The organism is Bacillus sp. VA15, from assembly GCF_055721145.1.
Genome location: NZ_JBVQPQ010000006.1, coordinates 1 through 57671, shown reverse-complemented (window position 1 = coordinate 57671; position 57671 = coordinate 1). Strand labels below are relative to the sequence as shown.

The window sequence follows — 57671 nt, the reverse complement described above, 5'->3', positions numbered from 1 at the left end:
TGTCGGGATGAATCCGGTTACAAGCCCCATTACCATACGCAGAAAAAACAATTGGTACACCGATGTAACAAAGCCCATTAATAAAATGCTGAGGGCTATGCCCGTTCCGGTTGCCATAAGAATTTTCTTGTATCCGCGTTTGTCTCCGAACCGCCCCCAAAACGGGGATACCAAAAACGCCATGAGAAATGTAATGCCGAACACATAGCCGCTCCACCTTTGCACAAAGCCGTTTGAAAAAGTGCTGAGCGTCTCAATATATAAGGAGAGAAAAGGAACGATCATCGTTGTGCTGGCAGAGACAAAAAAGTTGGCCAGCCACACAATGACAAAGTTTTTCTTACGGATAGAAATAACATCACCTTCTTATTATTTCGGGTTCCTTACTAATTATAAAGAAACGATTCACAATTTAAAAGAAACAAAGCGGCTGGGAAAATTCATTATTTTTAGAAAATGAAGAAAGGTCGAGAAGGGAAATAGATATACTATAAAGATAGCATTTTCTGATCGGAGGAAAGGCAGGTGTAAAAAGGTGACGACAAACAGCTTACTCATTATTGATTTCGAATTTACGATGCCCGAAGGAAAGTACAGCCCGCAAAACTTTTTCCCGGAAATCATTGAAGCAGGAATTGTAAAGTCGGTTGATGATGAAGTAGTTGAGACGTTTTCTAGCTATATCAAACCGAAAAAATTCCCGAAGCTGACGAAACGCTGTAAATCATTTTTAAAAATAACTCAAAAGCAGGTAGACGAGGGGATGAGGTTCGAAGATTTTATCCGTAAACTAAACGAGCTTGATCCTGAGAAAAACAGCACGATTATTACGTGGGGAAACATGGACATGAAAGTTCTGAAGCAAAATTGTATGTTTAACCATATTCCTTTCCCATTTAAAGGAGAAATGAGAGATTTATCGCTTGAATACAAAAACTTTTTTGGAGACCGCACGCTCACGGGTTTATGGAAAGCTGCCGAAGAGTATGGAGATACCGGAACCGGCACCCATCATAAAGCGCTTGATGACGCCCTCACTGCTTATAAGCTTTTTAAGCTTGTCGAGCAGGATAAGCAGTATCTCGAAAAGCCAAAACCTCCGACAATCGGCGAAAGAATCGATTTATCCGAACTGTTCAAGCGCGCAACATAAAAAACCCAATCTTTTGTCAGACTGGGCTATGGCCGGTTAAAATATTCTTTTTCTAAAACGTCCAGATTATTCAGGGAGCGCTTTGCCCACTCCGAACCATCCTCATTCAATTTGGCTCTCAGTTGTGCTGCCGCCTCCCGCAGAGACTCGGTATAATCCGGCACTTCACCGTCATATGGCTTCACCATATGATGGGGGATATTGGTCTGTTCGCCGTATGCGAGCGCTTTTCTCTCATGAAAAAAAGGCACATCAGCCTGTTTTGGATGATGAAGGTCTCCTTGAGTGGGATGGGTGAGAACCGCTTTGATTTTCACTAAATAATGCTGTGGCCTGCAAGCAGTAATTTCTCCTATGTATACACCTGTTTTGTAAAATCCTTTAACGATAGAGCCAGTTTCAAACGTGCTCATCTTTCATCACCTCGCATTTATTCTATAAAAGTTCCAATCGATTTGCTAGTGAGGAAGATCAGCGGGAAGCTTAATTGTCACCGTGGTGCCTCTTTGGAAGCTGCTGTTAAAAGAAATGGTCCCGTGATGATGTTCAATAATTGAAAAGGTCACAGTAAGCCCGAGTCCCGTTCCGTTCGTTTTTAATGAGTAATAAGGTTCGCCGAGTTTTTGCATTTGATTGTCTGTCATGCCGACTCCATTATCTGAGATGTTAATCGTAATCGTATGGCCGCTTCTTTTGGCTGATATGTGGATCAACCCCTTCCCGTGGGGAACGGCTTCAATGCTGTTTTTCATCAGGTTGATGACAGCCTGCTTCAGCTTTGTTGCATCTCCGTATATAAAAAGATCCGGCTCTGCTTCAGCCTCGACGGTTACAGACTTGTAATTGGCATACGACACCATAAGGGAGCTTGTCTCTTTGATAAGAGCTGATAAATCAAAGACCTCTTTTTCGTACAATTGCTGTTTGGCCATATCGAGATAGTTTGTAATAATGTCTTGCGCCCGATCAAGCTCTGACAGTACAAGCTTTTTGTAATCCGCACTCGACTTGTTCTGAAGGGTTTCGTCATTAAAAAGCAGCTGGACAAACCCGCGGACAACTGTCAGTGGATTCCTGACTTCATGAGCGACGCTCGCTGCCAGTTCACTCACAATCGTCATTTTTTCTGAATGGATAAGCTGTGAACGCAGGGCGATATTTTCGGCGATGCTTTCTATAATATAGATGCTTAAAAGAAGAACGCTGGAGCGGAACAGCCCTGAGACAGCTGCCTCACAAAGTAAAATTCCTGATTTTTGAAAATTTAAAATATTCAAGGCGGAAAAAATCCAGCTGGAGGCGAAAAATAAGAAGATCTCCAAGCAGCTGATCAACAAAGACAGCAGCAGTTTTTTCGCTTTGGACATGAATGGCCATTTTTTCTGAAATAAGATTGGGATGATGATAAGAAAAGGCAGCAAAGTGAAAACAAACATTGCGGAAGGTTCGTAAAACAGCAGTTCAAAACATAAGACAGCTGCGGCGACTGTAAGGCCGGAAGCAGTACTAATGTAAAATAAACAAATGATAACGGGAATCATCTGAAGGCCGTATTGTATGTAGTCCATTTCATGAATAGGGAATATAATGCATAAAACAGAGGCGCCGCAGGCGAATAACGTGACCAACCCGCTGTTTATTTTGGGCACAAGGATCGCCGGCTTTCCAAGCCAAAACACTTGGTAGAGAAGAATAGGAAACAAAATAAAGCAGATATGCAGGAGATAGTCTTTTAGAATTTCCATTCGTGTGAAATCCTTTCGTATAAAATATGAATCTATTATAACACTAAATATTAGAAGTAAAATATAAAATTCCTTTATAAAGAACGCCTTTACGAATGTAGACGTAAAGGCGTTTAATAGGCTATATTTTACGCTAAGGCTGCTTTGATGCGGCGCAGGCCGTCCTGCAAGGTTGCGAGAGAGCATCCCGCGTTTAGGCGCATAAATCCTTCTCCGCCAGGCCCGTATTTCGTTCCGGGCTCTAAAATAACTTTTCCTTTTTTCAGCATCCTTTGCTGAAGCTCCGCGTCGGACAAGCCGTAAGCGCTGAAGTCGAGCCAGATCAGGTAAGATGCGTCCGGCTTCATCATTTTGACTTTCGGCAGCTCGGTGCTCAAAAAGGCTTCAGCTTCGTTCATGTTTTTCTCAAGGTAAGAGATCAATTCATCGAGCCATGGTCCGCCTTTTGAGTAAGCAGCTTCGATCGCTGTGACTGCAAATGCGTTCAGTCCACCTAAACCATTGCGCTGCAGGCTTGCGGAAAACTTGGCGCGCTTCAGCCGGTCCGGAATAATGATGGCCGACGCCTGCAATCCGGCGATATTAAATGTTTTGCTTGGTGCAGCACATGTCACAGATATCTCCGCGAAATCGTCAGAGAGAGAAGCGAACGGCGTGTGTTTATGTCCGTACAGCATGAGGTCGGAATGGATTTCATCCGACACAACTGTAACCCCATGCTCAAGACACAATTCGCCGAGCTTCAGTAAATCTTCCCGTCCCCATGAACGTCCTGAAGGGTTATGAGGATTGCATAAAATAAACAATTTGACGCTTGGATCACTAAGCTTCGTCTCCAAATCTTCAAAATCCATTGCATACGTGCCGTCTTTTTTTTGCAGCGGATTATGTAAAATGCGCCGGCCGTTTTTCTCAATCATATGGTAAAAAGGTGTATAAACAGGAGGCTGGACAACCACTTGGTCTTCAGGCTCTGTGAAAGCTTGTACCGCCATGCCCAAAGCTGTGACAACGCCCGGGCTGAATGTGATGCTTTCTGGGTTCACCTTCCAGCCGTGCCTGTTTTGCATCCATCCGCACACAGCATCCTTCGTTTTTTGATCTGGAGCCGTATAACCGAAAATCCCGTGGTCAAGGCGCTCTTTTAATGCTTCAGTTATCGCTTCCGGCGCGCGAAAATCCATATCCGCCACCCACATCGGGAGTGCGTCTGTCACGCCGAATAATTCGCCTGCTTTGTCCCATTTGACCGATTGGGTGCCAAGGCGTTCTTCTCGTTTATCAAAGTTCATTCTGTTACCCCCTCATGTATGTTTATTCTTCTTAACGTAACTATGATAAAATTGAACTGCAAATTTTATTATAAGCGGTGATAAATATGGAAGAAAGTCAAGCAGTCAGGGAAATGATCAAGATCATTGCCAAATGGGACCCGTTTAAATATGGAGAAGAGTTTTACGAAACGGAGGCTGTTGATGTCGTGCAGGCTGTCTATGATGAAGACGATCCCGACGTGCTGGCAAAAAGCATTCAGCATATATTTGAAGCTTCTTTTGAACAAACGCTGCCGATTGACAGTTGCCGGGAAGTGGCTGGCCAGCTTTTATTCATTAAAGACAGCAGCTCCTGCACGCCTTAAAAAACCGGTTCAGCACCGGTTTTTTGTTATTTGATAAACTCTGCAATGTGTTCGGAAACGAATTCAGGCCGTTCCTCAGGCACCAGATGTCCAGTCTGACCTAGTGAGTACAGCACGGAATCGGGCAAATCTCCGTGCAGCCGTTTACCAATCTCCACAGGGACGATTCGGTCCTCCTCGCCCCAAATCAATAAAGCAGGCTTGTTCATTTTCTTTAATTGCTCGGCTTCTAAATCTCCTTCTCTATGACGGATAAACCTTGTCATGGCTTTGAAAATCTGCTCGTCTTGAAACGGCCTGCCATAGCCGTCAATCATTTCTTCATCGATCAGCGATTTGTCATGCACAACATTTAATAAATTTTTCATCACGCCTTCTTTCGAAAGCCAGCGCTTGATATAAAGATGAAAATACGGGAGGTGGGTCCCGAAAATGATCGATGGGTGCGAACGTTTTAAATACCCTGAACTGCAAAGCAGCACAACCTTTGAAAAAAGCTCCGGCTTTTGGAGAGCAGCGGCCAGCGAAATCTGTCCGCCCATAGAATGGCCGACAAGCGCAGCCTGCTTGACTTGCAAGTGTTCCAAAATCCCAATGACAAGCTTAGCGAGGTTTTGATAGGTATAGATAAAAGTTCTTGATTTTTCAGATTGGCCGAAAGGAGGCAGATCAAGCGCGATGATGTCGTACCTGTCCCGAAGGAGAGGGATGACTTTTCTGAAGCTGAAAGCAGACGATAAAAAACCATGTATGCAAACCAGCGTTTGCCTGCCCGGATTTTGATAATGTTCGTAGTATACATTTACGCCATCGACTGTAAGCCGCCTTGTTGGTGAAACCGCCTCCATTCTATGTCACTCCCTTTCATGTGATGTCTGTATTGTGCCCTGAAATTGTCAATTCTAGCGGAAGTTTCTCCTCGTTTTTTCTTAGCATTCGTCAAAAAACGTGATATAATGTCATGAGATTTCTTGACATTGCAAAGGTGTGAAACGAATGAAATTGACAGAAAAAGAAACAGAAATATTAGAAATTTTAGACGAAAACAGCCGCGCCGATTTAGAAACAATCGCAAAGATGGCGGGTATCCCTGTAAATGAAGTACAAACAATTATTGACAAGCTGGAAAAAGAAAAGGTTATCATCGATTATTCCGCTATGATTGACTGGCGAAAAGTCGACGGACATGAAGGCGTCACAGCCATGATTGACGTTAAAGTAACGCCGAAGCGGGGAGTCGGTTTTGATGAAGTGGCGGAACGGATTTACCGGTTCCAAGAGGTTGAATCAGTTTACCTGATGTCAGGCGTGTACGATTTGTCTGTCGTGATTCGCGGCAATTCGATGTCTGACGTAGCGCGTTTTGTTTCAGATAAATTATCCACGCTTGAATCAGTTGTATCTACGACAACCCATTTTATCCTGAAAAAATACAAGCATGACGGCAAAGTGTTTGAAACAGGAGACGACGACAAAAGAATCGTGGTGTCACCGTAAATGACTTCGTATTTATCTGACTATGTACAACAAATAAAGCCGTCCGGCATCCGCAAATTCTTTGATTTGGCGGCAACGATGGAAGGCGTCATTTCTTTAGGCGTCGGCGAACCTGATTTTGTTACCGCATGGAATGTCCGCGAAGCAAGCATTCTCTCCCTTGAACAAGGATATACGTCATACACTGCAAATGCCGGCTTATACTCATTGCGAGAAGAAATCAGCCGTTATTTGAGCAGCAGGTTTGACCTTAGCTATTCGCCAGACAATGAACTGATTGTGACAGTAGGAGCAAGTCAGGCTTTGGATATTGCGATCCGCGCCATTGTGAATCCAGGTGAGGAAGTCATCATTCCTGAGCCGTGTTTTGTGGCGTACGATGCGCTTGTTTCCTTGGCAGGAGGCATCCCGGTTCACGTTCATACAACGGCAGACAAAGGATTTAAAGCAACGGCTGCGGATTTTGAAGCGGCAGTCACTGAAAAAACAAAAGCCATTCTCATCTGCTCGCCATCGAATCCGACAGGTTCGGTTTATTCGAAGGAAGAGCTGAATGAGATTGCTGAGTTTGCCAAAAAACATGATGTCATCGTCTTAGCCGACGAGATCTACGCGGAGCTGACATATGATGAGGAATTTACAAGCATAGCGGCTTTACCGGGAATGAAGGAACGGACGGTTGTCATCTCAGGCTTTTCAAAAGCGTTTGCGATGACGGGCTGGAGGCTCGGTTTTGCCGCAGCACCACCTGTGCTTCGGGATGCAATGCTTAAAATTCACCAGTATGCGATGATGTGCGCGCCGGCAATGGCGCAGTTTGCCGCCCTTGAAGGCTTGAAGAACGGCATGGAAGACGTAGAAAAAATGAAAAAAAGCTACCGAAGAAGACGGAATTTGTTTGTGGAAACGCTCAATGAAATCGGCCTCAGCTGTCATCATCCGGGCGGCGCTTTCTATGCTTTTCCATCCATCAAAAGCACGGGAATGAGCTCGGAGCAGTTTGCCGAAGAGCTTCTGACGCAGGAAAAAGTGGCTGTTGTTCCGGGAAGTGTGTTTGGTCCGAGCGGTGAAGGGTATATCCGCTGTTCATACGCAACCTCGATCGAACAGCTTCAAGAAGCGTTAGTCAGAATGAAACGCTTCCTGCATAAAACAACATAAAAAAAGATACGAACCTTTTGTTCGCATCCAATAAAAGGGGGGAATACTAGAAAGCCTTTGGTATTTTCAGTTTACCCCCTTTTTGCTGTGCATAAACCTAATTTTTTAATAAAAAGTTTTCTTTGCGGAAATAAGACATGTGTGATATAATTTTAAATTGCGTATAAACAGATATTTAATTTAACTTAGGAGTTGTTATGAATGGCAGCAAAATTTGAAGTGGGCAGTGTTTACACTGGTAAAGTTACAGGATTACAAGCGTATGGTGCGTTTGTTGCATTAGATGAAGAAACTCAAGGTTTAGTACACATTTCTGAAGTGACTCACGGTTTCGTAAAAGATATCAACGAGCACCTTTCAGTTGGCGACGAAGTACAAGTAAAAGTACTTGCTGTTGATGAAGAAAAAGGAAAAATCAGCCTTTCAATTCGTGCGACACAAGCTGCGCCTGAGAAAAAAGAAAGCAAACCAAGAAAACCTAAAGCCGCGCAAGTAAGCGAAGAAGCTTCTACACCACAAGGTTTCAACACATTAAAAGATAAGCTTGAAGAGTGGATCGAAATGTCCAACCGCAAAGACCTTATCAAAAAGTAAGCATGAAAAAAGCACCGGGCAGGAATGTCCGGTGCTTTTGTTTCTTTTTTCAGCGTGATTGTAAACCTTTGAAGTCTAGGAAGGGCGAGCATTGGAGCACAGCGAATGTACAATTCGTGAGCACCGACGCACAGACCTGACAACGAATGCGAAGGTTTGTCAACTCGCTGAAGCACCGGACAGGAATGTTCGGTGCTTTTTTATCCTATCGCATTTCAGGATTTGCTGCCTCTTCACGTGATCTTTCCTCGTTTGGTTTAAACAGCAGACCGAGGTTGATTAAGCCGGCGATTCCGACAAGTCCGTAAATGATGCGGGAAAGGGCTGACCCTTGGCCGCCGAAGATGGCCGCTACTAAGTCAAATTGGAAAAATCCGATCAGTCCCCAGTTAATAGCGCCAATAATCGTTAAAACAAGACAAATTCTTTGGATGGTACTCATGTTTTGCAACCTCCTCCATGAATTATTAAAACAGTTATAGATTGTGACATATTGGAGAATCTATACATGCATTCTCCATATTGAGGGAAACCGGTCTGCCCTCACCTATATCAATTTCTTTCCCAGCATCTTGCCATATAAAACCATGCCATATGTTGGCCGGTGAGAGCTGATTGCTTTACATGTAGTGAGGACATTCTGCATAATAAAAAATCTAAGGAGGAGATGTCATGCAAAACTTTACATACTGGAATCCGACCAAATTAATTTTCGGGCGCGGAGAAGTGGAAAGACTGCCAGAGGAACTCAAACCGTACGGGAAAAACGTATTGCTTGTCTACGGAGGCGGAAGCATTAAACGCAGCGGTCTGTATGACCAAGTGATTGAACAGCTGAATAAAGCCGGAGTGACCGTGCATGAATTAGCAGGTGTAGAACCGAATCCGCGTGTGTCGACTGTTAATAAGGGTGTTGCCATCTGCAAAGAACATAACATTGATTTCTTGCTGGCTGTCGGCGGCGGAAGTGTCATCGACTGTACAAAAGCGATTGCCGCAGGAGCGAAGTATGATGGTGATGCGTGGGATATCGTCACGAAAAAACATCAGCCGAAGGATGCTTTGCCATTCGGAACCGTATTGACTCTTGCTGCAACTGGTTCTGAAATGAACTCAGGCTCGGTTATTACAAACTGGGAAACAAAAGAAAAATACGGCTGGGGCAGCCCGCTCGTATTCCCTAAATTCTCGATTCTTGATCCGGTGAATACGTTCACCGTTCCTAAAAATCACACGATCTATGGTATGGTTGACATGATGAGCCACGTATTCGAACAATACTTCCATCATGTATCAAACACGCCGTATCAGGACCGTATGTGTGAATCACTTCTGCGCACAGTCATTGAAACAGCGCCTAAGCTGATCAATGATCTCGAAAATTACGAATTGCGTGAGACGATCCTGTACACAGGAACAATTGCATTAAACGGCATGCTTTCTATGGGTGCAAGAGGGGATTGGGCAACTCATAATATTGAACATGCAGTATCAGCCGTTTATGATATTCCTCATGCCGGCGGACTGGCGATTCTGTTCCCGAACTGGATGAGACACACATTGTCTGAAAACCCTGCCCGCATGAAACAGCTTGCAGTTCGCGTGTTTGGAGTAGAAGAAGCTGGTAAAACAGATGAGGAAATCGCACTTGAAGGTATCGATAAGCTGTCTGCGTTCTGGACAAGCCTTGGCGCTCCGAATCGTCTTGCTGATTATGATATCAATGATGAGCAGCTTGACACAATTGCTGACAAGGCTATGGCGAACGGTACATTCGGCCAATTTAAATTGCTCAACAAAGAAGATGTGCTTGCCATTTTGAAAGCATCTCTATAAAAAAAAGGGGAAACAGCCGTTTGGCTGCTTCCCTTTTTCTTTTTGCCTGCTTATGTTACAATGGAAAATCTGTTTTTTTACCAGCATTATTTGGAGGTTTTACAATGGAAAATTTCACTTATTATAATCCGACGAAGCTGATCTTCGGAAAAGGTCAGATTGAACATTTAAGAAAAGAATTAAAACAATACGGCAATTCCGGCAAGAAGGTGCTGCTTGTCTACGGAGGCGGCAGCATTAAACGCAACGGTCTCTATGATCAAGTTACAGGCATTTTAAAAGAAGAAGGCGCTATTGTTCATGAGCTGTCAGGTGTAGAGCCGAACCCGCGTCTTGCAACAGTGGAAAAAGGCATCGCCCTATGCAGAGAGCATGACATTGATTTTCTGCTTGCTGTCGGCGGCGGAAGTGTCATTGACTGCACAAAAGCGATTGCTGCCGGCGTCAAATACGACGGCGACGCTTGGGATATTTTCAGCAAAAAAGTAACAGCAGAAGATGCGCTGCCGTTCGGCACTGTTTTAACTCTTGCTGCGACAGGTTCTGAAATGAACCCTGATTCCGTAATTACAAACTGGGAAACAAACGAGAAATATGTTTGGGGCAGCAATGTGACTCATCCGCGTTTCTCGATTTTAGATCCTGAAAATACGTTCACTGTTCCAGAAAATCAAACAGTATACGGCATGGTTGACATGATGAGCCACGTATTTGAACAATACTTCCATAATGTTGAAAATACGCCGCTTCAGGATAGAATGTGTTTTGCGGTTCTGCAGACGGTCATCGAAACAGCTCCTAAGCTTCTTGAAGACCTGGAAAACTACGAACATCGTGAAACGATTTTGTATGCAGGTACAATCGCTTTAAACGGCACGCTCCAAATGGGCTACTTCGGCGACTGGGCTTCTCATACAATGGAACACGCTGTTTCAGCTGTGTATGATATTCCGCATGCGGGCGGACTTGCGATTCTGTTCCCGAACTGGATGAGATACACGCTTGATACAAATGTCGGCCGCTTTAAAAACCTCATGCTCAACATGTTTGACATTGATACTGAAGGCAAAACAGATAAAGAAATTGCGCTTGAAGGCATCGATAAGCTGTCTGCATTCTGGACAAGCCTCGGCGCGCCTTCCCGACTTGCCGATTACAATATCGGAGAAGAAAAGCTTGAGCTGATTGCTGATATCGCAGCCAAAGAAATGGAACACGGCGGCTTCGGCAACTTCCAAAAACTGAACAAAGATGACGTGCTCGCCATCCTTCGCGCGTCTCTATAAACCCAGAGGGCGGAATACAGTCATTCCGCCCTTTCTTCTTGACTTGATTTCACAGATAAGTTCATATAAAGTGAAAGATGAAAACATTATACCGTTATGGAGGGACAAGCAATGACGCATGTACGCTTTGACTACTCAAAAGCGTTGACTTTCTTCAACGAACATGAACTTACATACCTGCGGGACTTTGTAAAAACAGCACACCATAATATTCATGAAAAAACAGGCGCGGGCAGCGATTTTCTAGGCTGGGTGGACCTCCCTGAACATTATGATAAAGAAGAATTCGCGCGCATTAAAAAAAGCGCGGAAAAAATCAAATCTGACTCTGATGTATTGCTTGTTGTCGGCATCGGCGGTTCTTACCTTGGGGCGCGGGCAGCGATTGAAGCGCTTAATCACGCGTTTTACAACACCTTGCCAAAAGCAAAACGCGGCAATCCGCAAGTTATTTTCATCGGAAACAACATCAGTTCATCTTATATGAGAGATGTCATGGATCTTCTTGAAGATGTTGACTTCTCTATTAATGTGATTTCTAAATCAGGTACGACAACTGAACCTGCAATCGCTTTCCGTATTTTCCGCAAGCTTCTTGAAGAGAAATACGGCAAAGAAGAAGCGAAAGCGCGGATTTACGCGACAACTGATAAAGAGCGCGGCGCATTAAAAACGCTATCTAACGAAGAAGGCTTCGAATCATTTGTCATTCCTGATGATGTCGGCGGCCGTTATTCTGTATTAACAGCTGTAGGCCTCTTGCCGATTGCTGTCAGCGGCGTCAACATTGACGACATGATGAAAGGCGCACTGGATGCGAGCAAGGATTTTGCAACATCTGAATTGGAAGAAAACCCTGCATACCAATATGCGGTCGTTCGCAATGTGCTTTATAATAAGGGCAAAACAATCGAAATGCTCATCAACTACGAACCAGCGCTTCAATACTTTGCAGAATGGTGGAAGCAGCTGTTCGGAGAAAGTGAAGGGAAAGATGAGAAGGGCATTTATCCTTCTTCAGCTAACTATTCAACAGACCTTCATTCATTAGGCCAGTATGTACAAGAAGGCCGCAGAGATTTATTCGAAACGGTACTGAATGTAGAGAAACCTAAACATGAGCTGACAATCGAGGAAGCGGATAACGATCTTGACGGCTTAAACTATTTAGCCGGAAAAACGGTAGATTTCGTTAACAAGAAAGCGTTCCAGGGCACGATGCTTGCTCATACAGACGGAAATGTTCCGAACTTAATCGTCAACATTCCTGAGCTGAATGCATATACTTTTGGATACCTTGTATACTTCTTCGAAAAAGCCTGCGCGATGAGCGGTTATCTCCTTGGCGTCAATCCGTTTGACCAGCCTGGAGTAGAGGCATATAAAGTCAATATGTTTGCATTGCTTGGCAAACCTGGCTTTGAAGAGAAAAAAGCTGAGCTTGAAAAACGTCTGGAAGATTAATGTGAGAAAGCTGACTGGCATTTGCCGGTCGGCTTTTTATAAAATCAGAAAGGTGCTGATGTTCATGAAACAAATGGTTAAACATCTCATCATTGCCGGTTTTTCTGCGGCTGTTCTAAGTATCCTCATCTCCTTCGATGCCGTGTATACAGAGTTTTCTTCAAACTTTGGCGGCACGTTATCACACTTCTTCATCCACGCCTTTCTTCTTATTGGTTTGCCGCTTGCGCTTTTTACCGATGCGGTACACCGGATGATGCAGTTAAAACGATCTCATACTCTTTTCACTAAATTAGGACTCTATGCCGCAGTTGTTTATGTTTCATGGGAATCTGCTGCAGGGCTTGCAGCGGCAATGGCTGTTTACTTTTTAATTGAATGCGCTTTCTTTTCTGTTAGCCGCACCAAAGAAACAACGATTTCCATGTAGTGCGCCTCTGAATGAAGTCTTGTTCGGCAGGACAGGATAAGTGAAAAAGGGGCATTTTGATGATACCAATACCTTCCGCGATAGATGGGCAGTCTTTTCTGCTTCAAGAATTGGAACAAGTAATGAAGCCGCTCGGTTATGTGATAAACGGCGGTTGGGAATACGATCACGGCTACTTTGATTATAAAATTGATGATACAAATGGCTATTTGTTTTTAAGGATTCCAGTCAATGCGGTACAGGGCAGTCTCGATGAACGCGGGGCGGCCGTTCGGATCGGAACGCCGTTTATGCTGAGGCAGGTGTTTCAGGCGGATCTTGACGATTATGCCGAGGGAGGTCCTTTCCAATCACTCTTTAATCAATTTTCCGAGCCGGAAAGGCGCGACGCGGAAATTGATCCGGCGTATTTGGATATCGGCGCCTCCCTTGTGAAAGAATTGGAGGATGTTCTGCTACATTAGATCGCAAGAAATTGGTCTGTTTCGAGCATCTTGTATGTAAGAGGAGGGGAAATCATCGGCCCTTCCTCTTTTTGTACGCCGATAATTGTCGTGTTGTGATCAAGGAAATAGAGGACACACGTTTTGTAAGCGGCTCCCCTTAGATCGTCAGGAACAGGAAGAAGCTTCACATGCTGATCAAGTGTCAAATTGATTCCATTCTGCTGTTTAGACGGCCGTAATTTGATTTGGTAATGCTGCAGCATCGCCCGGCTGATAAATTCTGAAGTTCCGATGATTTGATTAGCGCCTGCCCGCTCTGCATTGGTGACAAACCGGTCAGTCAAAATCTCGACGATGCAGTAAGCAAGGGGGTTAAGCCCTTTAACTGATAAAAGAATCAGCACTGACAGCATATCTGCTTCAGTTTCACTTTTATACTGATCGGCTGTAATCATCACTGATTCCGCTTCAGTAATATTGGCCCGTTTCAGTGTCTCATCATCGGCTGCGTGCCCGCGTATGAAATGGACGTTTTCGATAAGCGGGCCTTCTTTTAAAGATTCATCGATCAGTACAACCGTTTTGGAAGGGGCCGTAAACTGCAGGTCCTTCAGAAGCCGGTTTGTTTTTTCATTCCACCCGATCAGAATGATGTGGCCGCGCCCTTTGTAAGCAACTTTTCCTTCGATGTAACGGTGCTGTCTGCTGAATGCGGCCGCTGATAACGTGGCGAAATATGCAGTGACAAAGCTTGCCCCGCTCAAAATCAGCAGTATTCCGGCCGCCTGTCCCAGCGGCGTGTGCGGCACATAATCTCCATAGCCAACTGTCGAAACGGTAACGACAGCCCACCAAATGCCCTCAAAAACCGAAGTGAACTGCTTCGGCTCAAGAATATAAATGATTTGGCCAAACAAAAGAATCAGAAATAAAATAATAACCCCGATTCGGATAAATAACGGCCATTTGAGCCATGAAATAAATATCCGATTTGATTTCATTCTTTTTCTCCTTCTTCAGATAATGAGATGGATAAAATCTGTTTAATAATCGTATTTAATTTCTCGTTTAGCTTTTCCTGGCCGTACATATCTCGGGCCTGCTTCATTAAATCGGCTGTATCATCATCAAGCTGAATAAGCGGCTCATCGATTTCCGATTCATTATAAAGCTGAATAAATGCGTCCAGACCTTCATTCATTCGGTCGATTGCTGTGCTCAGCTGTTCCTTTTCCTCACTCGTCACTTTCATGGCTTCCATCACACCCGTGCTTTTTTCTAACAGTATGTCCCACTTCCGGTGATGTTTTTCAAAAAATGAACAAAACATATAAAACGGATTTCTCCATAAACTAAAACAAAAAGGATGAAAAAAGATGACGATCATTCAAAGAACGATCGTGGTTTTGATCGGTACGCAGCTGGCGGCATCCGCGGTGATTTTGTTTATTTTCGATTTGAATTCATATAATCACTTTTCCGGCAGCTTCTCCTGGCTTCGCTTTCTGAAAGAGCTTGTCGGCAGCTTTGCCTTTTATTTGTTTTCAGCAGGCCTGCTCTTTCTGCTGATTGGAATGTGTGCACCGAGCCGGAAGAAGAAGCGCTTTTCTGTACACGAGAAAGAAAACTCATTAAAATAATTGTAATAAAGAAAGATTTGATTATGGAAAAAGGATGATGAAAAATGCTGTTTATATTTTTAACAATAGCCGCATTGGGATTGTCGTTTTGGGCACAATTTAAAGTGAAGAGCAACTTTGAAAAATATTCAAAAGTGGAAGCCTCAAGCGGACGTACAGGGGCAGAAACGGCAAGACGGATTTTAGATATAAACGGTCTTTACGACGTGCCGGTCGAACCGGTAAGAGGCACTTTAACAGACCATTACGACCCGACAAGACGGGTGGTGCGTTTATCTGAGCCGGTCTATTATGGCCGCTCAATTTCCGCCATCTCCGTAGCTTCCCATGAAGTCGGACATGCCTTGCAGCATCAGGAGTCATACGGTGCGCTTGTGCTGAGACATAAAATCTTCCCAGTCGTGAATTTTGCATCCGGTGTAGCTCCTATGCTTTTCTTAGGAGGTATGCTTCTCGGCAGCCTGAATTTGATCGGGCTTGGCATCATTCTATTTTCAGCCGCTGTCTTTTTCCAGCTGATTACATTGCCTGTCGAATTCAATGCAAGTTCACGCGCGAAGCAAATTATTGTGTCAGAAGGATTCATCCGGAACAATGAAGAGAATGGGGTAAATAAAGTGCTGAGCGCCGCCGCTTTAACGTATGTGGCCGCCGCCTTGGTTTCCCTGTTTGAACTTCTTCGCTTTGTGATGATCTTCTTAAACGGTCGTAATGAGAATTAACGTTAAGGAGGTGGCCCCTTACCATTTATGGTAAGGGTTTATTTTTGCTTATATTACAATTGATCGCCATTTTTGTTTTGATCGGCATTACGGCTGTTTTCGTTGCAGCGGAATTTGCAATCGTCAAAATCAGAGGTTCAAAAATCAATCAGCTCATCGAAAGCGGTGACAGCCGGGCGCTTGCCGCACATAAAATCATCTCCAATCTTGACGAGTATTTATCAGCCTGCCAGCTCGGGATTACGATTACAGCCCTCGGCCTTGGATGGCTTGGTGAACCGACATTTGAACGCATTCTTCATCCCTTATTTACAGCGACAGGCATACCGGAACCGTTTAACCACATTGTCACATTTGTAATTGCATTTATCATCGTCACTTTTTTGCATGTGGTAATGGGTGAGCTTGCCCCGAAAACGGTTTCCATTCAAAAGGCTGAAGCGGTCAGTTTATGGATTGCAAAGCCGCTGATCTGGTTTTATAAAATCACGTATCCGTTTATTAAAGCATTGAACGGCTCTGCAAGTTTTCTTGTGAAATTGTTTGGCTTTCATTCAGTGAAGGAGCATGAGGTTGTCATAAGCGAGGAGGAACTGAGGCTGATCCTTTCAGAAAGCTATGAAAAGGGAGAAATCAATCAGTCTGAATTCCGCTATGTGAATAAGATTTTTGAATTCGACAACCGTGTAGCAAGAGAGATTATGATTCCGCGGACAGAAATTGCGGTCATCTCTCTGGAGCAGTCGCTTGAAGAAGCGATTCATCACATCATTAATGAACGGTATACACGTTACCCTGTCATTAAAGAAGACAAAGATCATATTTTAGGGATCATCAACAGCAAAGATATGTTTAAAGCTTATTTTCTCGGACAGCCGATTAAGCTGAAGCAGATTATGAGGCCTGTCATCAGAGTCATTGAAAGCATCCCTGTTCAGCAGCTTTTGATTCGCATGCAGAAGGAGCGGATTCACATGGCCATTCTCGTAGATGAATACGGGGGAACGGCTGGGCTTGTCACTGTCGAGGATATTATCGAGGAAATCGTCGGGGAAATCCGCGATGAATATGATCAGGATGAAACGCCGCATATTTTGAAAAAAGGCGAGCATCATTATGTAATGGATGGAAAAGCGTTAATAGACGAAGTAAACGATCTGTTCGACATTGCGATTGAAAACGAAGAAATTGATACGATTGCAGGCTGGCTTCTGACGCAAAAAATGGAGCTGAAAGCAGGAGATGTGATACACGCGGAGGGGTGTGAATTTAAAATCCTCGACGCCGAAGATCATCACATCCGTTTTGTAGAAATTAAAAAAACCGACTTTTTATAAAAAGCAGCCGGAGATTGAACGGCTGTTTTTTTTATGACGGCTGGCGGTTTTCAGAAAAAGCAATGCTGTAAAGCCTTTTTTCTACATAAGATATATAGACCACACACTTAGAAGGGAGTGGCTGTATGAAAAAGGCTTGGTGGAAGGAATCGGTTGTCTACCAAATTTACCCCCGCAGTTTTAAAGATTCAAATGGCGACGGAATCGGGGATATTCAAGGAATCAGATCCAAGCTTGATTACATAAAAGAGCTGGGCGCTGACGTCATCTGGATTTGCCCGCTGTATGATTCGCCCAATGCGGATAACGGCTATGATATCAAGGATTACAAAAACATATTAAGCGATTTCGGCACCATGGCGGATTTCGACCAGCTGCTTGGTGACATTCATGAGCTGGGCATGAAGCTGATTATGGATCTTGTCGTGAACCATACAAGCGACGAACATCCATGGTTTATCGAATCCCGTTCATCCATACACTCCGAAAAGCGTGACTGGTATATTTGGAAGGACGGCAAAAACGGAAAAGCGCCGAACAATTGGGAAAGCATTTTCGGCGGACCGTCATGGCAGTATGATCAAAAGACTAGCCAGTATTATCTTCACCTTTTTGATAAAAAACAGCCTGATTTGAATTGGGAGAATGAAAAGGTGAGAAATGCCGTTTACGACATGATTAATTGGTGGCTTGATAAAGGAATTGACGGATTTCGGGTGGACGCCATTACGCATATTAAGAAAAAAGAAGGGCTTCCCGATATGCCGAATCCAAAAGGGCTGGACTGCGTTCCTTCCTTCCCCTATCATATGAATGCTGACGGCATAATGGATTTACTAAGAGAGCTGAAAGAAAACACATTTTCCCGCTATCCGATTATGACAGTCGGTGAGGCAAACGGTGTCGCTGCAAAGGAAGCGGCAGATTGGGTTGGAGAAAAAAACGGCATCTTCAGCATGATTTTTCAATTTGAGCATCTCGGCCTGTGGGATGTAGAGATCAATGAAAGCATTGATATCGCTTCCTTCAAACGAATTCTAACTGACTGGCAGGACAGTCTTGAAGGGATCGGCTGGAATGCTTTGTTTATGGAAAATCACGACCAGCCCCGTTCTGTTTCTGTGTGGGGAGATGACGGAGTGTACCTGAAGGAAAGTGCAAAAGCGCTTGCCACTGTCTATTTTCTCATGAAAGGCACACCGTTTATTTATCAGGGGCAGGAACTCGGCATGACAAACGTGGCATTTCCGTCTATTGAGGACTATGATGATGTCGCAATGAAACGCCTATATGAAATAGAAACGGCGAAAGGCGCATCACACGAGGACGTGATGAAGATTGTCTGGAAAAAGGGAAGGGACAATTCACGAACGCCGATGCAATGGAATGCTGATCCATACGCCGGATTTTCTGAAGCCGAGCCGTGGATCGGAACCAATGAGAATTACAAATGGCTGAACGCCGAGGCGCAAATAAACGAGAAAACATCTGTATACCACTTTTACAAGAGCCTGATCAAGCTGCGCCAAACATACGATGTTTTTATCAATGGGACATATACGCTCATTTTACCGGAAGATCAGCAAATCTTTGCATATCTTCGGAAAAACGATAGACATACTGCACTGATTGCAGCCAATCTGACAGGAACGCCGGCCTTATTCAAGCACCCCGGATTGCCATTGTCATCAGGCGCACTCGTATTGTCAAATGTGGAAACAGACCCGCATAAGCACATGACATCAGTACTGTTAAAGCCGTATGAAGCAAGAATATATCTATGGCGCTAAACTCCAGCCAGAGACTGGAGTTTTTTATTTTTTATCAGGTTTATGAGAGCGGTTTAACAGGAAAAAAAGAACACAGAACGAATTAGCAAATAGAGCGGACAAATGAAAGGAGAAACAAATGCTGAAAACACTGCAAATCAACACGAGCAAACGAGATGAAATGATTGAAATCACCAGCGAGGTGGAAGCGTTTCTTCAAGAAACAGGTGTAACGAGCGGCGCGGCGCTGATTTACTGTCCTCATACGACAGCGGGCATTACAATTAATGAAAATGCCGATCCGGATGTCAAAACAGATATGCTCAGAAGGTTTGATGAGGTGTATCCGTGGGAACACGAGCTGGACCGCCACATGGAGGGCAATACTGCTGCGCACATGAAGTCGAGTACGGTGGGAGCTTCACAGCATGTCATTATTGAAAACGGCCGGCTGATTCTAGGAACATGGCAGGGCATTTATTTCTGTGAATTTGACGGCCCGCGTACACGGACTTGTTATATCAAAATCATGGGGTAACAGGAGGGTTTCCATGACGGAATGGATGAAAGTATTATCGCTGACAAAACCTGTCATCCAGGCGCCAATGGCCGGGGGGCTTGTCACGCCCGTCCTGGCAGCCGCTGTGTCAAATGAAGGCGCGCTTGGAAGTCTGGCATCCGGATATCTCAGTCCCGACATGCTCGAAAAGCAAATCATTGAGATGCAGCAGCTGACTGATCGAGTATTTCAGGTGAATGTGTTTGTTCCAGAAAGCAGAAAAGAACCGGATGAGGACATCGTTCAAACTTGGAAAAATAAGATTCCGTGCGCCGAACAGGCTCCTTCATTCTCTTCAGAGGAAGAAGAATGGGACGACTTCCATAAAAAAATGAACATCATTCTCAAACACAATGTAAAAGCCTGTTCATTTACGTTTGGCATTCCGCCGGATGAAAGCATTCAAGCGTTAAAGAAAAATGGCTGCTGTCTCATCGGGACAGCTACGACTCCGCAGGAAGCCGTTCTGCTTGAAGAATGCGGAATGGACATCATTGTACTGCAAGGTAGCGAAGCGGGCGGCCACCGCGGGTCTTTTCTGCCGGTCAGCGGAGAATCGACACTTGGCCTCATGTCGCTCATTCCCCAAGCGGCAGACGCCGTTTCCGTTCCAGTGGTCGCGGCAGGCGGAATTGCCGACCGGCGCGGTGTCCAGGCCGCTCATTGTCTTGGAGCTCAAGGCGTACAGATCGGGACGCCGTTTCTCATGTGTGAGGAATGCGAAGTATCTGAAGCGTACAGGCGCGAATTAAAAAAAGCGCAAGGAACAGACACACGCCTCACCGCATTGTTTTCAGGTAAGCCTGCAAGGGGTATAGTCAATCAATGGATGAAAGAGCAGCAGGCTGAGGAGGCAAACGTGCTGCCTTATCCATTGCAAAACACGTTAACAAAGCCGATGAGAAAACACGCAGCCAAAGAAAAAGATTCCGGGTACATGTCTTTGTGGGCTGGGCAATCTGTCGGAATGCTGAACATGCCCGCTGATGTGAAAACGCTGTTAGCCGAGCTTTGCCGAACGTAACTTGATAAACAGAGGTGACAGATGATGAACATTCTTCAATATTCTTATAAAAAAAGAGGGAAAATTGAGTTTGTATTTGAAGGCTGGCCTCACTCAAAAGTTACAATGGCTCCTATCAAAGGCTACTATTTTGTCCGCTTTATCAAATGGAGCAGTCTAGATCCAATTGTGACAAGACATGACCTTGAAAAAATGGAGTGGGCTGCGAACCAGTTTTTCGGCACAGCCCCTTTTTATCGAAAACGAAAAGCATTTGAAACCCCATCGTCTCGAAAATAGGCGATGGGGTTTTTAGCGGACGATGCGGTAAAGAGACGGAACATCCAGTCTGGTCGCCTGAGACAGAAGGTAGGCTGGCTGTATGGCTCCTTTTCTTCTAAAAGAATTCAGCTTATCGATAATTTGCTGTCCGCTTAAGATTCCGAGGCCATGGGCGAAATATTTATCTTCTCCCAGTAAAATCACATTTTCGCCTCTCCACTGGGCTTTTTGCGGATCAAATTCAGGATTTTTAAAATACAAACAATCTCCGAGAAAAAAGTGATGTCCTGTTTCCGTATATATCGGCAATTTCTCATAATGCCAGTCATATAAAATAATTCTGTTAAAGGTGGCATCAAATTTTTCTTCCCCGATGGTATCGATCAAGGCCAAGTAATAAATGACAACAATTGCGGTCGCACATTCAAACGCGTAAAACGGGCCGTTTTCAGCTATGTCCCGAATCGCTTTTGAAGGCGGCATTCTGTATTTCAGCTCTAAGGCGCCTTCCGGTGAAACCCTCCAATACGCTGTATTCCCGTATGTTTTTAAAAAAGTGGCAAACTTCGCCCCGCTTTTGTGCAGCGTTTTAGCAGCTGCAACGATATTCATCCGCAGTTTAAGCTCAAACATCAGTTCTGCAATTGAATGATAATCAAACTGAACAGGCGTCTCAATCATCTCTTTTAACAGAGGATTTAGATTCTCATCAATCTGCCAGTTTTCAATATCTTGGGGACGGAGCAATTGTCCGGATACAATAATCATCTTTAGCCCCCCTTGTTTTTTATAAGATATGCAAAGGGCTTGGGCAATGAAAGTTAAAAAGACAGAAGACAGCCGAAAAAGAACTTCTTCCATTTTTTATTTTAAAACTTTTTTAAGCAGCCGATATATACTGTATCAAACCTGAAGGAGAAACTGGACATGAAGACTTTTATCAATTGGCTGAAGAAACCGTCTATCTCAAGAAAATTAATCGTCTCATTTATTGCGATTCTCATTATCCCTATTCTTATATTGGAATTTAGTTCTTATCGAAGCGCAAGCGGAAAGCTGGAACAGGAAATTATGGGAAATGCGAAAAGCAGTGTCGATACATTTAATACAACCGTTACAAATGATCTGGGAACAAAAGTGACAGCGGTCACCTTTTTCAGTGAAACTCTTAAAAGCTCCGCATTCAAAGGAAAGTCTAATCAAGAAGAGCTCAAGGCCAAATTTTCACAATACGTATCTATCAATCAAGGGGTAGCCAGAATTTATGGAGGCGCAGAAAACGGCACCTACGTACAAGCACCCAAAGAACAATTGCCGGATGGATACGATCCGAGACAACGCCCTTGGTACCAAGATGCGATGAAGGCAGGCGGTGAAATTGTCGTGACAGATCCTTACGTGGCAGCGAGTGACGGAAGTATGGTCATTACCATTGCCCAGAAGCTGAAGGACGGATCTGGCGTTGTCGCCATGGATATCACCATTGATAAATTGTTAGAACAGATGAAACAAATCAAGGTCGGAAAAGAAGGCTATGTTTTCATTGCAACGAAAAACAAAACCTATGTTGCCCACCAGAACCATAAGGCTGGAGAAAAGCTGTCAGGAGACTGGGTTGCCAAAATGTATGCCGATAACAGCGGTGAACTCCAATACACTCTGGGTAACGAAGATAAAAAGATGACCTATACAACAAATGAACTGACTGGGTGGAAAATAGCCGGCACAATGTATATGGATGAAATAAAGGATGCCTCAAAGTCTGTGCTCATAACAGGCATGATCGTGCTGATCGCTTCCATTGTGGCAGGCGGGTTTTTAATTCTGTTTATCGTTCGTTCGATTACAAAACCGTTAAAACGTCTCGTTCAATCATCGAAAACGATCAGCAGCGGGGATCTGACAGAAACGATCGAAATCCGTTCAAAAGATGAGCTTGGAGAGCTTGGGGTGAGCTTCAATGAAATGGGACAATCTCTCCGCTCACTGATCAGTGCTATTCAGGACTCGGTAAACAATGTGGCTGCATCGTCCGAACAGCTTACTGCATCTGCCGGACAAACAAGTAAAGCCACCGAGCATATCACGATGGCGATTGAGCAGTTCTCAAACGGAAACGAGGAGCAAAGCGAAAAGGTTGAATCCAGCTCTCATCAGCTGAACTTAATGAATGAAGGGCTCCAGCAAGTCTCACAAACATCATCAGACATTACAAAGGCGTCTATCCAATCAACGGAAATCGCCGGAACGGGTGAAAAGTTTGTCCAGCAGACAGTCGGACAAATGTACTCGATTAATCAATCGGTTCAGCAGGCTGAAGCTGTTGTCAAAGGCTTAGAAGGAAAATCAAAAGACATTACAAGCATTTTGAGAGTCATAAACGGCATCGCTGACCAAACAAACCTGCTGGCATTAAACGCAGCCATTGAAGCTGCGCGTGCTGGAGAATCAGGACGCGGCTTCTCTGTCGTTGCGGAGGAAGTGCGCAAACTGGCTGTTCAATCAGCCGATTCAGCAAAAGAAATCGAAAAGCTGATCCAAGAAATTGTAGCAGAAATCGAAACTTCTCTTCACATGTTTAAAGAGGTCAATCAGGAAGTACAGTCTGGACTTGTTGTCACAGACAATACAAAAGAAAGCTTCCAGAGCATTTTCAGCATGACAAACGAAATCGCGGGCAAATTGCAGACGATGAATTCCACCGTCGAACAGCTGTCAGGCCGTTCACAGCATGTTTCAGCAGCAGTCAGCGGCATTGCCGATGTGTCGAAAGAAAGCTCGGCAAGCATCCAAGACATTGCCGCATCAGCCGAGGAGCAGCTTGCCTCTATGGAAGAAATCAGTTCATCAGCGACCACTCTTGCGCAGATGGCAGAAGAGCTTCGTGATCTGACGAAGCAATTCAAAATCGAATAAAAGCAGAAAAACAGCGCTTATCAAGGCGCTGTTTTTTCGTGAAGGAATTAATCTTAAAGACCTAATATTCACGGTGATATTAGAACTATTTTTCATTTTTACCTTCAATTTCAATGTAATATAAAGGAAGAACCGCCGATATAATTTGTAAATTATTGAAAGAAGGTTCAATAGGATGAAAAAAACACTCACCACTATTCGCAGGTCATCAATTGCCAGGAGACTTATTATTTCTTTCCTGCTGATCTTAATTGTTCCCATTACCGTCCTTTCGGTAAGCGCTTATCAATCAGCAGTTGCCTCTCTTGATATACAGATGACGCAAAGCGCAAAGGAAAATGTTCAAATATTAGATCATATCATTGATGATAAAATCAGCACGACTGAAAAAAGCCTCGCGTTTTTCAGCGATTGGGCTGCAGCAGATAAGTTTAAGGATAAAAAGAAAACAGAGATGAAACAGGAATTCAAACAATTTATCCAAATGAATGACAATGTAGCTGCGGTATTTTCCAGCAGTAAAGACGGAGAATTCACACGTTATCCGTACGCAGACATGCCGAGTGACTTTAATGCTTTAGAACGAGATTGGTACAAAGAAGCAATGGCTAATAAAGGCAAAACAATCGTCACTGAGCCTTATGAATCTATTTCATCAGGAAAAATGGTCGTCACCATTGCCCGACAGACGGAGGATGGATCAGGCGTTGTCGCTATTGATATGAAAATTGATGATCTGGTCACAACTGCTAAAGGAATCAATATCGGCAAAGAAGGCTATGCTTTTATCTTAAGCCCAAATAAAAAAGTCATTGCCTACTCCGGAGAAAAAGCGGGAACAGAGTTAAAAGGGGACTGGGTTGATAAGCTCTACAAGAATAAAAGCGGCGACTTTGAATATACGTACCAAGGCAAAGAGAAGAAAATAGCGTTTGCCACAAGCGAAACAACAGGCTGGAAAATCAGCGGAACGATGTATACGGATGAGATCCGCGATGCTGCAAGCAAAGTTCTGACCATGGCTTCAATCGTTCTGGCGATTGCCATCGCAGCTGGAATTACGGCAATTTATTTTGTAATTCGGTCGATCACAAAGCCATTAAGACGCATTGTCACATCAGCTGAAAAAATCAGTGAAGGCGATCTAACCGAAACGATTGAAATCAATTCAAAAGATGAACTCGGTGTTCTGAGCCAGAGCTTCAATCATATGGCCCACTCGCTTCGCTCACTCATTCACGGCATAAAAGATTCAGTAGAACACGTTGCTTCATCATCAGAAGAATTGACTGCATCCGCTGACCAGACAAGCAGAGCTACTGAGCATATTACGATGGCCATCGAGCAATTTTCAAACGGCACCGAAAGCCAAAGCGACAAAATTGAGACAACAACCGGGCAAATTAATGAAATGAACGATGGATTGGCTGAACTGGCGCGGGCTGCCGCAGTGATTACAGAAACATCCGCAAATTCCACAGAAGCATCAAGCGAGGGTGAGACACTTGTACAGAAAACAGCCGGCCAAATGAATACGATTGACCACTCAGTAAAAGAAGCGGAACAAGTGGTGAAGGGGCTGGAAGTCAAATCAAAGGATATCACGAATATTTTGCGGGTTATCAACGGCATTGCAGATCAAACCAATCTTTTGGCTTTAAATGCCGCCATCGAAGCGGCCAGAGCGGGAGAATACGGCCGGGGCTTCTCCGTCGTCGCTGAGGAAGTGAGAAAACTCGCGGTACAATCAGCTGACTCGGCAAAGGAAATTGAATCACTGATCAGCGAAATTGTGAAAGAAATTCACACATCATTGAACGTGCTTCAGTCCGTAAACAAAGAAGTTGAAACAGGGCTTGTCATGACAGGTGAAACAAAACAAAGCTTCAAACATATATCTCACATGACCAATCAAATTGCTTCCGAACTGCAAAACATGAATGCGACGGTTGAGGAGCTGTCAGCAGGAGCTCAAGAAATTTCCGCTGCTTCAAATGATATCACAGCCATTTCTAAGGAAAGCTCGGACGGCATCCAAGATATAGCCGCTTCAGCCGAGGAACAGCTGGCATCCATGGAGGAAATCAGTTCATCGGCACAGACGCTTGAAAGAATGTCTGAAGAACTCCGTGATCTGACAAAACGATTTAAAGTGGATAAGGAATAGGTCTAAATAACTATCTATTTATGGGAAATTAGTTACTTTCGTTAAATTTCTTCTTTTTTACTGTATATATTTACCCATTTCCTGCCGATATGAAGGGTAGCATAAAAAAGGAGAAATGAATGATGAAAAAAATACTCCAACTAATAAAACAAAGATCTATTACACGGAAGCTACTCGTTTCCTTTCTGTCGATTCTCATCATACCGGTTGTCATATTGGCTGCCATTGCGTATCAATCGGCAAGCAGCTCGCTCGACAGACAGATGATGGGGAGCGCATTAGAAAATGTACAGCAATTAAACGAAATCATTAACACCAGCATCGGTGAAAAAGAAAACAGCGCTGCTTACTTCAGCGAATGGCTGACAAAAGAGAGATATAATGCAAAAAGCAATGCAAGTATTAAAGAGAAATTCTCACAATATATCAGCATAAACAAAGATGTAGAATCCATTTACACAAGTGACAAAAACGGGCGCTTTACCCGTTACCCGGATCTTCAGATGCCGAGCGATTATAACCCGGTCGAACGCGACTGGTACAAAAAAGCGGTTGCGAATAAAGGGAAAGTCGTGGTTACAGACCCGTATAAAACAGCCTCTACGAACACAATGGTTGTGACAATCGCTCAACAGACAAAAGATGGTTCAGGCGTTATCGCAATCAACATGACGATTGAAAATCTGCTGAAAACAACTAAAAAAGTCAACATCGGCAAACAAGGCTACGCATTTATCATGACGAAGGACAATAAGGTTGTCGCCCATCCTAATGAAACCTCAGGAACTGAATTGAAAGGCGACTGGACCGATAAAATGCTAAATGCTGATAAAGGCGATTTTCAATATACCATGGACGGCGATAAGAAAAAAATGGCCTTTGACACAAACAAGTTAACGGGTTGGAAAATTGGCGGCACCATGTATTTGGATGAAATCCATGAGGCAGCCCAGCCTGTCCTTCATCTTGCTTTAATTGTCTTGGCCGCAGCTATTATCATAGGAATTATTGTCATGACACTGATCATTCGGTCGATTACAACGCCGCTGAAACAGCTTGTCGGTTCCTCTAAGCGGATCAGCGAGGGAGATTTGACTGAAACCATTGATATCCGTTCAAAAGATGAATTGGGCGAACTCGGCAAAAGCTTTAACAATATGGCGTCGTCACTTCGTTCTCTCATCCACGCTATCCAGGATTCCGTGGACAATGTTGCTGCTTCCTCTGAGGAGCTGACCGCATCAGCCGCGCAAACGAGCAAGGCAACAGAGCACATTACATTGGCGATTGAACAATTTTCTAACGGCAATGAAAAACAAAACGAAAACATTGAAACTGCAGCAGAGCACATTTATCAAATGAATGACGGATTGACGAATATGGCTCAAGCTTCTGAAGTCATCACAGATTCATCTGTCCAGTCAACTGAAATTGCAAGCGAAGGCGGCAAGCTTGTTCATCAAACCGTGGGCCAAATGAACGTCATTGACAAGTCTGTAAAAGAAGCAGAACAAGTCGTACGCGGATTGGAAACGAAATCGAAAGACATTACCAATATTTTGCGTGTGATTAACGGTATCGCAGACCAGACGAACCTGCTTGCCTTAAACGCAGCAATTGAAGCGGCGCGCGCAGGCGAGTACGGCCGCGGCTTCTCTGTTGTAGCGGAAGAAGTAAGAAAACTGGCAGTTCAGTCAGCAGATTCAGCAAAAGAGATTGAAGCATTAATCATCGAAATTGTGAAGGAAATCAATACATCTCTCGGCATGTTCCAGTCTGTCAATCAAGAGGTGCAAACAGGCCTTGATATCACAGATAAAACAGAAATAAGCTTTAAACGCATTTCTGAAATGACGAACCAAATCGCCGGTGAACTGCAAAACATGAGTGCGACGGTTCAGCAGCTTTCTGCCAGCTCCGAGGAAGTTTCTGGAGCGTCCGAGCACATTGCATCGATTTCAAAAGAAAGCTCAGCTCATATACAAGATATCGCGGCGTCAGCCGAAGAGCAGCTTGCTTCCATGGAAGAAATCAGCTCGTCAGCAGAAACCCTTTCGTCGATGGCGGAAGAGCTTCGCGATATGACAAAACGATTCAAAATCGAATAGTAAGCCAAAACACCCGGGCCTGTACGCTCGGGTGTTTTTTTTAGTTTTTTTATTAAACCTTTTATCCTAGTTTGACGATATTAGATTTAGCTTAAAGGAGGAGTCAACTAGAATGGGAAAAATGATACAATGGATCAAACAGCCATCGATCAGCAAACCGCTTATCGCTGCGTTTCTGGCAGTGCTTATTTTGCCGGTTGGGGTTTTAGCATATTTCAGTTATCAATCAGCTTGGAACGCACTGGACAGGGAACTTACGAGTAGTGCAATGGGGAACGTTGAAGAGCTCAACAGCACCCTGCAAAACAAATTGAATAATAAAGTAAAAGCAATTGATTATTACAGTGAGACGATCGATAAAGATCTATTACAAGGAAAAAATAAAACCTCACTGAATGAGAAATTTAAGCAGTATACAACATTGAATGCCGATGTAGGCGCAATCTATGTTGCTTCAGAAGATAAGAAGCTTTACAAATATCCGGATAGCGGCGTTCCTAAAGGCTTCGATCCGACAGGGCGTGACTGGTACAAACAAGCTGTTGCGAAAAAAGGACAGGCTGTTTTCTCAGAACCGTATACTGATGAAGCAACAGGGGATATGGTTGTCACAATTTCAAAACAATTAAAAGACGGTTCAGGGGTTATAGCACTTGATTTAAATCTGGATGAAGTGCTTTCCGCTTCACAGAGAATCAAAATCGGCAAAAACGGCTTTGCCTTTATTACAACGGGCAACAAAAAATATATCGCCCATCCGACGATTAAGCCTGGGACAACTGGATCCGGCGACTGGACAAACCAAGTATATTCCAAAGGAGAAGGCTCATTTGAATATACTTTCGAAGGCAAAGAAAAGAAAATGGCCTTTACGACAAATAAACTGACAGGCTGGAAAATCGCGGGTACGTACTTTGTCAGTGAATTGCAAGATGCTTCAAGCCCGGTTCTGAACACAGCGATTATCATTCTATGCGTGTCACTTGTCATCGGCGGCATACTTATTCTCTTTATTATCAGTGCCATTACCAAGCCGTTAAGAAAACTGGTTTCTACATCCGCGAAAATCAGCAGCGGAGATCTGACAGAAGTCATTGATATTCACTCGAAAAACGAGTTTGGACAGCTTGGCGATAGCTTTAACGAAATGTCTGCCTCATTGCGTTCTGTGATCGGGGTTATTCAAACGTCTGTAGAAAACGTCGCTTCATCTTCTGAAGAGTTGACGGCAAGTGCAGCCCAAACGAGCAAGGCAACCGAACATATCACACTTGCCATCGAACAGTTCTCAGATGGCAACGAGGCGCAAAGCGAGAAACTGGAAACAAGTTCAAACCATCTTTCTCAAATGAACGATGGGATTTCAAAAGTGGCTCAGGCCTCTTCAACGATTACGAAGTCATCGATCCAGTCCTCCGAGGCAGCAGGCAGCGGAGAAAAACTGGTGGAGCACACAGTCGGTCAAATGAAAACAATCGATCAATCCGTTCAAAAAGCGGAAGCGGTGGTGAAGGGTCTTGAAACAAAATCGCAAGACATCACAAGTATCTTGAATGTGATTAACGGCATTGCTGATCAAACCAACCTGCTGGCATTAAATGCTGCGATTGAGGCGGCAAGAGCGGGAGAATACGGAAGAGGCTTCTCAGTAGTTGCGGAAGAGGTCAGAAAACTTGCCGTACAATCAGCAGGCTCTGCCAAGGAAATTGAAGGGTTAATTCAAGAGATTGTCAGAGAAATCAGCACTTCGCTTGCGATGTTCCAATCTGTGAATCATGAAGTGAAGGAAGGCTTGCAGATTACTGACCAAACAGCGGAAAGCTTTAAACAAATCTACGAGATGACAACCCAAATTTCTGGTGAATTGCAAAACCTAAACGCAACGGTTGAACAGCTGTCAGTTGGATCACAGGAAGTGACAAGTGCGGTTGAAGATATTTCTGAAGTGTCGAAAGAAAGCTCAGCAGGCATTCAGGACATCGCAGCTTCGGCTGAAGAACAGCTTGCTTCCATGGAAGAAATCAGCTCTTCAGCTGAAACGTTGGCAAACATGGCGGAAGAACTTCAGGACATCACGAAGAAATTTAAAATTGAATCATAATAATGGAAAGAGAAAGCGGCATCAGCTGCTTTCTTTTTTTATTGAAAACAAAAATAAACAAAAACAATTCAAAAATAAACAAAGATCATATATAATGAAAACGGATACAAATAAAAGGGACGGAGGAATATCAAATATGGTGAAACATGTATGGGATTCAGAGCGTGCTGCACAGCTGCCGAAAGGTGTAGAGGAATTGGTGTACAGGTCCAATCTGATCGGGTCAGATCGCACTGTCTGCAACTGGGGCGGCGGGAATACGTCTATGAAAACAACGGAAAAGGATTTCAGAGGCCGTGAAACAGAAGTCATGTGGGTGAAAGGAAGCGGTTCAGATTTGGCAACAATGACAGCGCATAACTTTACCGGTTTAAAATTAGCTGACATCCGCCCGCTGATTGAAAGGGACCACATGTCAGATGAAGAAATGGTAGACTACTTGTCTCATTGTATGATAGACAGCAAACATCCCCGTCCTTCAATTGAAACGCTGTTACACGCTTTTCTGCCATACAATCATGTTGACCATACCCACCCCGATGCGATTATCAGCATTTGTTGCGCTGATAATGGAAAACAAATTGCAGAAGACATTTACGGAAACCGGTTTGTATGGGTGCCATACGTCCGCCCTGGATTTACTTTGTCTAAAATGATCGCTGAAGGCGTAGCGAACAATCCCAACGCCGAGCTTGTGTTAATGGAGAAACACGGCTTAGTCACTTGGGGAGAGACGTCTGAAGCATGTTATGAAAAAACGATATCCATCATTCAAGAAGCCGAGCAGTATATTAACGACCGGATCAATCCAAATAAGATATTCGGAGGCAAAAGATATCAGCCGCTGCCGGAAGATCAAAGAAAACAAATCTTGGCAGGCATCATGCCTGTGATCAGAGGCGCTGTAAGTGAAGAAAAGAAAATGATCCTTTCCCATGATGATCATGACGACGTCTTGGAATTTGTAAACAGTGTTCAAGCGCCAGTGCTCTCGCAAATCGGTGCGGCATGCCCGGATCACCTAGTTCACACAAAACGGGTTCCGCTGTACATTGAGTGGAATCCGGAAACTCAAGATGTGCGCAAGCTTGTAGAACTGGTCAAGTCAGGAGTCGAGCATTTTGCATCAGAATATCATGCTTACTTTACACGCAATCAGCAGGAGGGGGATCAAATCTTTGAATCAGCCCCGCGGGTGATATTGATTCCTGGCATCGGAATGGTGAATACGGGAAAAAGTTATGCCATGTCTAAAGTGAGCGGCGCTTTATACCGGAGAGCCATCGCCGTTATGAAAGGGTCAACAGCTCTTGGTCACTTTGTTTCTTTAAATGAAAATGAATCCTACCATGTCGAATATTGGCCGCTCGAATTATATAAGCTCACGCTAGCCCCGCCGGAAGCAGAATTTTCCCGTAAAGTAGCGTTGATAACAGGAGGAGCCGGCGGAATCGGCAGTGCAGCATGCCGCCGCTTTGCAGCTGAAGGAGGGCACGTGATCGCTGCTGATCTTAATATAGAGGGTGCACAGAAAATTGCCGGGGAAATAAACGATGCATATGGAGAAGGACGGGCAATGGCTGTCAAAATGGATGTGACAAAGGAAGAGGAAGTACGGTCAGCCTTTGAACAAGCGGCGCTTGCTTACGGCGGCATTGATATCGTCGTCAATAATGCCGGACTGGCCACATCAAGCCCATTTGACGAAACAAGTCTAAAAGAATGGAATCTTAATATGAATGTATTAGGAACTGGCTATTTCCTTGTGGCCCGTGAAGCGTTTAAACAAATGAAACAGCAAAGCAGAGGCGGAAGCATGGTATTTGTCGGATCGAAAAATTCGGTTTATGCGGGAAAAAACGCCTCTGCCTACAGCTCGGTAAAAGCGCTTGAAACCCATTTGGCGAGATGTATCGCAGCAGAGGGTGGAGAATTCGGCATTCGGGTCAACTCCGTTTTGCCTGATGCGGTTCTTCAAGGATCGGCAATCTGGGGGTCAAGCTGGCGGGAGGAACGGGCCGCGGCGTACGGGATTGAACCAGATCAGCTGGAGGAACATTATCGGAAACGAACGGCGCTGCTCGTCAATATTTACCCGCAGGATATTGCCGAAGCCATTGCATTCTTCGCTTCTTCTAAAGCCGAAAAAACAACGGGCTGCATGATCACGGTAGACGGCGGCGTCCCGGCTGCTTTTACGCGTTAGAAATATGCTATGATAGAAAAACAATAAGACGGATTATGATATGGAAGGGCGTTACCAATGCTAGTAGCAGAACGGCAGCAAAAAATAGTGGAAATAGTGAATATGCGTTCAAGTATCCGTGTATCCGAATTAAGTGACATATTTTCTGTCACAGAGGAAACCATTCGGCGCGACCTTGAGAAGCTTGAGAAAGAACATAAACTGAGCCGGAGCCACGGAGGAGCGGTCAGTATTCAGCAGCAGGAATCAGAAGTTCATTTTTCTGAACGGGAAATTACAAATGTCGTAGAAAAAAAAGCCATCGCTCATGAAGCGGCCAAATATGTAAAGAGCGGAGACCGAATCATTCTCGATGCAAGCACCACCGCCTGGTACATGGCGAAAATACTCCCTGATATTGAGCTCACCGTCATTACAAATTCAATGAAGGCAGCCTTTGAGCTCAGCAATAAAGAAAACATATCAGTCATTTCGACAGGCGGCATTTTGCTGGCAAAATCATTATCGTTTGCCGGCCCGTTAGCAGAGCGTTCACTTGAGACCTATCACGTCAACAAAACCTTTCTGTCATGTAAAGGCTTTGACATAAACAACGGGATGAGCGACTCAAACGAGTGGCAGGCGCTGCTCAAAAAACGGATGATCGAAAGGTCTGATCAAACCATTTTGATGGCCGATTCAAGCAAATGGGGGAACCGCGAATTTTCACATATCGCCTCGCTGCAAAATATCAGCCGCCTTATTACTGATACTGGACTTGATCCGGTATCGGTAAAAGCTCTTGAAGACAAAAAGGTGAAAGTGACAGCTGTTCCCCTTCCGAAGAGAGGGTGAAAGAATGATTTATACTGCCATTGATATAGGCGCATCAAGCGGGAGGGTCATGGTAGGTGAACTGAAGGAAGGGAAGCTCGATATACAGGAGATTCACAGATTCGCTAACGGCTTTATTCAAAAAGACGGACATTGCTTTTGGGATATTGATCATGTGCTAAAACAAATCCTGCAAGGGCTGCAAAAGGTGAAAGCGCTTGGGCATGAACGCTGCACTGTGGGCATTGATACATGGGCAGTTGATTATGTCTTACTGGACGAAAAAGGGAATCGTTTGCGGGAAGTGATGTCCTACCGGGATAGAAGAACAGATCACACAATAGACAAACTGGAACATACCCTCTCAAAAGCCGCAATTTATCAAAAAACAGGAATACAATTTCAGCCTTTTAACACGATTTATCAATTGTATGAAGAAAAACGTGAGCTGCTGAAAAAAACAGATAAAGTTATGATGGTTCCTGATTATTTAGGCTATTGTTTAACCGGAAAAGCCGTAACAGAAATCACAAATGCATCCACAACACAGCTTTTAAACGTCTCAACCGGAAAGCTTGACCCTGAATTGCTTGAAGCTGTGTCTGTTCAGGAACAGCAATTTGCGCCGCTGACTGAACCGGGGCGTGAGCTCGGGATGCTGAGAAATGATTGGTTCCCGGATTATGATCTGCCGACTTGCAAGGTGATGACAGTCGCAACGCATGATACTGCCTCGGCCGTCATCGCGGCCCCAGGTGTAAACGATAGCTGGGCGTATATCAGCAGCGGAACATGGTCGTTAATCGGAGTTGAAAACAAAACGCCGATATTAACCGACCTGGCTTTAAAAAACAACTATACAAATGAACGCGGCGCAAACAACACCATTCGTTTTCTCAAAAACATCATCGGCATGTGGGTGATACAAGAAGTAAGACGGCAATTACAAGCAGATTACTCTTTTCAGCAGCTTGCAGAAGCAGCCCGAAAAACAGAACCATTTCAGCAGTTTATAAACTTAAATGATGAACGTTTCCTGAATCCAGACAGCATGATAGAGGAAATAGAACATTATTGCAGAGAAACCCGCCAAAAGATTCCCCACACTGCAGGCGAACTTGCCTGTTGCATCTACAGCAATTTAGCCATCATCTATGCGATAGCCATCAAAGAGCTGGAAACGATCACAGAAAAACCGATTGAGCAGCTTCATATCATCGGCGGCGGAGCCCGAAATGATTTCTTAAATCAATTAACAGCAGACATGAGCGGAAAAGCGGTATACGCAGGGCCCATAGAGGCAACCGCCATCGGAAATCTGCTGATGCAAATGATTGCTGCCAAAGAAGTCAAAGACATAAAAGAAGCCCGGCAAGCCGTCAGAAATTCCTTTCCGATCAAAGTGTTTACACCTAAAGACATTGACAGAAGCACAATCATTCAATCATTTCATCAAACTGTTTTGAAAGCGCTATCTAAAAGGTGAAGAGGTGATCAGGTTTGATTAGAAAAGCCAGTATCATGTTTGTCCATCAAGACAAGTACGAAGAATACAAACAGCGGCATGATGACATTTGGCCTGAAATGGCAGAAGCACTCAAAGCTCATGGAGCGCACCATTATTCCATTTTTTTAGACGAGGAAACAGGCCGGCTTTTTGCTTATTTAGAAATAGAGGATGAAGAGAAGTGGAGAAAGATGGGAGACACAGAAGTTTGCCGGAGATGGTGGAAATCGATGTCGCCATTAATGAAAACAAATCCAGATTTCAGTCCTGTTTCGATAGATCTTAAGGAAGTTTTTTATTTGGATTAAAAAACTGAAAAAGGGAGAGAGCCGCATGACTATAAAAACCAATTATGACAGTGCAAAACAGGCATATGAAAAATGGGGAATTGATGTTGAAGAGGCGCTTCGGCAATTAGAGCAAGTGCCCATTTCAATCCACTGCTGGCAGGGTGATGACATTGAGGGCTTTGAAGTAAATAAGGGTGAGCTTTCAGGCGGAATTGACGTGACCGGCAATTATCCCGGAAAAGCGCAAACCCCTGAAGAATTAAGAAGAGATTTGGAGAAGGCTCTTTCTCTCATTCCTGGAAAGCACCGCGTAAACCTGCATGCGATATACGCAGAAACAAACGGGGAAGCGGTAGAACGGGACAAATTGAAGCCGCATCATTTTGAAAACTGGGTGAAATGGGCAAAAGACCTCGGTCTCGGTTTAGATTTTAATCCGACCTTGTTTTCGCATGAGAAAGCGGCTGACGGACTCACCCTTTCACACCCCGATCCGACCATCAGGGAATTTTGGATCAGGCATTGCATCGCTTGCCGCCGTATTGGAGAATACTTCGGGAAAGAATTAGGCACACCTTGCTTGACGAATATTTGGATTCCTGACGGCTATAAGGATATCCCGAGTGACAGGCTGACACCGCGTAAAAGACTAAAAGAATCACTTGATCGGATCTTCGCAGAGGAGATCAATGAACAACACAATCTTGATTCGGTCGAGAGCAAGCTGTTCGGGCTTGGTTCTGAATCATATGTTGTCGGATCTCATGAATTTTATTTAGCTTACGCTTTGACGAATCATAAGCTTTGTTTACTTGATACAGGTCATTACCACCCGACTGAAACGGTATCAAACAAGATCTCGTCGATGCTGCTTTACACAGACAAACTCGCCTTGCATGTGTCCCGGCCTGTTCGCTGGGATAGCGATCATGTTGTGGTTTTAGACGATGAATTGAGAGAAATCGCTCTTGAAATTGTACGCAATCAGGCTCTCGAGAAGGTCGCCATCGGCCTGGATTTTTTCGATGCCAGCATTAACCGTGTTGCCGCCTGGACCATTGGAACGAGAAATATGATTAAAGCTTTATTGTATGCATTGCTTCTCCCGACCGGCTATTTAAAACAATTGCAGGAAGAGGGCCGCTATACAGAAAGGCTGGCGCTGATGGAGGAATTCAAAACATATCCTTTCGGGGCCATCTGGGATTCCTACTGTGGGAAAATGGGCGTGCCGGTAAAAGAGGCATGGCTTCATGACATAAAAGAGTATGAACAAGAGGTGCTTTTAAAGAGGAAGGCATCTTCTCCGATTGTCTAATAAAAAAATCCGCCGCGGCATTTGCACGCGGGCGGATTTTTTAGGCTTGATCAGCAGGGTACACAATCCCCATTTGCTTTCTTGCTTCTTCCATGATTTTTGCAGTGATCATTGATCGTTCAAATGTATTTTCTTCAGATTCCTGCTTGTTCTCTTTTATGAGCGTGACAAATTCTTCCGCTTCGTAGAACATCGCCGGTTTAGGATCGTGAATCGAAATGTTTTCCAGACGGCCATCGCGATAGCGGATTTCCACTCGTTCTGGCCGGTGAATCGTATCGATTACAATCGTCCCGTCTTCACCCTGGATTTCCGCCGGGGCATAGGAAGTTGAGATTTTAGAATGCATCAGAACGGCTTCGAACCCGTCGTAAGACAGAATGACGGTTCCTTCCCCATCCACTCCGGAAGATAAAGCGTACCCGTTCGCTTTCACATCCTGCGGCTCACCAAACAGCACGACGGCAGGATAAATACAATAGATTCCGATATCCATTAATGACCCATTGGAAAGCTCAGGCTGAAACGCATTCAAGACGGTACCGTTTCTGAACGCGTCATACCGTGAGGAGTACTGGCAGTAGCTCGCGGTAAATCTGCGGACAGCGCCGATTTTATGTAGGTGGTTTTTCAGCTCTTTAAAATTCGGCAGGAAAGTGGTCTTCATCGCTTCCATGAGGACAACGCCGTTTGCCTTAGCCGCTGAAATCATCTCTTCCGTTTCTTTTGTATTCGAAGCAAACGGCTTTTCGCAAAGCACATGCTTGCCATGGTTCATATAGAGAACGGCTTGTTCCTTGTGAAAGGCATTCGGACTGGCTATGTATACGGCATCAAAGCAATCGCTTGCCGCCATTTCCTGAAGGTCTGAGAAAGTGTGTTCAGCGTTATGTTTAGCAGCAAACTCGGCAGCGCGGTCAGCCGATCTTGAATAAACAGCTGTCAGCTGAAAATCTTCTATCTCCGCTGCTGATTCAAGAAAGCGGTCTGTAATCCAGTTGGTTCCTATTATTGCAAAACGTATCACTCTTATCGCTCCTTTTGCATGATATAGCTAAATTATAGCTTAAAAAGGAGAAAAGCACATGATAGATCAAATCACATTTTTAAAGCAAGGAAGTTTTTCCAGCAATTAACGGTTTTTATTTTTCATTATAGGGACGATAGTGTACAATTTAATTAAACTATATATGACGGAGGAACGATAGTGGAGACGTTGCAAACATGGAGCGGCAGATTCAAGCGATTCTTCTTGGACAATAAGTTTGTTTTATTTTTGCTTGTGCTGCTGCTGATTGGTTTAAATATTCTCGTTTTTACAAAAACATCATTTATTTTCACCCCGATTATTGTTCTTCTCAAAACGATTTCACTGCCGATTATTTTAACAGGCATTGTTTATTATCTGTTAAACCCAGTCGTCGATTTCCTTGAGAGAAGAAGAATTAGAAGAATCTATTCTATTTTGCTGTTATATCTATTGATTATCGGGCTGATCACGATCACGATCGTGTCCATCATTCCCTTTTTAAAAGAACAAATTATGAGTTTGATTGACAACATACCGAGATATGTGGATGTCGTTGAAGATCAGACGAAACAGCTGATCGGCAGTAACTTCGTCAATCAGGCCCAGCAAACAATGAACATCAATATATCTGATCTCGCAACAAAGGTTTCAGATCAGGCAGCGACGATTGTGAACAGCACCTTTACCGGCGTTGGGAATTTTATCGGCGCTCTGACTGAGATTATCATTTCAATCGTTACGGTTCCGTTTATTCTTTTCTATTTATTAAAAGATGGAAAGAAATTGCCGGTCTACATACTAAAGTTTGTGCCGACTCGATTGAAAGAACAGACATACACAGTCTTAAGCGAAATGAATCATCGGTTAAGCTCTTATATCAGAGGCCAGATCATTGTCAGCTTCTGTATCGGCTTTTTGCTGTTTATCGGTTATTTGATAATCGGGCTGGATTATGCTTCATTGCTTGCCGTCATTGCGGCTTGTACAAGCATCGTTCCGTATTTAGGGCCGACGATTGCCATTACGCCAGCGATTATCATCGCCATAGTGACATCGCCGCTCATGCTGCTCAAGCTGGTGATCGTTTGGACCATTGTTCAGCTGATTGAAGGGAAGCTGATTTCGCCGCAAATTATGGGAAAAAACCTTCATATCCACCCAATTACGATTATTTTTCTGCTGTTAACAGCCGGCAAGCTGTTTGGCGTTGTTGGAATCATTCTAGCAATTCCGGGCTATGCAGTTGCCAAAGTCATTACGACACATTTATTTGACTGGTTTAAAATGCGGTCACATTTATACGACGAAGAAAAAAATGAAAATACGTCAGGTCATAAAGTGTGATTTTCGTTTATAGTTATATAAGACGGGCTTTCCATTTATGGAAAGCTCCCGTTGTGTAAAAAAATAAATGTCTAATGGGGAGAATCAAAATCATGACTCTATGGGAATTGTTTGTAGCTGCCATTTTAGGAATCGTAGAAGGATTAACAGAGTACGCGCCGGTTTCTTCGACAGGACATATGATCATAGTAGACGATATCTGGCTTAAATCAAGCAATCTGATGTCAGCAGAAGCTGCTAACTCATTCAAAGTGGTTATTCAGCTAGGCTCCATTTTAGCAGTAGTTATCGTGTTTAAAGATCGGATTTTGAATTTGCTCGGCTTGAAAAAGAATATTACAAGCGACCAAAAGCAGGGACATAAATTAAGCATTGCCCAAATTGCCGTAGGGCTCGTGCCTGCAGCTGTTCTAGGCTTTTTGTTTGAAGATTACATTGATGAATATTTATTTTCCGTAAAAACTGTTGCCTTCGGTTTAATCGCCGGAGCAGTCCTGATGCTTTTTGCTGATTGGGTAAATAAACGGAAAGCAGCGACAGATACCCTCGACCGCATTTCCTATAAGCAGGCGATAGGGGTCGGCTTATTCCAATGTCTTGCCCTTTGGCCTGGTTTCTCGCGTTCCGGTTCAACCATTTCCGGAGGCGTTATTCTTGGTTTGAATCATCGCGCGGCAGCTGACTTTACGTTTATTATGGCAATGCCGATCATGATGGGAGCAAGCTTTCTAAGCCTTGTGAAGCATTGGGACAGCTTAAGCTCGGATCTGATGCCGTTTTTCATCGTCGGCTTTATCTGTGCCTTTGTTGTCGCGCTGTTTGTCGTCCGTTTCTTCCTAAAACTGATTAACAAAATCAAACTCGTCCCATTTGCAATCTATCGAATCATTCTCGGTGTGATTTTACTTTTGATCATGATGTAAGTTAAAAAAAGGCTCTTTTCGGAGCCTTATTTTTTCTGTCGATTTAAGAGGAAACAGCTTGTTTTTCAAAAAAAAATCATCTATAATAAATTTGACGTTACATACGGGGCCATAGCTCAGCTGGGAGAGCGCTACGCTGGCAGCGTAGAGGTCAGGGGTTCGAGCCCCCTTGGCTCCATACTAATAAAGCTTGATTTAAAGCCATTCTTGAGACTTTCAAGGATGGTTTTTTATTTGTTCTAATCTGTATTGGCAACAAAACGGCAACATTTGTGTCTGAGTTTTTAAAGTGGCAATATGGTGTCTCATTTTAAGAAAAAAACGAAAAAAAATAACCCCCATCATAGGAGGTCACAGTTTTATTGATTGCTGCAGGTTATCTATAAGCTTCTTCTTAGTTTTAGACATAATGTGTACATAGGTGTCATAAGTAAAGCTCGATTTTGCATGTCCAAGTCTTTCTGATATCTCTTTAATATCATGTCCGAAATAAAGCATTAGGGAGGCGTGTACGTGTGTTAAATCTTGGAATGTTATCTTAAGGAACCCCAGCCTTTTTCATAAGCTTAGCTTGCTTTCTAAGAACGTTTCTAGCGTTAATTGGATTACCGAGCTCTGTACATATTACTAAGTCCTGATCCTGATAATCGTCTCCAAACTTTTCTTTCTCACTTTCAATTATCTTTTTTTGCTCTCTAAATTGATCTGCTAATTATTCACTAAATTCGATTATCAATTGTGAGAGTAGCGCAGAATTAAGGCCTATTAATATGTGGAATGTCTCAATCTTAAAATAGAAAATAAGTAACGAAGTTATATAGAATTTGATTCTTAATATTCATTTTTTTGGAAAAAGAGTTTGTGTTAACCTAATTAAAGAGGTGATGAAAATGGCAAAAAGAAAATTAACTATCGAACAAATGAAAAAGAATTTCACAACATGGGTTAGAAGTTTACCTCTAATTACGACAGGAATGTCAGTGGTGTTTGTTCTTGGACAACTGTTAATAGGTTATTTAAAAGGCAAGCCAGTATTTACCGTTGAGTTTCTTATTTTCTCAATTGGATTTGTGATCTTTGGAATTGCTTTAGGGTTTACTTTAAAATACTTCTATTCAAAGATTGGAGATGTTTGGATAGATGATAGTAAGGATTAAAATACGTTTTTGCGTATTTTAAATATATTAATGGAAAGGAAGGAAAGCGTATGAAAAGGTTTGTGCTGATGTTTTTAATTGCTATAGTATCTATCATGCCAATAAATACTTTAGCGATTGGCAATGGAAGTAATGCCAAAACAGAATGTACAACTTGTTCGAAAGAGAGAGACAGAGAACAAATCATCGAGGAAATTAAAGATGTTTACAATATCGAAACTGAAGTACTGAGTGAGCAAGAGGTAAAAAATGTAGAGCAAATAGCTCTAGATAAGAAAGAACCGTTTAAAAAGTACATTGAAGAATACAAAAATGCCGGATACAAAAAAGTAGATTTAAAGGATAAGAGTCTTTTATTCAAAGGCGCTCAAATTGACAAAGAAGGTACAAAATCTGATTTAGAATTTGTTTATGGCGCTTATAAAAATGAAGAAGGCGACTCCATAATTTATACTTTGGGTTATAGCAAAGAGACTAAAGAATTTTTTAATTTTAGCTTATTAGGAATACCTAAAGATTTTAGCGGCGATTCTGATGAACTTGATGTATTGATCCAAGATAATGATAACTCTTTTAAAATTTATGGGAAAAATTTAGATGGTCTTCAGGAGGGTGACTTCCACACAAATGGGTTTAGTGTTTGGGGAAAGAACTTTGCCTGTGGAGCGCTAGGTTTATTGGCTTGTGTCAACTATTGTGGGGTTATTGGTTTGATTAATCTTCCAGCTGGTGCAACTTGTGGAGTTGTTTGTGATTTAGCAATGATTGCTGCATGTGCATAGGATATTAGCTTTGAGGGATGTACAAATTGTCTATCCTTTTTTTGGTTTAGTTAGTATGCGGCAGGGGGATATATAGCTTATACATCCTTAAAGTAAATTAATATTCAAATTGTCAACTAATACGGAAATTAGTAAAATTACTCTAAAGGACGAATGGTTCATTCAGACATAAGTCCGAGAGAACGATGATGGAGTAACGGAATGGGATGCCGTCGTATTTGGGCAGTGGTCCATACCGAAATGTCATTTTGCCATTCTGCCAAACATCAATCATGTTATAATGATTTCAACAGCAAGTGCTGCATTTTGCGATGTCAGGCAGAAATAAAAATGGCAACAAAATTTTTAAAAAATCCCGATTATAAAGGATTACGAGAAAGAACTAAAAAGGATTAAAGAGACTATAAAGCTTGATAAATCAACGTTTCAAGGGTATGTCAGAATATCAGAAAGTACGCAAGGATAACGCTGGCAGCGTAGAGGTCAGGGGTTCGAGCCCCCTTGGCTCCATACCTTTAAACCCTTATTCTATAAGGGTTTTTTTGTTTGTGAGGAAAAGGCCATTCGCTGAACCCTTTTGTTGTTCAGAAATCAAAGTAAAGCAGTTCACCTGTAAATCATGAATTTTCCAATACACCCCTTTGTTCCTCAAAGACCGTCATGTCTTCCAAAGGGGGTGAGTAGACATGAAGAGACACCATTCGTTCGGACGTAGGATTGGACATTTTGTGAATTAAACCTTTGGTTGAAATAAGGCATTCTCCTTCGTGGACAAAGTATGAATTAGAGAGTTCTGCGTGTTCGCCGGTTGAGCGATAAATTGAATTAAGAAGCTTTCCTTCTAGCACCATTGCACAACCAATGGATTGGCCATGATCGTGGACTGCTGTCTCCTTGTTTGGGGGAATGTTAATAACGATAATTTCCAATTCGTTGTTTCTATAGATGGCATTTCGGCCGTAAGCGTACTGGTCTGGTTCCTTAATATACGGTTGACTCAATTTTGATGCGTTTGGAATTTGTTTTAAAGAAGTTGCCAAATCTTTAACCGATGGATTTTTCAAGCCGCTAAAAATGTCTTGGATGCACTCATACAGTTCCATTCGTTTTTGCCTCCCGGATTATTTAAAATTGACAAACATTGGTATTTCACAGATTAATTCATGGTATTTACCTATACACAATTTAGAGGCGGCAAACGCCCAGTGAACAAAAAAAATTGTGCGGCCAAATGTTGTCTTATCACCAATTTATTCGAGTTTATTAGTGGGAATAGGGAATTGAAAGGGTTAAAGCCGCCTTGTCTCCAAAATACGATATCGGTCAAAAGCTGTTCAGGCTTTTATTTTTTTGCTTGAAATTTGCGCCATTGACAAATCATAATCGATTTGGAATAATGTTTGAATATATGCTCATTTGTTCACATAATTATAATAAAATAATATCATTTCCCAAGATAGGGAGAGTATTAGAATGAAAGCTAATGGCATGCAAAATCTATTAGCTTCTTTTGTTTTCAAAAAATGATGTGTTTCGTATGTATTCATTTAGGAAGGAATGACAACATGAAGACAAAACACTACTGGGTGATTTCTTTGCTCGCCGTTTTAGCGGTCGGGCCGGGATTGATGTCTAACACGGCATTGTCGTCAGTTCAAGGCCTTGTTCAGAAGACGGTTGGAACAAGTGACTTCACATCGGTGAATCCAATATTGATCGGCAATATGGCCTTTGCTTTATTAGTCCCGGCAGGACCGCTGTTGAGGAAAAAATTCGGTGCCCGTCCAATCTATCTGGCTTCATTACCCGTTTTTATACTTGGCTCACTGCTTTTCGCATTTTCCAGCGATATTGCATGGATGGCGGCAGGGCGCTTTTTACAGGGGGCGGCTACAGGTGTCATGCTGATGATTATGATTCCAATGCTTGTCCTGTCATTTCCGATTGACCGCAGGAACTACGCACTGCTGGTGCTAATCGGGGGATTTTATGGCTCTGTTATCATCGGCACGATTCTGGGAACGATTGCAACAAGCTACGGGCATTGGAGATGGCTGTTTTACATCTTTGGCGCGCTGTCACTGATCGGTGTCGCGGTGAGCTATTTCTTTCTTCATGATGAGCATCATGGATCGGCAGAACAAGAACAGCCGCTAGATCGTGCAGGAATCATTTTATCTGTGTGCCTTGCTGCAGCCTCAGCGGTTACATTCATTTTTCTGCAAAAATGGGGACTTTCATCAGGTTATGTATGGACTGGTTTTGGGATGACGTTATGTTTGCTCCTTGTTCTATTGATTGTGGAATATAAAGTGAGAAATCCTTTCATTTCTATTAAACTGATGCTGCTGCCAAAACCGGTGCTCGGTTTATTCATTATAGCTGCTGGAACGATAACGGTAGCTGTCAGCCTTTCTGCTTTTCAGGGATTGCTCCGTCAAATGTATGATATTTCTCAGGAGCATCTCATTCTTTTAAACTTAACTCTTTTAATCGGAGTGGCGATCGCCGCCATTGTGAGCGCTTTGTTTTATGATAAAGTCGGGCCCGGGGTGCTCGGTATTATAGGTGCTCTTATTCTCGTGTTTGTGAATTTTCAATGGCTGCATATGCAGGATCAATCGTCTCTCTATATGTTTGCAGTGCTGTTTATCATGCTTGCCGCTGGAACGGGACTGACAGTGGCCGCAGGGCTGATGGGAGCTGCTATGGGCGGCCCGCTGCCTGATTTGGTCAAGAGAATGACAGCTGTTCAGTTTTTAAGATTGTTTGTCTATATGGGAGTTCCAATCCTCATCGGCTTTTTCACGAAAAAAGATGCTGCCAGACAAAGCGGTTCGATGCAGGATTCTATGATGACTGCTTATCATGATCTCTTTTTCATTTCTTTTATTCTGAGTGTGCTGCTCGTTTGCCTGTCATTCTGTATGAACGCTACAGGTAAGGGGCACAAGTTGGCACATAAAACGCATGATAAAGCGAAAACAGTTCCGAAAGAACCAGCCGTTTCAACACAAGGACTATCAAAAGCTGCTGTTACATCACATAAAGTGATACATGATACAGAATACCGTAATGTACTCAGAAATTTACAAAAATAGATACACGATCAAAACCTTTTCCTTCAGGGAAAGGTTTTTTGTTTGCAATCTTTTCCCAACTTTGTCCCTAAAGAATTGAAAAATATTAGAAGTGCAAGTAAAATTCTAAAAGGTAGATTCTTTTACATTCGTAATCTTTTAACTCGAAGGAAGGTTTTCATGGCCCGTAAAAAACTGAAAAAACGTAGACTCTTCATTTCACTATTTTTCATTGTATCGATTCCGCTAGCCCTGTTTGTTTTAGCGACAACGTTATCAAAACCGATAGAAACATCCAAAGAACCCGAAGAAATTGATGAACAGCAGGTATTTATAGACAGCCTGTCCGGACATGCACAAATTTTGTATGAGAAATATCATGTCCTCCCCAGCATCACGATCGCTCAGGCCATTCTCGAATCCGACTGGGGGAACAGCGAGCTTGCTGCTCAGGCCAACAACCTTTTTGGCATAAAAGGAAATTATAAAGGCCATCATGTCACGATGGAAACGGACGAATTTGAAAAAGGGAAAAGAAAAACCATTCGAGCGAAGTTTCGAAAATACAGCACGTTTTTTGAATCTATGGATGACCACGCCCAATTGTTTGTCCGCGGCACATCGTGGAATAAAAAGAAGTATAAACCGGTGCTTGAGGCCGGAGATTATAAGGAAGCGGCAACTGCATTGCAAACATCAGGATATGCTACAGACCCTGACTACGCTGATAAAATCAGCGCTATTGTGGAAAAATACGATTTAGATGAGTACGATGAGGTAAATCCATCGCTCAAATCAGTGGATTTAAAAGCCGCCATTAAAGACAGTGCCGTTCAAGACATATGGTCCAAGCCTTCTACTGATGATCGGTCCATAAAGCTCACCTCTGCCCAATCTTACGTCGGCAAAGACATAAAGGTTGTATCTAAAAAGCAGAAAGGCCAGTCCGTATGGTACCAATTTCAAATCAATGATAAACTCATCGGCTGGATTGATGATTCAGCTGTTGAAATAAAGGAAGCAACCTGAGCCCTTTCTCCTGGTATATTTAATTCTTTGTTCCATTCAGGGGAATTTGAGGTATAATATTCCACGGAAGTTATCACTTATTGACTATGCTTTCAGGAGGGAACAAAGGTGCAGAAATATAGACGGAGAAACACGGTTGCCTTTACAGTACTAGCTTATTTCACTTTTTTTGCGGGAGTATTTTTGTTTAGTATCGGACTCTATAATGCTGATAATCTGGAACTCAATGAAAAAGGCTATTACATCGCTGTTATGATACTTGTAGCGGTCGGTGCGATTCTTACACAAAAAGTGACCCGTGATAATGCAGAGGATAACGAAATCATCGCGGAACAGGAAAAAAGACAAAATCAATCTCATATCGAATCATAAAAAATCCGGCGCCTAAATCGCCGGATTTTTTGTTATTACCCCGTAAACACCTCGCCGTCAGGGTAACGAATATTTGATTTCTCTGTTTTCGCAAATGAAAACACGAACGTCAAAGGACCAATTCTTCCGATGAACATGATGACAATAATGATACATTTCCCCGCTTCTGTAAGTTCAGGAGTCAATCCCATCGATAAACCGACAGTTCCGAATGCGGAAAAAGTTTCAAACACAATTTGAATAAACGGCGCTTGCTCTGTGATCGTCAGGGCGAATATCCCTAAAAACACGATGAACAAACCGGTGACGCTCACAGCTAAAGCTTTAATGATAATCGGATATTTGATGGAGCGGCGGAAAATAACCGTTTCTTTTTTACCTCGCAAATAAGCGATCACAGACATTAAAATCACGATGAACGTAGTCAGCTTAATGCCGCTCGCCGTTGAAGCACTGCCTGCTCCGATAAACATTAATAATAAAGTAAATACAATCGTTCCTTCTCTCATACTTCCAATATCAAGAGAATTGAAGCCAGCGGTTCTTGGCGTCACAGCTTGAAAATAGGAAGCCCATAGTTTATCTCCTATATGCAGGTGGCCGAGCGTGCCGGGATTGCTGTACTCTAAAATAAAGATCACAAGCATAGCGACCGCATTCAGAATCAGGGTTCCTGTCAGCATGATTTTCGTATGTAGAGAAAAGGCTTTAAATCGCCGATTTTTCATAATGTCAAACAGAACGGTAAATCCGATTCCTCCTGTGATAAATAAGAAAGTAATCACTAGGTTAACTGTAGGATCGCCAACGTAGCTCATCAAATTATCCGGCCACAACGAAAACCCGGCATTGTTAAAAGCAGATATTGAGTGAAACAGACTGGCAAACAAGCCGGATGCCCAACCATACTGGGGCACAAGCCTGATGGATAAGATGAGTGCTGCTATCAACTCAATACTGATGGAAAACAGAAACAGGACTTTGACAAGGCCTATGACGCCGCCGATTGTCGGCTGGTTTAAGGCTTCCTGAACCAGCATTCGTTCTTTTAATCCGATTTTTTTCCCTAATATCATGACGATCAAAACAGCAAAAGTCATAAATCCAAGCCCGCCGATCTGAATCAGCCCCATGATGACAGTTTGCCCGAAAAGTGTAAATTCTGTACCGGTATCGACAACTGCAAGCCCTGTAACAGTTGTAGCCGAAGCTGCAGTAAAAAGGGCATCTATCCATGACAATGGCTTCATTGTAGAAATCGGAAGCTTTAACAGCACAGCCCCGATGATAATGGTAAGAAAAAAACCAATTGCAAGCACTTGAGGCGGTGTAAAACGAACCCATTTGATCACTTTATCCTTTTGAAGTGTCACCTATGTCTACATCCCTTCGTTTTCAAAACGTTTAATATCCTTTTTGTGCCCCATGATCACCAGGCAATCCTGTTCGTGTATGATGTCTTCAGGTGCTGGAGAAAGACGGATATCTCCATGATGTTTAATGGCCAGGATCGTGCAGCCGTACTTCGCTCTTACATTCAGATCAATAATCGATTTTGAATCAAGCTTGTGTGTTGCCAGCAGCTCGACAATACTGTAATCATCAGATAAATCAATGTAATTCAAAACGTTCTCATCAGAAAGGCTTTGTGCGATCTTGACGCCCATATCCTTTTCAGGATGAATAATGCGGTCAGCGCCGATTTTTTCAAGCACCTTATGATGATAATGGTTTTGAGCCTTCACCCAAATATGTGGAATGTTAAACTCCTTTAATAATAGGGTGGTCAGGGTACTCGCTTGAATATTCGCTCCGATTGCAACGATCACATATTCAAAATTGCGTATTCCTAACGATAGCAATTCGTTTTCTTCGGTGGCGTTGGCGATCACCGCATGAGTTGCGTAAGAAGCGTATGCATTTACCTTTTCTTCGTTGATATCAATCGCAAGGACCTCATGGCCCATTCTGTGAAGCTCTTTGCAAATGCTTCCACCAAACCTGCCCAGTCCGATCACGGCAAATTGCTTATTTTTTATTCTTCCCAATGTTCATAACTCCCTTAGTTAAATTAACGTTTTTGAAGCAAAAAAGACCATTTCGAAGAATGGCCGCTAATAGACCTCCTCTCTGTAAACGCCTACGAGGTTAGCTGTCGGATTAGGGATTCAGAGTACCCCCTCTTACTTAGTAAGATTCACCCCAAGGCTGTTAAAAAACAGCCAATCGTTGGTTCCCCCGTTCGTATTTGATTAAGCGGTAAAAGAGACTGTATGAAATTGAACACTCAAGAATTTACTCCTGTTTCTAGAGTTTGTCAATTTAAATTTTAAACTAGAAAAAGATAACTGGAAAAAGAGGAAAAAGGGGAGGTCAAAAAAAGTAAAAAAGACCGGCGTTAACCGGTCTTTTAGATTAGTTGCAGCCGCATGGCTGAGTCGGAGGAGTGCTGCGCTTAGCCACGTCAATGCTGGCTTCTGCGTAAAATTTATTTCCGATGCTCAATGATTTATTCTCCGCACGGAAAGTATATGTACCTGCGGCAGGAAGTGTTTTGTTATTCAGTTTTAATTTGAACTCGCCAGCTCCTAACAAATCAAGTGCCAGAGGGATTCTTACTGTTTTCCCGTTATTGAGGATCTGTGTTTCACGCAACGCACGTCCGTTCATTGTGTCTTTCGTATTTGCAGTAAATCCGCTTGGCAATGTAAATTCCATAACGCCAAGGCTGAGAAGCGTATTTGGACGATACGTCAATTCGATATCTGAGAAAGACCATTCAGTTTTGCTGGCCCCTGTAATTGTTGCGAACAATGAAGCTGTTGACTGTGTTTTCATAGTAGACTCAGTATGAGCGGAAGTTGATTTAGATTCAGCCGCGAAAGAAGCTGAAGGTGCTGAAACGAGTAAACCGAGACTTAATGCACTGATTGCCAAAGAAGATAATAATTTGCGTTTCATAATAAAATTCCCCCTAAAAAGTTATAAAATATACAGGCCTGCCCGCTTTTCACCTCCTCTGAACGGCCAAATACAAATTTTACCTACATAAAATTACCATCAAATATTTTGGAAGTAAATGGGGTGTTTTTCCCGTATTTTTCAAATTTGTAGTAATTACATATAAAAGAACAAAAAAACGCCCGGTTTCCCAGGCGTTTCTGTTTTACTTTGTTTCAATCGGTATAAATTTAAAAATTTCCCCGCTCTGCACCGATTCAGCAAGCCGTTTCAGCCAATCATAGTAAGCTTTAGAGCTTTCCAGCTGCTCGTATAACTGCAGTGCTTCATTTTTGATGTCCTCACTGAGACTGTCTTTGTTTAAAACCTCTTGTAAATCAGCCTGAGCTTCTTCAATTGCTGCTACATTTACCTGAACTTCCCGTTCCCATTTGGGCGGAAAGAAATTTGTGAAAAATTTGAAGAAATCTTTTTCAGCTACAAATGTATGCTTGCGGATGCCCCGGTGAAATGTTTTTTTCACTACATTTAAGTCCTGAAGCTTTTTGACGCCTGTGCTCATGCTTGGCTTGCTCATTTGCAATTCCTCACGCATTTCGTCAAGCGTCATCTCATCCTTCATATACATCGTCCCATATAGAATCCCGACACTGCGGGTAATTCCGTAAAGATCCATCGTTTCAGCAATGGAGTCGATAACAAGATCCCGAGCCTGTTCTATAGCTGCAAATTCTGGATTTTCATCCATACTGACCCTCTTTTCCTTTAGAAAATTAAATTCGTTAAGTTATTTCTTTATGTTCTTTATCTTAACGAAACATAAAGAAATGTCAAAAAGAAAAATCAAAATGGGGCTTTGACAGTTTAAAATTCGTATGTTAGATTAAGGTTGTTAAAAACATTAAATTTTTATTTAACAAACTTTATTTACGTCAAGGAGGCTTATATGAGTCAAACATTATATATTGACGGAGAATGGATCAGTGCCGAAAAAGAGCAGATCCGCAGCATTATCAACCCATTTAATCAAGAAGAAATTGCAACCGTAAGCGAAGGAGGTCGAGAGGACGCCATCAAGGCAATCGCAGCCGCGCGAAGAGCATTTGACAAAGGAGAATGGTCATCTCTATCGGGGCTTGAACGCGGGAAGATTGTTCTGAAAATTGCGGAATTAATCAGGCGCGACCTTGATGAACTGGCTGAGCTTGAATCGCTTGATACTGGAAAAACACTCGAAGAAAGCAAGGCGGATATGGACGATATCGCCAATGTTTTTCAATATTACGCCGGATTGGCAGATAAAGATGGCGGAGAGATCATTTCATCTCCGATCCCTGATTCAGAAAGCAAAATCATCAGAGAGCCAATCGGGGTTTGCGGCCAGATTACGCCGTGGAATTATCCGCTCCTGCAAGCGAGCTGGAAAATCGCACCCGCACTGGCTGCAGGAAATACTATCGTCATGAAACCAAGTGAGATCACGCCGCTGACGACAATCAAAGTCTTTAAGCTGATGGAAGAAGCCGGTGTTCCAAAAGGTGTCGCAAATCTTGTTCTTGGACCGGGAGCCACAGTGGGCGACGAGCTTGCCGTAAACAAAGACGTCGATTTGATTTCGTTTACGGGTGGAATCGAAACAGGCAAAAAAATCATGCGGGCAGCAAGCGGAAACGTCAAAAAAATCGCACTTGAACTTGGCGGAAAAAATCCAAATATCGTTTTCAAGGACGCAGATCTAGAGGTTGCGGTCGATCAGGCATTAAACGCTGTATTTTTCCACGCCGGCCAAGTATGCTCAGCTGGTTCCCGCTTGCTTGTTGAAGATGCCATTCACGATCAATTTTTAGCAGAGCTTGTCAAACGGACAAAACGCATAAAACTCGGAAATGGTTTTCACGCAGATACAGAAAGCGGCCCGCTTATTTCGGCAGAGCACAGGGCAAAAGTAGAAAAATATGTAGAGATCGGAATAGAAGAAGGTGCGAAACTGGAGACAGGAGGCAAGCGTCCGGAAGACCATGCGCTTCAAAAAGGCTTTTTCTATGAACCTACTATTTTCTCAAACTGTAAATCTGACATGAGAATCGTTCAAGAAGAGGTTTTCGGTCCTGTATTGACAGTCGAAACCTTCAGCTCGGAAGAAGAGGTTATCGCGCTTGCGAATGATACCATCTATGGCTTGGCCGGAGCGGTATGGTCAAAAGATATTGAAAAGTGCGAACGCGTAGCAGCCCGCTTGAGAATGGGGACAGTTTGGATTAACGATTTCCATCCGTACTTTGCACAGGCGCCATGGGGCGGCTATAAGCAATCCGGGTTCGGACGCGAGCTTGGAAAAATAGGTCTTGAAGAATACACAGAAGTCAAACATGTGTATCGCAATACAAAACCGGCAGCGGTTAATTGGTTCAATTCATAAGAGGGGGAGTTAATGATGACATTAAATATGAAAATAGAAAGCATGCACAAATTCCATACATTTGAAATTCCGACTGTGATTAAGCACGGAATCGGAGCAGTCAAGAATACGGGTGAAGAAGTAGCTGCGCTTGGCGTTTCAAAAGCACTCCTTGTCACAGACCCTGGAATTTATAAAGCCGGCGTCGTAGATCCTGTTATCGAATCACTTAAAGAAGCAGGCATTGAAGTGGTGCTCTTTAATAAAGTAGAGCCAAACCCGCCTGTCCGTCTGGTGAATGAAGGGTCTGAGCTGTACAAAAAAGAGAACTGTAATGGTTTGGTGGCAGTCGGAGGCGGAAGCTCCATGGATACTGCAAAAGCAATCGGAGTAGAAGCCACTCACGAAGGAAGCGTGCTGGATTATGAAGCGGCAGATGGGAAAAAACCGCTGGAAAACCGTATTCCTCCGCTGACGACAATTCCGACAACGGCTGGAACAGGATCAGAAGTAACCCAATGGGCGGTTATCACAGATGAAGATAGAGAATTCAAATTCAACACGGGCGGTCCGCTGATCGCAGCGCACCTGACCATCATTGATCCGGAGCTTCATGTTTCAATGCCTCCGCATGTAACAGCCATGACGGGAATTGATGCGCTTGCTCATGCCATTGAGTGCTATACAATGAAATTTGCGCAGCCAATCACGGATGCAGTTGCCTTGATGGCGATTGAATATGCCGCTCATTACATTAAAAGAGCATTTGCTGACGGAGAGGATCTGGAAGCAAGATACGGAATGGCGCAGGCTGCGATGCTTGCAGGTCTTTCTTACGGCAGTGAATCAGCGGGCGCGGCTCATGCGATGAGCCAAACGCTTGGCGGTATTATCCCAGTCGCTCACGGTCAATGTGTGGCTGCGATGATGGGACCTGTCATGGAGTACAACTGGAAGGGCTACCCTGAGAAATTTGCACGTATTGCGAAAGCGTTCGGTATTGATACAAGCAATATGACAACAGAAGAAGCTGCGAAAGCATCTGTCAATTGGATGTATGACCTGGTCGAAGACTTAGAAGTACCGACTTTAGAAGAGCAGGGAGTATCACCTGATATGATCGAACGTTTGTCAAAAGAAGCGATGAAAGATCCGCAAACCTTCGGAAACCCTAGAGATTTAAATGAAAAAGCATACAATTGGATCTACAAGCGCTGCTTTAACCTTACACCTAAAACGGTATAACTACATGTCCCGCTCCTTTACAGAGCGGGATTTTTTTGGATAATAAAGCATAGATGGAAATTTTAGAGAAGGAAGGTGCTGCTGATGTGGAAGCGTATAACCGCAAAAACGGAAGGTGTATATATCGCAGATACAGAAAGCTTCGTAACAAAGCAAATGGACAAGCTAGATTTTGATTATGGCGGCATCCCCGGCGACTTGCATTTTGGCCTGACCAAAAAAGCGGGAGCCAGAGAACCGATGTTTTCAAGAGGGACTGAAATTTTTAACCGGAGACAAATTTCTATTGTTTCAATAGAGGAATGTGATGAAATTGCTTTAAAAATGGGAGTGCCGAGCATTTTGCCGGAATGGCTCGGGGCGAATGTGGCAGTCAGCGGCATACCTGATCTTACTTCATTAAAAGAAGGAAGCCGGCTCATTTTTCCAAGCGGAGCCGCTTTGCTGTGTGAGGGAGAAAATGATCCGTGTATTCAGCCGGGAGAAGTCATTCAGTCTTATTATCCGGACAAGTCAAAGCTGGCACCGGCTTTTGTCCGTCATGCACTGGGCATAAGAGGGATTGTGTGCATTGTTGAGAGACCCGGAGCTGTTTACGCAGGTGATGAAATAGAAGTTCATTCCTATCAGCGGAAAGTCAAACCACGAAAAGCAGAAAGGGTCTGATCAAATCAGGCCCTTTCTATCTTCTCTTTAATTTCTTTAATCTGGCTGAGATGCCGTTTTTCATGGTGGCCGATAAAATCGATCCACTGTCTGACAGTCAGCTCTTGAAACACAGGATGCGGAAGCACTCTCTCAAAATCTTCTTCTTTCAGAGAGGCAATTGCAGCAGTCAGCTGCTCTCTCACCACATCAAGCTCGCGTTTCATTTGGCTGCCTGAAATAAAATCATGCTCAGGCTCAAGATGACTCGGAGCTTTCCGTTTATTATTTCTATCCTGTGCTACCTCAAGCGGTTTTTCTTCAACTTCTTTAACAGGAGCTTCCTTTACACGTTCCTTCAGCATTTTTTGTGCGGCCATATCGATTTTTTTCAAATGGTCAAGCACTTCCCGTATGCTCCATTCTTCAGCAGAGGGCTTTTGATTCAGCTTTTCGTCAGAAAGTCCTTTTACTTCGTTCCACGTTTCTAATCTAGCTTCATTAAAGATACTCATCATATCTCCTCCTAAAATGACATTACCATATATATAAGCAATTATCATTTATCAAGCACTTCAAAATGGGTTATTTATCTTAAAATTTTGAAACCTTTTACATTGTATCTCGTATAAATGGTAACGGCGGCCGTTCATCAATGCATTGGTGAAGAAAGGATGAGGGAATTGGAGTTATTTGGCGTTCCTATACAAACGATTTATCTTTATACGCTTATTATTGCGGGCAGTCTTACGCTGTTATTTCTATTTTTCGGAGACGTATTTGCAGGGCTGTCAGAAGGCATTCCTTTTCTTAATCCGACATTGGTGCTCGCATTTTTTACATGTTTTTCAGCAGGCGGATATATAGGCGAGCTCATATTGCCCATGTCGAGCCTGTTGATCGCGCTTTTATCTTGCATCCTTTCGATCATGCTGGTGGTATTGCTTCACATCTTTGTACTGGTCCCATTATCATCCGCAGAAGAATCATTGGCTTATAAAGAAGATGATCTAAGAGGAAGAGTTGGTAAAGTGATTACAGCTGTTCCTGTTGATGGGTATGGTGAAGTGGTCATTGAAGGGATAGGCGGTACCATCTCAAAGTCAGCGGTCAGTTTTGATAATCAGCAGATCAGTTACGGAACAGCTGTTTTGATCGTGGATGTTAACAACGGAGTTCTTTCGGTCACTCCGCATGAACCTATTTAAAACACAAGGAGGAATGTGATATGACAATGCCGATTATAATTGTCATCGGAGTTGTATTCTTTTTATTAATTGCACTTATAGCCGTGTTTATCACAAAGTATCGTACGGCAGGGCCTGATGAAGCGTTAATCGTAACGGGGAGCTATCTGGGCAATAAAAATGTTCATGTCGATGAAGGCGGCAATCGTCTTAAAATCGTCCGCGGCGGAGGAACCTTTGTCTTTCCCGTCTTCCAGCAGGCAGAGCCGCTAAGCCTATTATCAAGCAAACTTGATGTATCGACACCTGAAGTCTATACAGAACAAGGAGTGCCCGTAATGGCCGATGGAACTGCGATTATTAAAATCGGCGGTTCTATAGGAGAAATCGCTACAGCAGCCGAACAATTTTTAGGAAAATCAAAAGACGACCGCGAGCAGGAAGCGCGGGAGGTTTTAGAAGGCCACCTTCGTTCCATTCTCGGCTCAATGACAGTCGAAGAAATCTATAAAAACAGAGAAAAATTCTCTCAAGAGGTACAGCGTGTTGCTTCACAGGATCTCGCAAAAATGGGGCTTGTGATTGTCTCCTTTACCATTAAAGATGTACGTGATAAAAACGGTTATCTTGAATCATTAGGGAAACCGAGAATTGCCCAGGTAAAACGGGATGCTGATATCGCAACAGCAGAGGCTGATAAAGAAACCCGAATTAAGCGGGCAGAAGCCGATAAAGATGCAAAAAAATCAGAACTTGAACGGGCAACGGAAATCGCTGAAGCTGAAAAAATCAATCAGCTCAAAATGGCTGAATATCGCAGAGAACAAGATACGGCAAAAGCGAATGCCGACCAGGCATATGATCTAGAGACTGCCAAGGCGCGCCAGCATGTCACAGAGCAGGAAATGCAGGTTAAAATTATCGAACGCCAAAAACAAATAGAATTAGAAGAAAAAGAAATTCTTCGCCGTGAACGTCAATATGACTCAGAAGTAAAGAAAAAAGCCGATGCAGACCGTTATTCAGTCGAGCAGTCCGCAGCAGCTGAGAAAGCCAAACAGCTCGCGGAAGCCGATGCCAAGAAGTACAGTATTGAAGCAATGGCGAGGGCTGAGGCGGAAAAAGTCAGAATTGACGGGCTAGCAAAAGCAGAAGCTGAAAAAGCAAAAGGGGAAACAGAAGCAGAGGTTATCCGTCTAAAAGGTCTGGCAGAAGCGGAAGCAAAAGAGAAAATTGCGGCTGCCTTTGAACAGTATGGGCAGGCAGCGATTTTCGATATGATCGTAAAAATGCTACCGGAATACGCGAAACAAGCAGCGGCACCTCTTTCAAATATTGATAAAATCACAGTTGTTGATACAGGAGGAAGCGGTGAATCAAGCGGCGCTAACAAAGTAACCAGCTATGCGACGAACTTAATGTCAAGCCTGCAAGAAAGCTTAAAAGCATCGTCGGGAATTGACGTGAAAGAAATGATTGAGAACTTTTCAGGAAAAGGAAATGTAAAACAAAGCATTACCGAATTAACAAATGAAATAAAAGAAGCGAAAACGGTCCAAAAACCAGAATAATGACTAAGGAAAGGATCCCAGCTGATGGCAACTGTACGAGAAGCAAAGTTAGAGGATATAAAGGACATTGCAAAAGTGCATGTAGACAGCTGGAGGACAACATATCAAGGAATTGTCCCGGCTGAATACTTAAACAGTCTGAACTACAAGGAATTTGAAGGCAAATGGAAAAGCCACTCGTTAAAAGGTGTATTTGTGGTTCACGATGAAAAAGGTTCAATATTCGGCTTTGCTTCATTTGGACCTATTCGCTCTAAACAAGAAGGCTATGACGGCGAGCTGTACGCTATTTACCTTTTAGAAGAGCATCAGCGGCAAGGTGCAGGCAGAGCGCTCTTAGCAAAAGGAGCAGAGTTTTTGCTTCAACATGGCTTTTCAAGTATGTTTGCTTGGGTCATTCAGAAGAACCCCTCGATTACATTTTATCAGGCCTATACACCTGAAAGAGTAGCGGAGGACAACTTTGAAATTGCGGGAGAAAGGCTGAAAGAAGTAGGGTTTGGCTGGCCGGATCTTTCTGCTTTGAAAACAGTTCTTAATAGATAACAAAAAACAACCCCCAGCGGATTACGCTGGGGGTTGTCAAGTTAAGCTTTGTCAGTTTTGAGCAAACGGGGTGCTGTCATAAATAATAAACAAAGGACAATTGCACAGATGATGAATGAAGGAACCATATAAGTAGCATTATAAGTTAAAGAATAAATCCATACCGGCGTTCCTTTTGGAGCGTAGCTGCCGAAAAACACTGCCCCTGAAATGACATGCGCGGCATAGCGCAGGAAACTGCCGATAAAAACTGCGCTGACCACTGAAACAATCAATTTCCCTTTTGTTTTGGATGCAGCGGCTTTCCGGACAGAATAAGCGAAACATCCGCTTATTCCGATAGCTGCGAACGCGACAATGTAATCTAACAATAGCTGTATAGGATGTTGTGCGAATAAGTTTCCGATTGCGATTTGAACCAGACCTGTCAGCAGGCCGGTAGTAAGGCCTGCTTTAACACCCCACCGAAACGAAATCAAAAAGATCGGAATCATCATGATGGAGACCGAGCCTCCTTGAGGCATCCTAAGAAACATTCCTGAGACGATGTCTAGAATAACAGCAGCCGCAGTCATAATTGCTATTTCAATAAGGCGAACCAGTTGCTTAGATTGATTCATAAAAATCCCCTTCCATTGATAGACCATCCAAAAGGACAACAAAAAAGCAGCACGCGGAAGGATGAGAAAAGTTCCACGCACTGCTTTACGATCTGCAATTCATTTGACTTTGCCACATCCCTACGCCAGCGTTAACTAACAGGTTCAAAGGGTCAGAACGAAACCGCTCACTCTCAGCTTTAATGCTCCCCTTGTGGTCATCAGTATTTAGTTCGTTTCTACTATACAAGAAAACGAAAAAAACAACAAGATCACAAGACTGATGTATATGTTCTTTTAAGAAAGTTATATGATAATACTCTTAAGAAAGCATAACGAGGATTATAGTTTATTTGTTTTGTAGATTTTTTTAAAAAAACTATTGCAATAAATAAATACAGGTGTTATATTATTAAACGTCGCTGATGCACAGCGGACACAAACAAGAAGCTTCAAAACAACTTGAAAAAAGTTGTTGACAAAAAAGAAGCTGAATGTTATATTAGTAAAGCTGCTTCGTTGAGGAGCGGTGAAATGATCTTTGAAAACTAAACAAGACAAAACGTACCTGTTAATTCATTTTTATAAATCGCACAGCGATGTGCGTAGTCAGTCAAACTAGGGCCTGCGCGAAGTAGGTCACACAGGTGTCGCCGCAGGATGCGGTGAACTTAACCTGTGATCCATTTATCGGAGAGTTTGATCCTGGCTCAGGACGAACGCTGGCGGCGTGCCTAATACATGCAAGTCGAGCGGACAGATGGGAGCTTGCTCCCTGATGTTAGCGGCGGACGGGTGAGTAACACGTGGGTA

Annotated in this window: 57 protein-coding genes, 1 tRNA gene, 1 rRNA gene, 1 pseudogene and 2 riboswitches (1 of these 62 running past the window's edge); of the genes and pseudogenes, 43 read left to right on the top strand and 17 right to left on the bottom strand. The window is 43.3% G+C overall.

The genetic code is table 11. The annotated features are described in order from the left end of the window. Positions 1-354, bottom strand: the 5' portion of a protein-coding gene (locus AC0DBE_RS15490) for a multidrug efflux MFS transporter (protein ID WP_472962918.1). It extends 855 nt beyond the left edge of the window; only the first 354 of its 1209 coding nucleotides appear in the window; its start codon is at positions 352-354; its stop codon lies off the left edge, out of view. Here AC0DBE_RS15490 and AC0DBE_RS15485 point away from each other — a divergent pair. Further along, the gene (locus tag AC0DBE_RS15485) at positions 257-460 is read left to right on the top strand and encodes a hypothetical protein (protein ID WP_041521190.1); all 204 of its coding nucleotides are present in this window, start codon (positions 257-259) and stop codon (positions 458-460) included. The genes AC0DBE_RS15490 and AC0DBE_RS15485 overlap by 98 nt on opposite strands. 75 nt (positions 461-535) lie before the next feature. Continuing rightward, entirely contained in the window at positions 536-1153 is a 618-nt protein-coding gene (gene kapD, locus AC0DBE_RS15480) for a 3'-5' exonuclease KapD (RefSeq protein WP_014114965.1), read from the top strand. A gap of 26 nt (positions 1154-1179) precedes the next feature. Here the strand turns inward: kapD and kapB are convergent, their stop codons facing one another. The 3 genes from kapB to patB form a co-directional block, all read right to left on the bottom strand. Then, positions 1180-1566, bottom strand: coding sequence for a kinase-associated lipoprotein KapB (gene kapB / locus AC0DBE_RS15475; protein WP_061188042.1), 387 nt, complete (start codon positions 1564-1566; stop codon positions 1180-1182). A gap of 45 nt (positions 1567-1611) precedes the next feature. Next, complete coding sequence (gene kinB / locus AC0DBE_RS15470) at positions 1612-2898, bottom strand: sporulation sensor histidine kinase KinB (RefSeq protein ID WP_014114963.1); 1287 nt, start codon at positions 2896-2898, stop codon at positions 1612-1614. Between the two features lie 128 nt (positions 2899-3026). After that, positions 3027-4190, bottom strand: a complete 1164-nt coding sequence (gene patB, locus AC0DBE_RS15465) for a cystathionine beta-lyase PatB (RefSeq protein ID WP_072182184.1) — start codon at positions 4188-4190, stop codon at positions 3027-3029. Positions 4191-4276: 86 nt separating this feature from the next. Here patB and AC0DBE_RS15460 point away from each other — a divergent pair, with 86 nt between their 5' ends. Beyond that, entirely contained in the window at positions 4277-4537 is a 261-nt protein-coding gene (locus AC0DBE_RS15460) for a YugE family protein (RefSeq protein WP_014114961.1), read from the top strand. Positions 4538-4563: 26 nt separating this feature from the next. Here AC0DBE_RS15460 and AC0DBE_RS15455 read toward each other — a convergent pair whose 3' ends face one another. Then, positions 4564-5385 carry an alpha/beta fold hydrolase gene (locus tag AC0DBE_RS15455; protein WP_472962786.1) on the bottom strand — a complete coding sequence of 274 codons (822 nt, stop codon included), beginning with the start codon at positions 5383-5385 and terminating at the stop codon, positions 4564-4566. 148 nt (positions 5386-5533) lie between these two features. Between AC0DBE_RS15455 and AC0DBE_RS15450 the strand changes: the two genes are divergently transcribed. From AC0DBE_RS15450 to yugI, 3 genes are all read left to right on the top strand, one after another. Beyond that, entirely contained in the window at positions 5534-6034 is a 501-nt protein-coding gene (locus AC0DBE_RS15450) for an Lrp/AsnC family transcriptional regulator (protein ID WP_472962784.1), read from the top strand. Then, the gene (locus AC0DBE_RS15445; protein WP_014114958.1) at positions 6035-7195 is read left to right on the top strand and encodes an aminotransferase; all 1161 of its coding nucleotides are present in this window, start codon (positions 6035-6037) and stop codon (positions 7193-7195) included. Between the two features lie 201 nt (positions 7196-7396). Continuing rightward, positions 7397-7789: a S1 domain-containing post-transcriptional regulator GSP13 gene (gene yugI, locus AC0DBE_RS15440; RefSeq protein WP_003228864.1), complete on the top strand. Its 393-nt coding sequence runs from the start codon at positions 7397-7399 to the stop codon at positions 7787-7789. A gap of 205 nt (positions 7790-7994) precedes the next feature. Here yugI and AC0DBE_RS15435 read toward each other — a convergent pair whose 3' ends face one another. Continuing rightward, positions 7995-8231, bottom strand: coding sequence for a DUF378 domain-containing protein (locus tag AC0DBE_RS15435; protein ID WP_003220771.1), 237 nt, complete (start codon positions 8229-8231; stop codon positions 7995-7997). 230 nt (positions 8232-8461) lie between these two features. Here AC0DBE_RS15435 and AC0DBE_RS15430 point away from each other — a divergent pair, with 230 nt between their 5' ends. From AC0DBE_RS15430 to AC0DBE_RS15410, 5 genes are all read left to right on the top strand, one after another. Further along, positions 8462-9625, top strand: a complete 1164-nt coding sequence (locus tag AC0DBE_RS15430; protein ID WP_472962779.1) for an iron-containing alcohol dehydrogenase — start codon at positions 8462-8464, stop codon at positions 9623-9625. 104 nt (positions 9626-9729) lie between these two features. Continuing rightward, the gene (locus AC0DBE_RS15425; RefSeq protein ID WP_242734420.1) at positions 9730-10911 is read left to right on the top strand and encodes an iron-containing alcohol dehydrogenase; all 1182 of its coding nucleotides are present in this window, start codon (positions 9730-9732) and stop codon (positions 10909-10911) included. Positions 10912-11022: 111 nt separating this feature from the next. Continuing rightward, positions 11023-12375, top strand: coding sequence for a glucose-6-phosphate isomerase (locus tag AC0DBE_RS15420; protein ID WP_003220778.1), 1353 nt, complete (start codon positions 11023-11025; stop codon positions 12373-12375). Positions 12376-12433: 58 nt separating this feature from the next. Beyond that, the gene (locus AC0DBE_RS15415; protein WP_072566771.1) at positions 12434-12805 is read left to right on the top strand and encodes a hypothetical protein; all 372 of its coding nucleotides are present in this window, start codon (positions 12434-12436) and stop codon (positions 12803-12805) included. A gap of 59 nt (positions 12806-12864) precedes the next feature. Further along, the gene (locus tag AC0DBE_RS15410; RefSeq protein WP_014114953.1) at positions 12865-13269 is read left to right on the top strand and encodes a YugN-like family protein; all 405 of its coding nucleotides are present in this window, start codon (positions 12865-12867) and stop codon (positions 13267-13269) included. Here the strand turns inward: AC0DBE_RS15410 and kbfO are convergent. Both kbfO and mstX read right to left on the bottom strand, forming a co-directional pair. Then, entirely contained in the window at positions 13266-14252 is a 987-nt protein-coding gene (gene kbfO, locus AC0DBE_RS15405; RefSeq protein WP_061188049.1) for a potassium channel protein KbfO, read from the bottom strand. The two genes, AC0DBE_RS15410 and kbfO, sit on opposite strands and share 4 nt — an antisense overlap. After that, positions 14249-14581, bottom strand: a complete 333-nt coding sequence (gene mstX / locus AC0DBE_RS15400; RefSeq protein ID WP_014114951.1) for a biofilm formation protein MstX — start codon at positions 14579-14581, stop codon at positions 14249-14251. The genes kbfO and mstX overlap by 4 nt, the downstream gene beginning before the upstream one ends. A 46-nt stretch (positions 14582-14627) precedes the next feature. Between mstX and AC0DBE_RS15395 the strand changes: the two genes are divergently transcribed. The 8 genes and pseudogenes from AC0DBE_RS15395 to AC0DBE_RS15360 all read left to right on the top strand — a co-directional run bounded on the left by AC0DBE_RS15395 (position 14628) and on the right by AC0DBE_RS15360 (position 20581). Continuing rightward, the gene (locus AC0DBE_RS15395; protein ID WP_014114950.1) at positions 14628-14891 is read left to right on the top strand and encodes a YuzI family membrane protein; all 264 of its coding nucleotides are present in this window, start codon (positions 14628-14630) and stop codon (positions 14889-14891) included. Positions 14892-14935: 44 nt separating this feature from the next. Continuing rightward, positions 14936-15613 carry a zinc metallopeptidase gene (locus AC0DBE_RS15390; RefSeq protein WP_003220791.1) on the top strand — a complete coding sequence of 226 codons (678 nt, stop codon included), beginning with the start codon at positions 14936-14938 and terminating at the stop codon, positions 15611-15613. Between the two features lie 44 nt (positions 15614-15657). Further along, a complete protein-coding gene (locus tag AC0DBE_RS15385; protein WP_014114949.1) occupies positions 15658-16950 on the top strand; it encodes a hemolysin family protein in 1293 nt (430 codons plus the stop codon). A gap of 125 nt (positions 16951-17075) precedes the next feature. Beyond that, on the top strand, positions 17076-18740 hold the full coding sequence (locus AC0DBE_RS15380; protein WP_472962774.1) for a glycoside hydrolase family 13 protein: 1665 nt from the start codon (positions 17076-17078) through the stop codon (positions 18738-18740). 26 nt (positions 18741-18766) lie between these two features. Continuing rightward, a pseudogene (locus AC0DBE_RS15375) lies at positions 18767-18899 on the top strand (hypothetical protein). Continuing rightward, on the top strand, positions 18859-19257 hold the full coding sequence (locus tag AC0DBE_RS15370) for a secondary thiamine-phosphate synthase enzyme YjbQ (protein ID WP_088679783.1): 399 nt from the start codon (positions 18859-18861) through the stop codon (positions 19255-19257). Before AC0DBE_RS15375 ends, AC0DBE_RS15370 begins: the two are co-directional and overlap by 41 nt. 13 nt (positions 19258-19270) lie before the next feature. Further along, complete coding sequence (locus AC0DBE_RS15365; RefSeq protein ID WP_072182190.1) at positions 19271-20302, top strand: nitronate monooxygenase; 1032 nt, start codon at positions 19271-19273, stop codon at positions 20300-20302. 24 nt (positions 20303-20326) lie between these two features. Further along, positions 20327-20581 carry a hypothetical protein gene (locus tag AC0DBE_RS15360; RefSeq protein WP_014114945.1) on the top strand — a complete coding sequence of 85 codons (255 nt, stop codon included), beginning with the start codon at positions 20327-20329 and terminating at the stop codon, positions 20579-20581. A 12-nt stretch (positions 20582-20593) separates the two neighbouring features. On the opposite strand, the gene AC0DBE_RS15355 is transcribed toward AC0DBE_RS15360, so the two are convergent. Then, positions 20594-21331: a protein-glutamine gamma-glutamyltransferase gene (locus AC0DBE_RS15355; RefSeq protein WP_014114944.1), complete on the bottom strand. Its 738-nt coding sequence runs from the start codon at positions 21329-21331 to the stop codon at positions 20594-20596. A 159-nt stretch (positions 21332-21490) separates the two neighbouring features. Here AC0DBE_RS15355 and mcpB point away from each other — a divergent pair, with 159 nt between their 5' ends. From mcpB to rhaA, 9 genes are all read left to right on the top strand, one after another. Then, complete coding sequence (gene mcpB, locus AC0DBE_RS15350) at positions 21491-23479, top strand: methyl-accepting chemotaxis protein McpB (RefSeq protein WP_014114942.1); 1989 nt, start codon at positions 21491-21493, stop codon at positions 23477-23479. Between the two features lie 175 nt (positions 23480-23654). After that, positions 23655-25646, top strand: coding sequence for a methyl-accepting chemotaxis protein TlpA (gene tlpA / locus AC0DBE_RS15345; RefSeq protein ID WP_472962771.1), 1992 nt, complete (start codon positions 23655-23657; stop codon positions 25644-25646). A 119-nt stretch (positions 25647-25765) separates the two neighbouring features. Continuing rightward, positions 25766-27754, top strand: coding sequence for a methyl-accepting chemotaxis protein (gene mcpA, locus AC0DBE_RS15340; protein WP_439846063.1), 1989 nt, complete (start codon positions 25766-25768; stop codon positions 27752-27754). A gap of 112 nt (positions 27755-27866) precedes the next feature. Continuing rightward, entirely contained in the window at positions 27867-29855 is a 1989-nt protein-coding gene (gene tlpB / locus AC0DBE_RS15335) for a methyl-accepting chemotaxis protein TlpB (RefSeq protein ID WP_014114939.1), read from the top strand. 136 nt (positions 29856-29991) lie between these two features. Further along, on the top strand, positions 29992-32061 hold the full coding sequence (locus AC0DBE_RS15330; protein ID WP_472962768.1) for a bifunctional aldolase/short-chain dehydrogenase: 2070 nt from the start codon (positions 29992-29994) through the stop codon (positions 32059-32061). A 57-nt stretch (positions 32062-32118) separates the two neighbouring features. Continuing rightward, positions 32119-32895, top strand: a complete 777-nt coding sequence (gene rhaR, locus AC0DBE_RS15325; RefSeq protein WP_072182195.1) for a rhamnose catabolism operon transcriptional regulator RhaR — start codon at positions 32119-32121, stop codon at positions 32893-32895. 4 nt (positions 32896-32899) lie between these two features. Beyond that, positions 32900-34360, top strand: a complete 1461-nt coding sequence (rhaB, locus tag AC0DBE_RS15320; protein ID WP_472962765.1) for a rhamnulokinase — start codon at positions 32900-32902, stop codon at positions 34358-34360. 14 nt (positions 34361-34374) lie between these two features. Next, positions 34375-34689 carry an L-rhamnose mutarotase gene (gene rhaM, locus AC0DBE_RS15315; protein WP_061188059.1) on the top strand — a complete coding sequence of 105 codons (315 nt, stop codon included), beginning with the start codon at positions 34375-34377 and terminating at the stop codon, positions 34687-34689. Between the two features lie 25 nt (positions 34690-34714). Beyond that, positions 34715-35989: an L-rhamnose isomerase gene (gene rhaA / locus AC0DBE_RS15310; protein WP_472962763.1), complete on the top strand. Its 1275-nt coding sequence runs from the start codon at positions 34715-34717 to the stop codon at positions 35987-35989. Positions 35990-36029: 40 nt separating this feature from the next. On the opposite strand, the gene iolU is transcribed toward rhaA, so the two are convergent. Then, the gene (iolU, locus tag AC0DBE_RS15305; RefSeq protein WP_072182198.1) at positions 36030-37016 is read right to left on the bottom strand and encodes a scyllo-inositol 2-dehydrogenase; all 987 of its coding nucleotides are present in this window, start codon (positions 37014-37016) and stop codon (positions 36030-36032) included. A gap of 180 nt (positions 37017-37196) precedes the next feature. Between iolU and AC0DBE_RS15300 the strand changes: the two genes are divergently transcribed. From AC0DBE_RS15300 to AC0DBE_RS15280, 5 genes are all read left to right on the top strand, one after another. Further along, a complete protein-coding gene (locus AC0DBE_RS15300) occupies positions 37197-38363 on the top strand; it encodes an AI-2E family transporter (RefSeq protein ID WP_014114932.1) in 1167 nt (388 codons plus the stop codon). Between the two features lie 92 nt (positions 38364-38455). Further along, positions 38456-39286, top strand: a complete 831-nt coding sequence (locus tag AC0DBE_RS15295) for an undecaprenyl-diphosphate phosphatase (protein WP_072182199.1) — start codon at positions 38456-38458, stop codon at positions 39284-39286. A gap of 105 nt (positions 39287-39391) precedes the next feature. Further along, a tRNA-Ala gene (locus AC0DBE_RS15290) sits at positions 39392-39464 on the top strand. 712 nt (positions 39465-40176) lie between these two features. Beyond that, positions 40177-40443 carry a hypothetical protein gene (locus AC0DBE_RS15285; RefSeq protein ID WP_014114929.1) on the top strand — a complete coding sequence of 89 codons (267 nt, stop codon included), beginning with the start codon at positions 40177-40179 and terminating at the stop codon, positions 40441-40443. Positions 40444-40493: 50 nt separating this feature from the next. After that, positions 40494-41225: a putative immunity/bacteriocin fusion bifunctional protein gene (locus tag AC0DBE_RS15280; RefSeq protein ID WP_014114928.1), complete on the top strand. Its 732-nt coding sequence runs from the start codon at positions 40494-40496 to the stop codon at positions 41223-41225. 617 nt (positions 41226-41842) lie between these two features. Here AC0DBE_RS15280 and cdoA read toward each other — a convergent pair. Further along, positions 41843-42328 (bottom strand): cysteine dioxygenase, encoded by a 486-nt coding sequence (gene cdoA / locus AC0DBE_RS15275; RefSeq protein ID WP_041521051.1) that lies wholly within the window; start codon positions 42326-42328, stop codon positions 41843-41845. A gap of 462 nt (positions 42329-42790) precedes the next feature. Here cdoA and AC0DBE_RS15270 point away from each other — a divergent pair, with 462 nt between their 5' ends. The 3 genes from AC0DBE_RS15270 (at position 42791) to AC0DBE_RS15260 (ending at position 45706) form a co-directional block, all read left to right on the top strand. Then, entirely contained in the window at positions 42791-44326 is a 1536-nt protein-coding gene (locus AC0DBE_RS15270) for an MFS transporter (protein ID WP_061188064.1), read from the top strand. Between the two features lie 159 nt (positions 44327-44485). Beyond that, entirely contained in the window at positions 44486-45334 is an 849-nt protein-coding gene (gene lytG, locus AC0DBE_RS15265; RefSeq protein WP_014114924.1) for an exo-glucosaminidase LytG, read from the top strand. A 108-nt stretch (positions 45335-45442) separates the two neighbouring features. After that, positions 45443-45706: a YiaA/YiaB family inner membrane protein gene (locus tag AC0DBE_RS15260; protein WP_003222348.1), complete on the top strand. Its 264-nt coding sequence runs from the start codon at positions 45443-45445 to the stop codon at positions 45704-45706. Positions 45707-45741: 35 nt separating this feature from the next. On the opposite strand, the gene ktrB is transcribed toward AC0DBE_RS15260, so the two are convergent. The 4 genes from ktrB to gbsR all read right to left on the bottom strand — a co-directional run bounded on the left by ktrB (position 45742) and on the right by gbsR (position 49415). Continuing rightward, positions 45742-47079 carry a Ktr system potassium transporter KtrB gene (gene ktrB, locus AC0DBE_RS15255; RefSeq protein WP_072183347.1) on the bottom strand — a complete coding sequence of 446 codons (1338 nt, stop codon included), beginning with the start codon at positions 47077-47079 and terminating at the stop codon, positions 45742-45744. A 6-nt stretch (positions 47080-47085) separates the two neighbouring features. After that, positions 47086-47754, bottom strand: a complete 669-nt coding sequence (gene ktrA / locus AC0DBE_RS15250) for a potassium uptake protein KtrA (protein ID WP_014114922.1) — start codon at positions 47752-47754, stop codon at positions 47086-47088. A 73-nt stretch (positions 47755-47827) separates the two neighbouring features. After that, positions 47828-47975: riboswitch (cyclic di-AMP (ydaO/yuaA leader) on the bottom strand. A gap of 146 nt (positions 47976-48121) precedes the next feature. After that, positions 48122-48667 carry a biofilm surface layer hydrophobin BslA gene (bslA, locus tag AC0DBE_RS15245; protein WP_003222741.1) on the bottom strand — a complete coding sequence of 182 codons (546 nt, stop codon included), beginning with the start codon at positions 48665-48667 and terminating at the stop codon, positions 48122-48124. 205 nt (positions 48668-48872) lie between these two features. Beyond that, the gene (gbsR, locus tag AC0DBE_RS15240) at positions 48873-49415 is read right to left on the bottom strand and encodes a transcriptional regulator GbsR (protein ID WP_472962753.1); all 543 of its coding nucleotides are present in this window, start codon (positions 49413-49415) and stop codon (positions 48873-48875) included. A 198-nt stretch (positions 49416-49613) separates the two neighbouring features. Here gbsR and betB point away from each other — a divergent pair, with 198 nt between their 5' ends. The 3 genes from betB to AC0DBE_RS15225 all read left to right on the top strand — a co-directional run bounded on the left by betB (position 49614) and on the right by AC0DBE_RS15225 (position 52976). Then, positions 49614-51086, top strand: coding sequence for a betaine-aldehyde dehydrogenase (gene betB / locus AC0DBE_RS15235; RefSeq protein ID WP_472962751.1), 1473 nt, complete (start codon positions 49614-49616; stop codon positions 51084-51086). Positions 51087-51101: 15 nt separating this feature from the next. Then, positions 51102-52310, top strand: a complete 1209-nt coding sequence (gbsB, locus tag AC0DBE_RS15230; protein ID WP_014114919.1) for a choline dehydrogenase — start codon at positions 51102-51104, stop codon at positions 52308-52310. An 84-nt stretch (positions 52311-52394) separates the two neighbouring features. Then, a complete protein-coding gene (locus AC0DBE_RS15225) occupies positions 52395-52976 on the top strand; it encodes an MOSC domain-containing protein (RefSeq protein WP_014114918.1) in 582 nt (193 codons plus the stop codon). Between the two features lie 5 nt (positions 52977-52981). On the opposite strand, the gene AC0DBE_RS15220 is transcribed toward AC0DBE_RS15225, so the two are convergent. Beyond that, complete coding sequence (locus AC0DBE_RS15220; protein WP_041521050.1) at positions 52982-53470, bottom strand: DinB family protein; 489 nt, start codon at positions 53468-53470, stop codon at positions 52982-52984. A 168-nt stretch (positions 53471-53638) separates the two neighbouring features. Here AC0DBE_RS15220 and AC0DBE_RS15215 point away from each other — a divergent pair, with 168 nt between their 5' ends. From AC0DBE_RS15215 to AC0DBE_RS15205, 3 genes are read left to right on the top strand one after another with little or no spacing between them, the layout of a single operon-like run. Next, the gene (locus tag AC0DBE_RS15215) at positions 53639-54163 is read left to right on the top strand and encodes an NfeD family protein (protein WP_041521049.1); all 525 of its coding nucleotides are present in this window, start codon (positions 53639-53641) and stop codon (positions 54161-54163) included. Between the two features lie 20 nt (positions 54164-54183). Then, positions 54184-55713, top strand: a complete 1530-nt coding sequence (floT, locus tag AC0DBE_RS15210; RefSeq protein WP_472962749.1) for a flotillin lipid rafts scaffold protein FloT — start codon at positions 54184-54186, stop codon at positions 55711-55713. Positions 55714-55737: 24 nt separating this feature from the next. Further along, on the top strand, positions 55738-56259 hold the full coding sequence (locus AC0DBE_RS15205) for a GNAT family N-acetyltransferase (protein WP_472962747.1): 522 nt from the start codon (positions 55738-55740) through the stop codon (positions 56257-56259). Between the two features lie 41 nt (positions 56260-56300). On the opposite strand, the gene thiT is transcribed toward AC0DBE_RS15205, so the two are convergent. Then, on the bottom strand, positions 56301-56879 hold the full coding sequence (gene thiT / locus AC0DBE_RS15200; protein WP_472962745.1) for an energy-coupled thiamine transporter ThiT: 579 nt from the start codon (positions 56877-56879) through the stop codon (positions 56301-56303). A gap of 100 nt (positions 56880-56979) precedes the next feature. Continuing rightward, positions 56980-57081, bottom strand: a riboswitch (TPP riboswitch). Between the two features lie 464 nt (positions 57082-57545). Between thiT and AC0DBE_RS15195 the strand changes: the two genes are divergently transcribed. Further along, a 16S ribosomal RNA gene (locus tag AC0DBE_RS15195) occupies positions 57546-57671 on the top strand; the annotation flags it as partial.

What these genes read in the sequence shown, in the direction of transcription:
- kapB (WP_061188042.1), bottom strand. Translation starts at nt 1,566, where the DNA reads ATGAGCACGTTTGAAACTGGCTCTATCGTTAAAGGATTTTACAAAACA.
- kinB (WP_014114963.1), bottom strand. Translation starts at nt 2,898, where the DNA reads ATGGAAATTCTAAAAGACTATCTCCTGCATATCTGCTTTATTTTGTTT.
- patB (WP_072182184.1), bottom strand. Translation starts at nt 4,190, where the DNA reads ATGAACTTTGATAAACGAGAAGAACGCCTTGGCACCCAATCGGTCAAA.
- AC0DBE_RS15460 (WP_014114961.1), top strand. Translation starts at nt 4,277, where the DNA reads ATGGAAGAAAGTCAAGCAGTCAGGGAAATGATCAAGATCATTGCCAAA.
- AC0DBE_RS15455 (WP_472962786.1), bottom strand. Translation starts at nt 5,385, where the DNA reads ATGGAGGCGGTTTCACCAACAAGGCGGCTTACAGTCGATGGCGTAAAT.
- AC0DBE_RS15450 (WP_472962784.1), top strand. Translation starts at nt 5,534, where the DNA reads ATGAAATTGACAGAAAAAGAAACAGAAATATTAGAAATTTTAGACGAA.
- AC0DBE_RS15445 (WP_014114958.1), top strand. Translation starts at nt 6,035, where the DNA reads ATGACTTCGTATTTATCTGACTATGTACAACAAATAAAGCCGTCCGGC.
- yugI (WP_003228864.1), top strand. Translation starts at nt 7,397, where the DNA reads ATGGCAGCAAAATTTGAAGTGGGCAGTGTTTACACTGGTAAAGTTACA.
- AC0DBE_RS15435 (WP_003220771.1), bottom strand. Translation starts at nt 8,231, where the DNA reads ATGAGTACCATCCAAAGAATTTGTCTTGTTTTAACGATTATTGGCGCT.
- AC0DBE_RS15430 (WP_472962779.1), top strand. Translation starts at nt 8,462, where the DNA reads ATGCAAAACTTTACATACTGGAATCCGACCAAATTAATTTTCGGGCGC.
- AC0DBE_RS15425 (WP_242734420.1), top strand. Translation starts at nt 9,730, where the DNA reads ATGGAAAATTTCACTTATTATAATCCGACGAAGCTGATCTTCGGAAAA.
- AC0DBE_RS15420 (WP_003220778.1), top strand. Translation starts at nt 11,023, where the DNA reads ATGACGCATGTACGCTTTGACTACTCAAAAGCGTTGACTTTCTTCAAC.
- AC0DBE_RS15415 (WP_072566771.1), top strand. Translation starts at nt 12,434, where the DNA reads ATGTTCATGAAACAAATGGTTAAACATCTCATCATTGCCGGTTTTTCT.
- AC0DBE_RS15410 (WP_014114953.1), top strand. Translation starts at nt 12,865, where the DNA reads ATGATACCAATACCTTCCGCGATAGATGGGCAGTCTTTTCTGCTTCAA.
- kbfO (WP_061188049.1), bottom strand. Translation starts at nt 14,252, where the DNA reads ATGAAATCAAATCGGATATTTATTTCATGGCTCAAATGGCCGTTATTT.
- mstX (WP_014114951.1), bottom strand. Translation starts at nt 14,581, where the DNA reads ATGTTTTGTTCATTTTTTGAAAAACATCACCGGAAGTGGGACATACTG.
- AC0DBE_RS15395 (WP_014114950.1), top strand. Translation starts at nt 14,628, where the DNA reads ATGACGATCATTCAAAGAACGATCGTGGTTTTGATCGGTACGCAGCTG.
- AC0DBE_RS15390 (WP_003220791.1), top strand. Translation starts at nt 14,936, where the DNA reads ATGCTGTTTATATTTTTAACAATAGCCGCATTGGGATTGTCGTTTTGG.
- AC0DBE_RS15380 (WP_472962774.1), top strand. Translation starts at nt 17,076, where the DNA reads ATGAAAAAGGCTTGGTGGAAGGAATCGGTTGTCTACCAAATTTACCCC.
- AC0DBE_RS15370 (WP_088679783.1), top strand. Translation starts at nt 18,859, where the DNA reads ATGCTGAAAACACTGCAAATCAACACGAGCAAACGAGATGAAATGATT.
- AC0DBE_RS15365 (WP_072182190.1), top strand. Translation starts at nt 19,271, where the DNA reads ATGACGGAATGGATGAAAGTATTATCGCTGACAAAACCTGTCATCCAG.
- AC0DBE_RS15360 (WP_014114945.1), top strand. Translation starts at nt 20,327, where the DNA reads ATGAACATTCTTCAATATTCTTATAAAAAAAGAGGGAAAATTGAGTTT.
- AC0DBE_RS15355 (WP_014114944.1), bottom strand. Translation starts at nt 21,331, where the DNA reads ATGATTATTGTATCCGGACAATTGCTCCGTCCCCAAGATATTGAAAAC.
- mcpB (WP_014114942.1), top strand. Translation starts at nt 21,491, where the DNA reads ATGAAGACTTTTATCAATTGGCTGAAGAAACCGTCTATCTCAAGAAAA.
- tlpA (WP_472962771.1), top strand. Translation starts at nt 23,655, where the DNA reads ATGAAAAAAACACTCACCACTATTCGCAGGTCATCAATTGCCAGGAGA.
- mcpA (WP_439846063.1), top strand. Translation starts at nt 25,766, where the DNA reads ATGATGAAAAAAATACTCCAACTAATAAAACAAAGATCTATTACACGG.
- tlpB (WP_014114939.1), top strand. Translation starts at nt 27,867, where the DNA reads ATGGGAAAAATGATACAATGGATCAAACAGCCATCGATCAGCAAACCG.
- AC0DBE_RS15330 (WP_472962768.1), top strand. Translation starts at nt 29,992, where the DNA reads ATGGTGAAACATGTATGGGATTCAGAGCGTGCTGCACAGCTGCCGAAA.
- rhaR (WP_072182195.1), top strand. Translation starts at nt 32,119, where the DNA reads ATGCTAGTAGCAGAACGGCAGCAAAAAATAGTGGAAATAGTGAATATG.
- rhaB (WP_472962765.1), top strand. Translation starts at nt 32,900, where the DNA reads ATGATTTATACTGCCATTGATATAGGCGCATCAAGCGGGAGGGTCATG.
- rhaA (WP_472962763.1), top strand. Translation starts at nt 34,715, where the DNA reads ATGACTATAAAAACCAATTATGACAGTGCAAAACAGGCATATGAAAAA.
- AC0DBE_RS15295 (WP_072182199.1), top strand. Translation starts at nt 38,456, where the DNA reads ATGACTCTATGGGAATTGTTTGTAGCTGCCATTTTAGGAATCGTAGAA.
- AC0DBE_RS15285 (WP_014114929.1), top strand. Translation starts at nt 40,177, where the DNA reads ATGGCAAAAAGAAAATTAACTATCGAACAAATGAAAAAGAATTTCACA.
- AC0DBE_RS15280 (WP_014114928.1), top strand. Translation starts at nt 40,494, where the DNA reads ATGAAAAGGTTTGTGCTGATGTTTTTAATTGCTATAGTATCTATCATG.
- cdoA (WP_041521051.1), bottom strand. Translation starts at nt 42,328, where the DNA reads ATGGAACTGTATGAGTGCATCCAAGACATTTTTAGCGGCTTGAAAAAT.
- AC0DBE_RS15270 (WP_061188064.1), top strand. Translation starts at nt 42,791, where the DNA reads ATGAAGACAAAACACTACTGGGTGATTTCTTTGCTCGCCGTTTTAGCG.
- lytG (WP_014114924.1), top strand. Translation starts at nt 44,486, where the DNA reads ATGGCCCGTAAAAAACTGAAAAAACGTAGACTCTTCATTTCACTATTT.
- bslA (WP_003222741.1), bottom strand. Translation starts at nt 48,667, where the DNA reads ATGAAACGCAAATTATTATCTTCTTTGGCAATCAGTGCATTAAGTCTC.
- gbsR (WP_472962753.1), bottom strand. Translation starts at nt 49,415, where the DNA reads ATGGATGAAAATCCAGAATTTGCAGCTATAGAACAGGCTCGGGATCTT.
- betB (WP_472962751.1), top strand. Translation starts at nt 49,614, where the DNA reads ATGAGTCAAACATTATATATTGACGGAGAATGGATCAGTGCCGAAAAA.
- gbsB (WP_014114919.1), top strand. Translation starts at nt 51,102, where the DNA reads ATGACATTAAATATGAAAATAGAAAGCATGCACAAATTCCATACATTT.
- AC0DBE_RS15225 (WP_014114918.1), top strand. Translation starts at nt 52,395, where the DNA reads ATGTGGAAGCGTATAACCGCAAAAACGGAAGGTGTATATATCGCAGAT.
- AC0DBE_RS15220 (WP_041521050.1), bottom strand. Translation starts at nt 53,470, where the DNA reads ATGAGTATCTTTAATGAAGCTAGATTAGAAACGTGGAACGAAGTAAAA.
- floT (WP_472962749.1), top strand. Translation starts at nt 54,184, where the DNA reads ATGACAATGCCGATTATAATTGTCATCGGAGTTGTATTCTTTTTATTA.
- AC0DBE_RS15205 (WP_472962747.1), top strand. Translation starts at nt 55,738, where the DNA reads ATGGCAACTGTACGAGAAGCAAAGTTAGAGGATATAAAGGACATTGCA.
- thiT (WP_472962745.1), bottom strand. Translation starts at nt 56,879, where the DNA reads ATGAATCAATCTAAGCAACTGGTTCGCCTTATTGAAATAGCAATTATG.